The 57,671-nt window shown below is 61.5% G+C and carries 51 protein-coding genes (1 of these 51 running past the window's edge); 25 read left to right on the top strand and 26 right to left on the bottom strand.

The genetic code is table 11. The annotated features are described in order from the left end of the window. Positions 1-26 carry the final stretch of a DNA polymerase III subunit epsilon gene (gene dnaQ, locus NBH21_RS10985; protein WP_250913655.1) on the top strand. It extends 676 nt beyond the left edge of the window, so only the last 26 of its 702 coding nucleotides appear in the window; the start codon falls outside the window, past its left edge; the stop codon is at positions 24-26. 62 nt (positions 27-88) lie between these two features. Here the strand turns inward: dnaQ and secB are convergent, their stop codons facing one another. Next, on the bottom strand, positions 89-565 hold the full coding sequence (gene secB, locus NBH21_RS10980; RefSeq protein ID WP_099055904.1) for a protein-export chaperone SecB: 477 nt from the start codon (positions 563-565) through the stop codon (positions 89-91). A gap of 102 nt (positions 566-667) precedes the next feature. Continuing rightward, positions 668-1,162 carry an FxsA family protein gene (locus NBH21_RS10975; RefSeq protein ID WP_250913656.1) on the bottom strand — a complete coding sequence of 165 codons (495 nt, stop codon included), beginning with the start codon at positions 1,160-1,162 and terminating at the stop codon, positions 668-670. 152 nt (positions 1,163-1,314) lie between these two features. Between NBH21_RS10975 and NBH21_RS10970 the strand changes: the two genes are divergently transcribed. From NBH21_RS10970 to gyrB, 5 genes are all read left to right on the top strand, one after another. Continuing rightward, a complete protein-coding gene (locus NBH21_RS10970; RefSeq protein WP_250913657.1) occupies positions 1,315-2,013 on the top strand; it encodes a Tim44/TimA family putative adaptor protein in 699 nt (232 codons plus the stop codon). A gap of 8 nt (positions 2,014-2,021) precedes the next feature. Continuing rightward, positions 2,022-3,134, top strand: coding sequence for a murein transglycosylase A (mltA, locus tag NBH21_RS10965; protein WP_425340402.1), 1,113 nt, complete (start codon positions 2,022-2,024; stop codon positions 3,132-3,134). A 68-nt stretch (positions 3,135-3,202) separates the two neighbouring features. Then, a complete protein-coding gene (locus NBH21_RS10960) occupies positions 3,203-3,691 on the top strand; it encodes a Smr/MutS family protein (protein WP_250913659.1) in 489 nt (162 codons plus the stop codon). Next, positions 3,688-4,053 (top strand): helix-turn-helix domain-containing protein, encoded by a 366-nt coding sequence (locus tag NBH21_RS10955; RefSeq protein WP_250913660.1) that lies wholly within the window; start codon positions 3,688-3,690, stop codon positions 4,051-4,053. The genes NBH21_RS10960 and NBH21_RS10955 overlap by 4 nt, the downstream gene beginning before the upstream one ends. A 138-nt stretch (positions 4,054-4,191) precedes the next feature. Beyond that, on the top strand, positions 4,192-6,627 hold the full coding sequence (gene gyrB / locus NBH21_RS10950) for a DNA topoisomerase (ATP-hydrolyzing) subunit B (protein WP_250913661.1): 2,436 nt from the start codon (positions 4,192-4,194) through the stop codon (positions 6,625-6,627). A 172-nt stretch (positions 6,628-6,799) separates the two neighbouring features. Here gyrB and NBH21_RS10945 read toward each other — a convergent pair whose 3' ends face one another. Further along, complete coding sequence (locus tag NBH21_RS10945; protein ID WP_250913662.1) at positions 6,800-7,396, bottom strand: nitroreductase family protein; 597 nt, start codon at positions 7,394-7,396, stop codon at positions 6,800-6,802. A 329-nt stretch (positions 7,397-7,725) separates the two neighbouring features. Here NBH21_RS10945 and NBH21_RS10940 point away from each other — a divergent pair, with 329 nt between their 5' ends. The 8 genes from NBH21_RS10940 to NBH21_RS10905 all read left to right on the top strand — a co-directional run bounded on the left by NBH21_RS10940 (position 7,726) and on the right by NBH21_RS10905 (position 15,671). Next, positions 7,726-9,006 (top strand): polyhydroxyalkanoate depolymerase, encoded by a 1,281-nt coding sequence (locus NBH21_RS10940; protein WP_250913663.1) that lies wholly within the window; start codon positions 7,726-7,728, stop codon positions 9,004-9,006. Between the two features lie 141 nt (positions 9,007-9,147). After that, on the top strand, positions 9,148-9,576 hold the full coding sequence (locus NBH21_RS10935) for a DUF2852 domain-containing protein (RefSeq protein WP_250913664.1): 429 nt from the start codon (positions 9,148-9,150) through the stop codon (positions 9,574-9,576). 98 nt (positions 9,577-9,674) lie between these two features. Further along, positions 9,675-10,433, top strand: a complete 759-nt coding sequence (locus NBH21_RS10930) for a M48 family metallopeptidase (protein ID WP_250913665.1) — start codon at positions 9,675-9,677, stop codon at positions 10,431-10,433. 74 nt (positions 10,434-10,507) lie between these two features. Beyond that, positions 10,508-11,182, top strand: a complete 675-nt coding sequence (locus NBH21_RS10925) for a phosphoribosylanthranilate isomerase (protein WP_250913666.1) — start codon at positions 10,508-10,510, stop codon at positions 11,180-11,182. Further along, a complete protein-coding gene (gene trpB / locus NBH21_RS10920) occupies positions 11,179-12,399 on the top strand; it encodes a tryptophan synthase subunit beta (protein WP_250913667.1) in 1,221 nt (406 codons plus the stop codon). The genes NBH21_RS10925 and trpB overlap by 4 nt, the downstream gene beginning before the upstream one ends. A 1-nt stretch (position 12,400) precedes the next feature. After that, positions 12,401-13,240, top strand: coding sequence for a tryptophan synthase subunit alpha (gene trpA, locus NBH21_RS10915; RefSeq protein ID WP_250913668.1), 840 nt, complete (start codon positions 12,401-12,403; stop codon positions 13,238-13,240). A gap of 38 nt (positions 13,241-13,278) precedes the next feature. Next, complete coding sequence (gene accD, locus NBH21_RS10910; protein ID WP_250913669.1) at positions 13,279-14,187, top strand: acetyl-CoA carboxylase, carboxyltransferase subunit beta; 909 nt, start codon at positions 13,279-13,281, stop codon at positions 14,185-14,187. Between the two features lie 140 nt (positions 14,188-14,327). Next, entirely contained in the window at positions 14,328-15,671 is a 1,344-nt protein-coding gene (locus NBH21_RS10905) for a bifunctional folylpolyglutamate synthase/dihydrofolate synthase (protein ID WP_250913670.1), read from the top strand. Positions 15,672-15,737: 66 nt separating this feature from the next. On the opposite strand, the gene trxA is transcribed toward NBH21_RS10905, so the two are convergent. The 12 genes from trxA to NBH21_RS10845 form a co-directional block, all read right to left on the bottom strand. Beyond that, positions 15,738-16,058 (bottom strand): thioredoxin, encoded by a 321-nt coding sequence (trxA, locus tag NBH21_RS10900; RefSeq protein WP_099055916.1) that lies wholly within the window; start codon positions 16,056-16,058, stop codon positions 15,738-15,740. Between the two features lie 75 nt (positions 16,059-16,133). After that, on the bottom strand, positions 16,134-19,688 hold the full coding sequence (gene addA / locus NBH21_RS10895; protein WP_250913671.1) for a double-strand break repair helicase AddA: 3,555 nt from the start codon (positions 19,686-19,688) through the stop codon (positions 16,134-16,136). Continuing rightward, positions 19,678-22,860 carry a double-strand break repair protein AddB gene (gene addB, locus NBH21_RS10890; RefSeq protein ID WP_250913672.1) on the bottom strand — a complete coding sequence of 1,061 codons (3,183 nt, stop codon included), beginning with the start codon at positions 22,858-22,860 and terminating at the stop codon, positions 19,678-19,680. The genes addA and addB overlap by 11 nt, the downstream gene beginning before the upstream one ends. A 4-nt stretch (positions 22,861-22,864) precedes the next feature. Then, the gene (locus NBH21_RS10885) at positions 22,865-23,596 is read right to left on the bottom strand and encodes a nucleotidyltransferase family protein (protein WP_250913673.1); all 732 of its coding nucleotides are present in this window, start codon (positions 23,594-23,596) and stop codon (positions 22,865-22,867) included. A gap of 9 nt (positions 23,597-23,605) precedes the next feature. Further along, a complete protein-coding gene (gene tsaE / locus NBH21_RS10880) occupies positions 23,606-25,129 on the bottom strand; it encodes a tRNA (adenosine(37)-N6)-threonylcarbamoyltransferase complex ATPase subunit type 1 TsaE (RefSeq protein WP_250913674.1) in 1,524 nt (507 codons plus the stop codon). Next, positions 25,126-27,558 (bottom strand): PAS domain-containing sensor histidine kinase, encoded by a 2,433-nt coding sequence (locus NBH21_RS10875; protein ID WP_250913712.1) that lies wholly within the window; start codon positions 27,556-27,558, stop codon positions 25,126-25,128. The genes tsaE and NBH21_RS10875 overlap by 4 nt, the downstream gene beginning before the upstream one ends. 367 nt (positions 27,559-27,925) lie before the next feature. Continuing rightward, the gene (gene ahcY, locus NBH21_RS10870; RefSeq protein WP_250913675.1) at positions 27,926-29,326 is read right to left on the bottom strand and encodes an adenosylhomocysteinase; all 1,401 of its coding nucleotides are present in this window, start codon (positions 29,324-29,326) and stop codon (positions 27,926-27,928) included. A gap of 172 nt (positions 29,327-29,498) precedes the next feature. After that, positions 29,499-29,771 carry an HPr family phosphocarrier protein gene (locus NBH21_RS10865; protein ID WP_250913676.1) on the bottom strand — a complete coding sequence of 91 codons (273 nt, stop codon included), beginning with the start codon at positions 29,769-29,771 and terminating at the stop codon, positions 29,499-29,501. 21 nt (positions 29,772-29,792) lie between these two features. Next, positions 29,793-30,194, bottom strand: coding sequence for a PTS sugar transporter subunit IIA (locus NBH21_RS10860; protein ID WP_099055923.1), 402 nt, complete (start codon positions 30,192-30,194; stop codon positions 29,793-29,795). 123 nt (positions 30,195-30,317) lie between these two features. Then, positions 30,318-30,785 (bottom strand): HPr kinase/phosphorylase, encoded by a 468-nt coding sequence (locus NBH21_RS10855; RefSeq protein ID WP_250913677.1) that lies wholly within the window; start codon positions 30,783-30,785, stop codon positions 30,318-30,320. Continuing rightward, on the bottom strand, positions 30,782-32,563 hold the full coding sequence (locus NBH21_RS10850) for a sensor histidine kinase (protein ID WP_280924910.1): 1,782 nt from the start codon (positions 32,561-32,563) through the stop codon (positions 30,782-30,784). The genes NBH21_RS10855 and NBH21_RS10850 overlap by 4 nt, the downstream gene beginning before the upstream one ends. A 74-nt stretch (positions 32,564-32,637) precedes the next feature. Then, complete coding sequence (locus NBH21_RS10845; RefSeq protein ID WP_250913678.1) at positions 32,638-33,360, bottom strand: response regulator transcription factor; 723 nt, start codon at positions 33,358-33,360, stop codon at positions 32,638-32,640. A gap of 342 nt (positions 33,361-33,702) precedes the next feature. Here NBH21_RS10845 and NBH21_RS10840 point away from each other — a divergent pair, with 342 nt between their 5' ends. The 4 genes from NBH21_RS10840 (at position 33,703) to NBH21_RS10825 (ending at position 37,074) form a co-directional block, all read left to right on the top strand. Continuing rightward, entirely contained in the window at positions 33,703-35,313 is a 1,611-nt protein-coding gene (locus NBH21_RS10840) for a phosphoenolpyruvate carboxykinase (RefSeq protein ID WP_250913679.1), read from the top strand. 98 nt (positions 35,314-35,411) lie between these two features. Next, the gene (arfB, locus tag NBH21_RS10835; RefSeq protein ID WP_163902463.1) at positions 35,412-35,846 is read left to right on the top strand and encodes an alternative ribosome rescue aminoacyl-tRNA hydrolase ArfB; all 435 of its coding nucleotides are present in this window, start codon (positions 35,412-35,414) and stop codon (positions 35,844-35,846) included. 88 nt (positions 35,847-35,934) lie between these two features. Beyond that, positions 35,935-36,408: a peptidoglycan-binding protein LysM gene (gene lysM, locus NBH21_RS10830; RefSeq protein WP_250913680.1), complete on the top strand. Its 474-nt coding sequence runs from the start codon at positions 35,935-35,937 to the stop codon at positions 36,406-36,408. Between the two features lie 39 nt (positions 36,409-36,447). Next, positions 36,448-37,074, top strand: coding sequence for an alpha-ketoglutarate-dependent dioxygenase AlkB family protein (locus tag NBH21_RS10825; protein WP_250913681.1), 627 nt, complete (start codon positions 36,448-36,450; stop codon positions 37,072-37,074). Positions 37,075-37,213: 139 nt separating this feature from the next. On the opposite strand, the gene coaA is transcribed toward NBH21_RS10825, so the two are convergent. From coaA to hisB, 6 genes are all read right to left on the bottom strand, one after another. Continuing rightward, positions 37,214-38,209 carry a type I pantothenate kinase gene (gene coaA / locus NBH21_RS10820; protein WP_250913682.1) on the bottom strand — a complete coding sequence of 332 codons (996 nt, stop codon included), beginning with the start codon at positions 38,207-38,209 and terminating at the stop codon, positions 37,214-37,216. Continuing rightward, positions 38,206-38,529: a phosphoribosyl-ATP diphosphatase gene (locus NBH21_RS10815; protein WP_250913683.1), complete on the bottom strand. Its 324-nt coding sequence runs from the start codon at positions 38,527-38,529 to the stop codon at positions 38,206-38,208. Before NBH21_RS10815 ends, coaA begins: the two co-directional genes overlap by 4 nt. Before the next feature lie 17 nt (positions 38,530-38,546). Continuing rightward, positions 38,547-39,335, bottom strand: coding sequence for an imidazole glycerol phosphate synthase subunit HisF (gene hisF, locus NBH21_RS10810; protein ID WP_250913684.1), 789 nt, complete (start codon positions 39,333-39,335; stop codon positions 38,547-38,549). A gap of 14 nt (positions 39,336-39,349) precedes the next feature. Next, positions 39,350-40,084, bottom strand: coding sequence for a 1-(5-phosphoribosyl)-5-[(5-phosphoribosylamino)methylideneamino]imidazole-4-carboxamide isomerase (hisA, locus tag NBH21_RS10805; RefSeq protein ID WP_250913685.1), 735 nt, complete (start codon positions 40,082-40,084; stop codon positions 39,350-39,352). 31 nt (positions 40,085-40,115) lie between these two features. Continuing rightward, on the bottom strand, positions 40,116-40,766 hold the full coding sequence (gene hisH / locus NBH21_RS10800) for an imidazole glycerol phosphate synthase subunit HisH (protein WP_250913686.1): 651 nt from the start codon (positions 40,764-40,766) through the stop codon (positions 40,116-40,118). Positions 40,767-40,862: 96 nt separating this feature from the next. Next, the gene (hisB, locus tag NBH21_RS10795; protein WP_250913687.1) at positions 40,863-41,471 is read right to left on the bottom strand and encodes an imidazoleglycerol-phosphate dehydratase HisB; all 609 of its coding nucleotides are present in this window, start codon (positions 41,469-41,471) and stop codon (positions 40,863-40,865) included. Between the two features lie 208 nt (positions 41,472-41,679). On the opposite strand from hisB, the gene hslV reads away from it, so the two are divergent. The 6 genes from hslV (at position 41,680) to NBH21_RS10765 (ending at position 50,514) form a co-directional block, all read left to right on the top strand. Next, positions 41,680-42,207: an ATP-dependent protease subunit HslV gene (hslV, locus tag NBH21_RS10790; protein ID WP_163902475.1), complete on the top strand. Its 528-nt coding sequence runs from the start codon at positions 41,680-41,682 to the stop codon at positions 42,205-42,207. Positions 42,208-42,256: 49 nt separating this feature from the next. Further along, positions 42,257-43,564: an ATP-dependent protease ATPase subunit HslU gene (hslU, locus tag NBH21_RS10785; protein ID WP_163902477.1), complete on the top strand. Its 1,308-nt coding sequence runs from the start codon at positions 42,257-42,259 to the stop codon at positions 43,562-43,564. Between the two features lie 202 nt (positions 43,565-43,766). Continuing rightward, positions 43,767-44,672, top strand: a complete 906-nt coding sequence (locus NBH21_RS10780) for a DUF1402 family protein (protein WP_280924162.1) — start codon at positions 43,767-43,769, stop codon at positions 44,670-44,672. A 40-nt stretch (positions 44,673-44,712) separates the two neighbouring features. After that, positions 44,713-46,122, top strand: a complete 1,410-nt coding sequence (locus NBH21_RS10775) for a cytochrome P450 (protein WP_250913714.1) — start codon at positions 44,713-44,715, stop codon at positions 46,120-46,122. A gap of 105 nt (positions 46,123-46,227) precedes the next feature. Continuing rightward, a complete protein-coding gene (locus NBH21_RS10770) occupies positions 46,228-48,219 on the top strand; it encodes a hydantoinase/oxoprolinase N-terminal domain-containing protein (RefSeq protein ID WP_280924921.1) in 1,992 nt (663 codons plus the stop codon). Between the two features lie 123 nt (positions 48,220-48,342). Further along, positions 48,343-50,514, top strand: a complete 2,172-nt coding sequence (locus NBH21_RS10765) for a malate synthase G (RefSeq protein ID WP_250913690.1) — start codon at positions 48,343-48,345, stop codon at positions 50,512-50,514. 75 nt (positions 50,515-50,589) lie between these two features. On the opposite strand, the gene NBH21_RS10760 is transcribed toward NBH21_RS10765, so the two are convergent. Next, positions 50,590-51,273: a L,D-transpeptidase gene (locus NBH21_RS10760; RefSeq protein WP_250913691.1), complete on the bottom strand. Its 684-nt coding sequence runs from the start codon at positions 51,271-51,273 to the stop codon at positions 50,590-50,592. A 179-nt stretch (positions 51,274-51,452) separates the two neighbouring features. On the opposite strand from NBH21_RS10760, the gene NBH21_RS10755 reads away from it, so the two are divergent. Continuing rightward, complete coding sequence (locus NBH21_RS10755; protein ID WP_163902486.1) at positions 51,453-51,938, top strand: MmcB family DNA repair protein; 486 nt, start codon at positions 51,453-51,455, stop codon at positions 51,936-51,938. 12 nt (positions 51,939-51,950) lie between these two features. On the opposite strand, the gene NBH21_RS10750 is transcribed toward NBH21_RS10755, so the two are convergent. The 4 genes from NBH21_RS10750 to lhpI all read right to left on the bottom strand — a co-directional run bounded on the left by NBH21_RS10750 (position 51,951) and on the right by lhpI (position 57,376). After that, positions 51,951-52,541 (bottom strand): ActR/PrrA/RegA family redox response regulator transcription factor, encoded by a 591-nt coding sequence (locus tag NBH21_RS10750; RefSeq protein WP_099055943.1) that lies wholly within the window; start codon positions 52,539-52,541, stop codon positions 51,951-51,953. 78 nt (positions 52,542-52,619) lie between these two features. Continuing rightward, positions 52,620-53,924, bottom strand: coding sequence for an ActS/PrrB/RegB family redox-sensitive histidine kinase (locus NBH21_RS10745; protein ID WP_250913692.1), 1,305 nt, complete (start codon positions 53,922-53,924; stop codon positions 52,620-52,622). A gap of 30 nt (positions 53,925-53,954) precedes the next feature. Continuing rightward, positions 53,955-56,417 carry an ATP-dependent helicase HrpB gene (hrpB, locus tag NBH21_RS10740; protein WP_250913693.1) on the bottom strand — a complete coding sequence of 821 codons (2,463 nt, stop codon included), beginning with the start codon at positions 56,415-56,417 and terminating at the stop codon, positions 53,955-53,957. After that, on the bottom strand, positions 56,417-57,376 hold the full coding sequence (lhpI, locus tag NBH21_RS10735) for a bifunctional Delta(1)-pyrroline-2-carboxylate/Delta(1)-piperideine-2-carboxylate reductase (protein ID WP_250913694.1): 960 nt from the start codon (positions 57,374-57,376) through the stop codon (positions 56,417-56,419). Before lhpI ends, hrpB begins: the two co-directional genes overlap by 1 nt. Between the last annotated feature and the right edge of the window lie 295 nt (positions 57,377-57,671).

Raw genomic sequence — 57,671 nt, 5'->3', positions numbered from 1 at the left:
AGGCGATCTGGTCGAAATACAACTGAATGAAAAAAGGCCCGGTAAAAAACCGGGCCTTTTGATTTCTATGATCGATCGTATCCGAAGATCAGTTCGGAACAGCCTGAACCTTAGCGCGGGCCTGCTCTTCGGCGACGCGCTGGGTGAACATCTGGGCGAAGTCGATCGGATCGATCATCAGCGGCGGGAAGCCGCCGTTGCGGGTCGCGTCCGCAATGATCTGGCGTGCGAACGGAAACAGCAGACGCGGGCACTCGATGAAGAGGACTGGAAGCATGTGCTCCTGCGGGAAGCCGGTGATGCGGAAGACGCCGCCGTAGACCAGCTCGGCTGCGAACACGACCTTGTCGCCGTCCTTGGCTTCCGCGCTGAGCGACAGAACGACGTCGAAGTCGGACTCGGTCAGCGGGTTCGCGTTGACATTGACATTGATATTGATGGCGGGAGCCTTGTCACGCGCCTGCAGCGACCGCGGTGCGCCGGGGTTCTCGAAGGACAGGTCCTTGATGTACTGGGCAAGTATGTTGAGGGAAGGACTTGCGGTTCCCTGATTTTCGTTGGCCATTGGGGCTTCCTCACGCATTGAATTGCTATGGCCGTCTATCATTTCGACCCGATGCTTACAACCCTTACCCAATGGGCCGTATGCGGCCTTTTCGGGCCGGGTTCACTGATCCTTTTCGAGCGACCAGGGAGACTGCCGGTTACCGTCGCGCCTGAAGTCGTCCTCATCGAGATCGATGATCGGGCCGTCCTTCGGGCGAGACGTTTCTGTGCTCGCACCCTGATAACTGAAGCTGCTACTGCGCTGGACGGTGACGCGAGGACCGATGAAGGACCAGATGAAATCACGCACAAAGGGTACAAAGAGCAGGATACCGAGGATATCTGTCAGGAAACCGGGAATGATGAGCAACATCGCCGCCACGACGATCATCGCTCCATGAACGATTTCCCTTCCGGGGTTTGCGTTCGTCCGGCTTTCCTTCTGCAGGCGCTGGAGAACGCCCGCGCCCTGGATGCGCAGAAGCGCAAGTCCAACAAAGACAGCAAGAAGCGTCAGCCCGAGTGTCGGGAGGACGCCGATGGCCTTTCCGACGAGCACGAATGTTGCAATCTCGGCAAGAGGCATCAGCAGTAGAATGGCGAGCGGCACGCGCATCGGTGGTCCTCTATCCTTCCTCAGGAGTTCCGGTATCGATCGTCCGGAATGGTCTCAAGCGCAAGTGAACGCACTTCGCTATTTGAATCATCGGCATATGCAGACTATATGGGTCTCACAAGCAGGAATTTAAACAGGGCCGACGGATTGCCATGGGATCGAACGACTTTGTGACTATCTTTTTTCTCGTGGCGGCAGTCCTGATTTTCCTGCAGCTGCGCAGTGTGCTTGGTCGCCGCACCGGCAATGAGAAGCCGCCTTTTGATCCGTACTCACCCCGTGATCTTGCCAAAGGCCCCGGCGCCGACGATGGAAAGGTTGTTACCCTGCCGCGTCGCGATGAGCAGGGAGCCGATGAGCGCTTTGCGGCTGTGGACGCCTTTGCCGCTCCCGGCAGTGAACTGAACGAATCGCTGCGCGAAATTGTCAAGCAGGACCCGAGCTTCAATCCGAAGGAATTCCTGAACGGTGCCCGTATGGCCTACGAGATGATCGTCATGGCCTATGCCGACGGGGACCGGAAAACCCTGAAGAACCTGCTTTCCCGTGAGGTGCTGGAAGGTTTCGAGGCCGCCATCTCCGAGCGCGAAGCGCGCGGCGAGGTGGTAAAGTCCACCTTCGTCGGCATCGAGAAAGCCGATATCCTTCAGGCGGCCATGAAGGACAGCGAGGAGCAGGTAACCGTTCGCATCGTCTGCCAGCTGATCACCGCAACCTACGACAAGGACGGCAAGCTGATCGATGGCGATGCCGAAGCTGTTTCCGAGGTTAACGATCTCTGGACCTTTGCCCGTGACACCCGTTCGCGCGATCCCAACTGGAAGCTGGTCGCGACCGAATCCGAGCTATGACCGGCGCGGTGGCATCATCGTTCAGGCTGAAGCCAGTCGCTTTCGCCGATCTCGAGGGTTGGGCGTCCGACGACCCGTCTCCATTGTTCGATGCGCTGGCGGCCTGTCGCCAGCATATAAGGAATGTGAAGCCCTATCGTACGGGCATGACCGGCCTGTCTTCCAGCGATCTTTTACCGCTTCTCGATAGCGCCGCCGAATTCTCTCCATCGAGCGCTGCCCAAGCACGAAGCTTCTTCGAAGCGGAATGTCGGCCCTTCCTGATCGAACAGGAGAATGGCGGGCGGGGTTTCGTGACCGCTTTCTATGAGCCCGAGGTTGAAGTGCGGGCTGAGCCAAACGATGAGTTCCGCTTTCCCTTCTACAGGCGTCCCGACGATCTCATCGACCTGGATGATGCGAACCGCCCCGCGGATATGGATGCGAGCTATGTGTTCGCGCGGTTGAAGGACGGTATCGTTTCACCCTATCCCGATCGCCGGGCCATCGACGAAGGCTACCTTGAGGGCAGGGGTCTGGAGATAGCCTGGGCGCGATCGAAGGTGGATGTTTTCTATGTCCACGTTCAGGGCGCCGCCCGGCTTCGTTATGCCGATGGCCGCATCGGTCGCATCACTTACGCTGCCAAGGCCGGCCATCCGTTCTCCGGTATCGGCAAGCTGCTGGTCGACACCGGGGAACTTCCGCTTGCCGGAATTTCGATGCAGTCGATCCGCGCATGGCTTGCAGCCCATCCTGAACGGGTGGACGAGATCATCTGGCATAACCGGTCCTACATCTTCTTCCGCGAAGCCGAGGTGTTGGACACGAACCTTGGTCCGATAGCAGCGGCCAAGGTTCCGTTGGTGGCAGGTCGCTCACTGGCGGTCGACCGGCTGATTCATAGCTTCGGCTTTCCCTTCTTCATCCGCTCGGAAAGCCTGACGAGTATCGATGACGGGCAATCCTTTGCCCGGCTCATGCTGGCGCTGGATACGGGATCGGCCATCATAGGGCCGGCGCGGGGCGACATCTTTACCGGCTCCGGCGACGACGCCGGGGAACGTGCCGGCGCCGTGCGAAATGCAGCGGACTTCTATATACTCGTCCCGAAAGCGGCGGCATCGAGGTTCGGTTGGTGACGGGCAAGGGAAAACTCAGCGCAGAAGATCGTATACTCTGGGGCAAGGTTGCCCGGTCGACGAGGCCCATGCCGGGCCGCCTCGAGGAACTTGCTGAGTTCGAGGAAATGCTTGTCGAACCGACAGCCGAGGATAAAGCGGCGTCTTCGGCTTCGACAGTTCCCGCTGGTGACGCAGCCGCAGCTCAGGCCGCGCAGAAGAAACCCGGCGGCATCCATCACCCGCTGGAAAAGCCGGTCAAGCGTAAGCTCTCGCGCGGCCATCTCGCGCTCGAGGCCCGTATCGACCTTCACGGTCTGATCCAGAGCGAAGCGCACGGCATCCTTCTCGATTTTCTCCTGCGCGCCCATGACAGAGGCCTGCGGCATGTTCTGGTAATCACCGGCAAGGGGCGCTCCATGGGCAGTGACGGGGCGTTGAAGCGTTCGGTGCCACTCTGGTTTTCCAAGCCGGAATTCCGCTTTCTCATTTCGTCCTACGAGACGGCCGCCCGTCAGCATGGTGGCGACGGCGCCCTCTATGTCCGGCTGTCGCGGGGCAGGGGAGATCGTGGATGACGCCGTTCGGCGAGGCCCTGCGTCGGTTGCGGGAGAGGAAGGGCGTTTCCCAGAAGGAGATGGCGGCGGCGATCGGGGTCTCCCCCGCTTACCTTTCCGCCCTGGAGCACGGCCGCAAGGGCAGGCCGAATTTTGATTTTCTCCAGCGCGTCGCCGGCTATTTCAACATCATCTGGGACGAGGCGGAGGAGCTCTTTGCCATTGCCGGCGTCTCTCATCCAAGGGTGGTGGTGGATACCGTGGGACTTCCTGCCGAATATACGGCTTTCGCCAATGAACTGGCCCGCAGGATTCGCACCCTCCCGCCGGATGTGCTAAAGCAACTTCACGAAGTCCTCGAAGCCGCAAAAAAGCCGGCTTGAAACGCTCTAAGGCCGCCATATCCACGAGTTTCGCACGGCCCGCCTTTGGAACTTGCGTCAAACCTCCTATAGTCGAGGCGCTCGATGGCGCTGATTCGATATCGACGCTTTGAACATCATGACTGGAAAGATTGCTGAATGACCGACATGCCGATCAAGGAAAATGATGGTCCGGCCGAATACGGCGCGGATTCGATCAAGGTGCTGAAGGGACTGGATGCAGTCCGCAAGCGCCCCGGCATGTATATCGGCGATACCGACGATGGCTCGGGTCTTCATCACATGGTTTACGAAGTCGTCGACAATGCGATCGACGAAGCGCTGGCCGGTCATGCCGACATCGTCACCGTGACCCTGAATGCCGACGGCTCCGTCACCGTGACGGACAACGGCCGCGGCATCCCGACAGACATTCACAAGGAAGAAGGTGTCTCGGCAGCCGAGGTCATCATGACCCAGCTCCATGCCGGCGGTAAGTTCGACCAGAATTCCTATAAGGTCTCGGGTGGTCTTCACGGCGTCGGCGTCTCGGTCGTCAACGCACTCTCTGTCAAGCTGAGCCTCCGAATCCGCCGCAGCGGCAAGGTCCACGAGATGAGTTTCACCCATGGCGTGGCTGATGCCCCGCTCAGGGTCACGGGTGACTACGAGGGTCGCTCTGGCACGGAGGTCACTTTCCTGCCGAGCGCGGAAACCTTCACCAAGACCGAATTCGACTACGCGACGCTGGAACATCGCTTGCGCGAACTCGCCTTCCTGAACTCGGGTGTCCACATTCTGCTGACCGACAAGCGCAAGTCCGACATCCGCCAGGAAGAGATGGTCTATGACGGCGGTCTCGAGGCTTTCGTTCGTTATCTAGACCGCTCCAAGAAACCGCTGGTCGAAAAGCCGGTCGCGATCCGTGGCGAGAAGGACGGGATTACCGTCGAAGTCGCCATGTGGTGGAATGACAGCTACCACGAAAACGTGCTCTGCTTCACCAACAACATTCCGCAGCGTGACGGCGGCACTCACATGGCCGGCTTCCGGGGCGCGCTGACCCGCCAGATCACCTCCTATGCCGACACTTCCGGCATCATCAAGAAGGAGAAAGTGACACTGACCGGCGACGACTGCCGCGAAGGCCTGACGGCGGTCCTGTCCGTCAAGGTTCCCGATCCGAAATTCTCGTCCCAGACCAAGGACAAGCTGGTTTCGTCGGAAGTCCGTCCTGTCGTCGAAAGCCTGGTCAACGAAGCTCTTTCCACCTGGCTCGAGGAGCATCCTGCGGATGCCAAGATCCTCGTCGGCAAGGTGGTCGAAGCTGCTGTCGCCCGCGAAGCCGCCCGCAAGGCGCGCGAACTGACGCGGCGCAAGGGCGCGCTCGATATCGCATCTCTGCCCGGCAAGCTCGCAGACTGCTCCGAACGCGATCCGGCCAAGTCCGAAGTCTTCCTCGTCGAGGGTGACTCCGCAGGCGGTTCGGCAAAGCAGGGCCGTTCGCGCGAAACGCAGGCCATCCTGCCGCTGCGCGGCAAGATCCTCAACGTGGAACGGGCCCGTTTCGACAAGATGCTGTCGAGCCAGGAAATCGGCACGCTGATTACCGCGCTCGGCACCTCGATCGGCAAGGACGAGTTCAACGCCGACAAGCTGCGCTACCACAAGATCATCATCATGACCGATGCTGACGTCGACGGCGCCCACATCCGTACCCTGCTTCTGACCTTCTTCTTCCGGCAAATGCCGGAACTGATCGAACGCGGCCATCTCTATATCGCCCAGCCGCCGCTTTATAAGGTGGCGCGTGGCAAGTCCGTTCAGTATCTGAAGGACGAGAAGGCGCTCGAAGATTACCTGATCACCATGGGCATCGAGGAAGCCACGCTGACGCTTGGCAATGGCGAGGTCCGGGCTGCACAGGATCTGCGCGATGTCATTCAGGATGCTCTGAGGCTTCGCTCGCTGATCGACGGTCTGCACTCGCGCTACAATCGCAGTGTCATCGAGCAGGCGGCAATTGCCGGCGCGCTCAATCCGGAACTGACCGACAACCGCGCCCGCGCGGAAGAGACCGCGGCCGAAGTGGCCCGGCGTCTCGATCTCATCGCCGAGGAAACCGAACGCGGCTGGACCGGTCACGTCACGGATGAAGGCGGTTTGCGCTTCGAGCGCATGGTTCGCGGCGTCAAGGAAGTGGCGTCCCTCGATGTCGCATTGATCGGTTCCGCCGATGCCCGTCACATCGACCAACTCTATTCGCGGCTTCATGAGATCTATGCCCATCCGCCAAAGCTTGCCCGCAAGGAAGAACGCAAGGAAATTTCTGGCCCGCGCATGCTGTTGGACACGATCTTTGCTGCGGGTCGCAAGGGCCTGACGATGCAGCGCTATAAAGGTCTTGGCGAAATGAACGCCGAGCAGCTTTGGGAAACGACGCTCGACCCGAACGTCCGCACGTTGCTGCAGGTGAGGGTGAGCGACGCGACCGATGCAGATGGCCTGTTTTCGCGCCTGATGGGTGACGAGGTCGAGCCTCGTCGCGAATTCATTCAGGACAACGCGCTGAGCGTTGCGAATCTGGATATCTGATAACGATAAAGTTTCGCGTGAATCCGGCTAAGGAGTGATTCACGTGAAACACTTGGTTAATCTTTGTTGGGGCGCCGCGCATCCGAATGGACGCGCGGCGTTTTCATTTCAAACTTTGCGGATCGCGTTTTCGGGAGATCGGCCCCGTTTCCGGTAGCCGATGCGACCGCCTTCAGGCCTTGAAGCCGCCGCTGAAGGTAACCGCGGAAAGCGGCTTGCGCTGATTCGGAACCTCCCGTTCCTGAAGCGTCGGTGGTAACAACGACTTGTCGCCACGGCGACCGATGGCAACCGCCGCTTCGGCGCGATAGCCCGCCGGTGCACCGAGAACCTCGATGGCTCGCTCGAAATCGACGCCGCCCATCGCGTGCGCGGCATATCCCGAATGCATCGCCTGTAGCGCCAGCATGGCCCACGCCGCCCCGGTATCGAAACTGTGGCTGCGGAAGGGGCGGTGCTCGGAGCCGTCATCACGCCGGCTCAGGGTATCGGAAAACAGGAAGACCAGCGCCGAAGCGGACTTGGCCCAGACCTGGTTCGACTCGACGAGCAGTCCCAGAAATGTCTCCCATTCCGGAGCGGTGTTCAGCGCATAGACGAAACGCCAGGGCTGGTAGTTGCTTCCCGACGGCGCCCAGTGCGCCGCCTCCAGAATGGTCAGAAGATCCGTCTCGGGCATTGCCTCGCCGGTAAAGGCGCGGGGCGACCAGCGGTCCAGGAACATCGGGTGGATGGAATATTCGGAATGGCGGTCGTTGCTGCTCGTCATTGGGAAACCTGTCTTAGGGGAGGAGGCCGGGGAAGAGGAATGTGCCTTCCGGCGCGGTCAGAAGATATTGCGATGATCAGTACTTACAAGTGCGGTCGGGCGTATTTCGCGCCGGCCTTTCGTCTCGGGCATCGGCCGGAGATAGGATCGATAAGCATCCTGCCCCGTGAAACATTAATCCCTTCTTGCCATTCTGACCTTGTGGAAGGGATTTCCCGCCACCAAAGGACAAGTTCACAAAGCAGTTTCCATTGAGGCAAACTCTGCTAGTTTTTAACGAATGAAGCGCAACATCGCAGGATGACAGCAGCGGAAAGGCGATCGCCCCTATGTTCTATCAACTCTATGAACTGAACCATGCGGCCATGGCCCCGTTCCGGGCGAGCGCCGACATGATGCGCCTTGCCTATAGCAGTCCGCTGAATCCCTTCTCCCACACTGTCCTCGGCCGGACGATGGCTGCGGGTTTCGAGGTCTTCGAGCGTGTTACACGGCGCTACGGCAAACCGGAATTCGGTCTGCCGACCACCACGGTCGATGGTCACACGGTGAACGTGACCGAGGAAATCGTCTGGAAGAAGCCGTTCTGCAATCTTATCCACTTCAAGCGGGACCTGCCGCCAACGGTGGAGCAGGGGCCGCGCATCCTGATCGTCGCGCCGATGTCCGGCCACTATGCCACGCTGCTGCGCGGAACAGTCGAGGCGCTGATCCAGAATGCGGATGTCTATATCACCGACTGGATCGACGCCCGGACGGTACCGGTGACGGATGGCAATTTCGATCTGGACGATTACATCGACTACGTCATCGAGATCCTGCACCACCTGGGCAAGGGTACCAATGTGGTGGCCGTCTGCCAGCCGTCGGTTCCGGTTCTTGCAGCCGTCTCCGTCATGGAAGCAAATGACGATCCACTGGCACCGGCGTCCATGACCCTGATGGGCGGACCGATCGACACCCGCATCAATCCCACCGCCGTCAACGAACTGGCGCAGAAGAAGCCGATCGACTGGTTCCGCGACAATGTCATCATGAACGTACCCTGGCCGCTGCCAGGTTGCATGCGGGCGGTCTATCCGGGCTTCCTGCAGCTTTCGGGCTTCATGTCCATGAACCTTGACCGGCATATGATCGCGCACAAGGACTTCTACATGCACCTCGTCAAGAACGATGGTGACTCGGCCGAGAAGCACCGTGATTTCTACGACGAATATCTGGCCGTGATGGATCTGACCGCGGAGTTCTACCTGCAGACAGTCGATACGGTCTTCATCAGGCATGCCCTGCCCAAGGGGGAGATGACCCATCGTGGCAACCCCGTCAATCCAACCGCAATCCGCAAGGTGGCTCTCTTGACGGTGGAAGGTGAAAACGACGACATCTCCGGTGTCGGGCAGACCAAAGCGGCCCAGACCCTCTGCGTCAACATCCCGGAAAACATGCGCATGCATTACATGCAGCCGGATGTCGGCCATTACGGCGTGTTCAACGGCTCGCGTTTCCGCCGGGAAATCGCCCCGCGGATCATCGCATTTGCGAAGCAGCATACGCCGGCCGCAAAGGCAGGCCCGGTAAAGAGGGTCATCAAGGGCGGCAAGTCGGCCTGACGGGACTGTCGATTTTCCTCGGGTGATTCAGGCTCTTGCCCGAATTGCCGGGACTTCGTCTTGAAGGCGGGGAGGGCGTTTACCACATCGATTTCATCGGGCGGCATGTTGCCCCCGTGCAAAAGCGAAGGGTAAATGATGATGAACCAGTCAGCATTGCTTCGTCCGGACTGGACGCCGGCAACCGTCGCCCTGATGGTGATCGGCTTCGTGGTCTTCTGGCCGCTGGGTCTGGCCATGCTCGGCTATATCCTGTTCGGTGATCGCTTCCGCGATTTCAAGCGGGATGCGAACCGCTCCGTCGATGGTATCTTTTCGAAATGCCGCAGTGGCCGTCACGGCCGCAGCCACTTCTCGACCGGCAACGGCGCATTCGACGATTGGCGCAAGGCCGAGCTTGACCGTATCGAGGAAGAACGCCGCAAGCTCGACGAGATGCGAGCGGAATTCGATAGCTATCTGCGCGAGCTTCGTCGTGCCAAGGACCAGGAAGAGTTCGACCGCTTCATGCGCGAACGGGCCAATGCCCGCAAGGATGACGGTGCGGCCTCCGGTTATTCCGGCGTCTGACGAGATATCGGTATTGACGCGGACAACAACCGGCACCCCCAGGGGTGCCGGTCTTTTTTTGTAGAGCGGATCAAGTTCGAATCGGCTAGAAAGAGGCCATGTTTCCCTTCCTGAAAAAACCGGCAGGCAAGACGAAGCCTATAGCGACCTCGACCCGTAATCTCGCGGTCGATGGGCGGGAAATGCCGCTCACCATTCGCCGCAATGCCCGCGCGACGCGCATCACCTTGCGGATCGAACCCGGTGGCCGCGCTTTGAAGATGACGGTACCGCCGGGCCTCAAGGAACGGGAGATTGTCGACTTCCTCGATCGGCACCAGGGATGGCTGAAGGCGAAGCTCGCGCGCTACGCCGACTTTCCGCCGATCGTCGACGGCAGCGAAATCTCGCTGCGCGGCGTGCCGCACAGGATCATTCATTCCGGCCATCTGCGCGGGCTGACGGAGGCGCTGGATTCCGAGATCGGCCCGGTGCTCAGCGTCAGTGGCATGGAGGAACATCTCGGCCGGCGCATCGCGACCTTCCTGAAGAAGGAAGCCCGGCGCGATCTGGAGACACTGGTTGCCAACCATGCGAAGAGGGTCGGGCGGCCGGTGAAGTCGCTCACCATGAAGGATACCCGCAGCCGCTGGGGCTCCTGTTCATGGGACGGCAATCTGAGTTTTTCCTGGCGCATCGTCATGGCGCCGTCGCCGGTGATCGATTATCTCGCCGCCCACGAGGTCGCGCACCTCAGGGAAATGAACCACGGCCCGGCTTTCTGGGCGCTCTGCCGCGAGCTTTGTCCGCACATGGACGAGGCCAAGGCCTGGTTGAAACGGCATGGCGCCCGACTCCACGCGATCGATTTCGATTGAGGACGGAGAGAGCGGGACCTGCTTTGTCGCAATTTGGCTCGACTCTTTTGCATTTTCGTGTCACTTCCGCTGCCATGAAACCGGATATCAAGATCTGTGGGCTGACGACGGCTGAAGCTGTGGATCGCGCCGTCGAGCGCGGCGCGTCCCATGTCGGCTTCATCTTCTTCGGCAAGAGCCCTCGCAATATCGAGCCCGACATTGCCGGCAAGCTGGCGGACCGGGTGAGGGGCAGGGCGAAGATCGTTGCCGTCACAGTCGATGCCGACAATGACGATCTCGATGAGATCATCGCGCTCCTGAAGCCCGATATCCTTCAGTTTCATGGCAAGGAAAGCCCGGAGCGGATGCTCACCGTCAAGGCGGTCACGGGACTGCCGATCATGAAGGCATTTTCCATCCGCGAGCCCGATGATTTGAAGCGCGTCGAGCCCTATATCGGTATTGCGGATCGGTTTCTTTTCGACGCCAAGCCGCCGGTCGGATCGGATCTGCCGGGCGGCAACGGTGTGACCTTCGACTGGAGTCTTCTGCGTACGCTTGACGCGAGCGTGGATTACATGCTTTCCGGAGGCCTGAACAAGGACAACATCGCCGACGCCCTGCGGGAAACGGGCGCGCGCGGTATCGATGTGTCGTCCGGCGTGGAGAGTGCTCCGGGCGTCAAGGATCTGCACAAGATGGACGAGTTTTTTGCCGCGGTCGAAGGCGCTTCGATCCGCGAGCCTGCATCAGGGAGCGCAGCGTGAACGAGTCACTCAAGCCCAATTCCTTCCGGGAAGGTCCCGACGAGGACGGTCGTTTCGGTATTTTCGGCGGACGGTTCGTCGCCGAGACCTTGATGCCCCTGATCCTGGACCTGCAGGCAGAATGGGAAAAGGCAAAGACCGATCCTGAGTTCCAGGCGGAACTGAAATCTCTCGGTGCCCATTACATCGGCCGGCCGAGCCCGCTCTATTTCGCCGAGCGCCTGACCGAGCATCTCGGTGGCGCGAAGATCTATTTCAAGCGGGAAGAACTGAACCACACGGGCTCCCACAAGATCAACAACTGCATCGGCCAGATCCTGCTCGCCAAGCGCATGGGCAAGACGCGCATCATCGCCGAGACCGGTGCCGGCCAGCATGGTGTTGCCTCGGCGACCGTCGCGGCCCGTTTCGGTTTCCCCTGTGTCGTCTACATGGGCGCGACCGACGTCAAGCGTCAGGCTCCGAACGTCTTCCGCATGAAGCTGCTCGGTGCCGAGGTAAAGCCGGTGACCGCGGGCCACGGCACGCTGAAGGATGCGATGAACGAGGCACTGCGTGACTGGGTCACCAATGTCGAGGATACCTATTACCTGATCGGCACGGCCGCCGGTCCGCATCCCTATCCTGAAATGGTGCGCGATTTCCAGGCGGTGATCGGTCGCGAGGCCCGCGAGCAGATGCTCGAAGCCGAAGGCAGGCTGCCTGACCTTGTCATCGCGGCTGTCGGCGGCGGTTCCAACGCCATCGGCATCTTCCACCCGTTCCTCGACGACAAGGACGTGAAGATCGTAGGCGTCGAAGCGGGCGGCAAGGGCCTCTCCGGCGACGAGCACTGTGCTTCTATCACCGCCGGTTCTCCGGGCGTCCTGCATGGTAACCGCACCTACCTGCTTCAGGATGCGGACGGCCAGATCAAGGAAGGCCATTCGATTTCCGCCGGCCTCGACTATCCGGGCATCGGTCCCGAACACGCATGGCTGAGCGACATCGGCCGGGTCGAATATGTACCGATCATGGATGACGAGGCGCTGGAAGCCTTCCAGCTCCTGACGAAGCTCGAAGGCATCATTCCGGCGCTCGAGCCGTCCCATGCCGTGGCCGAGGTCATCAAGCGCGCCCCGAAGATGGGCAAGGACGAGATCATCCTGCTGAACCTCTCCGGTCGCGGCGACAAGGATATCTTCACCGTCGGCAACATTCTCGGCATGGAGCTCTGAAATGACCGCACGCATGGACAAACGCTTCGCCGAGCTCAAGGCGGAAGGACGCCCCGCGCTGATCACCTATTTCATGGGCGGCGATCCCGATTACGATACGTCGCTGGCGATCATGAAGGCGCTGCCGGAAGCCGGTGCCGACGTGATCGAGCTCGGCATGCCCTTTTCCGACCCGATGGCCGACGGTCCGGCGATCCAGATGGCAGGCCAGCGCGCGCTGAAGTCCGGCCAGACGTTGAAGAAGACGCTGGAACTCGCCCGCGAATTCCGAAAGGACGATCAGGCCACCCCGATCGTCATGATGGGCTATTACAATCCGATCTATGTCTTCGGCGTCGAGCGCTTCCTGGACGAAGCCCTGGAAGCCGGCATCGACGGGCTGATCGTGGTCGATCTTCCACGCGAAATGGACGACGAACTCTGCCTTCCGGCCCGCAAGCGAGATATCAACTTCATTCGCCTAGCCACGCCGACGACGGATGAAAAGCGCCTGCCGACCGTTCTGCAGAACACCTCCGGTTTCGTCTATTACGTCTCGATGACCGGTATCACCGGCTCGGCGCTTCCCGATCCGTCGAAGGTTTCCAGCGCCGTCCATCGTATCAAGGAACATACGGATCTGCCCGTTTGCGTCGGCTTCGGCGTCAAGACGGCGGAACATGCGCGCCTGATCGGTGCGAATGCCGACGGCGTGGTCGTCGGAACGGCAATCGTCAACCAGGTTGCCAACAATCTGACCCCTGCCGGGGAGGCAACAGCCGATACCGTGCAGGCCGTCGTGACCTTCGTGAGCGGCCTTGCCGGCGGCGTGCGTTCCGCGCGCCTTGCTGCTGCCGAATAATCTTCCGATATTGGCTTTTTCAGTCAGGAGTTAGTCAGTTGAACTGGATCACCAACTATGTGCGGCCGCGGATCAATTCCATGCTTGGCCGCAGGGAAGTTCCAGAGAATCTCTGGATCAAGTGCCCCGAAACCGGCGAGATGGTCTTTCACAAGGACCTTGAGGAAAACAAGTGGGTCATTCCCGCTTCCGGCTATCACATGAAGATGCCGGCCAAGGCGCGCCTGCTCGATCTCTTCGACGGCGGCAAATACGAGGCGTTGCCTCAGCCGAAGGTCGTGCAGGATCCGCTCAAGTTTCGTGATTCCAAGAAATATACCGATCGCCTGAAGGACAGCCGCATCAAGACCGACCAGGAAGACACGATCCTTGCCGGTGTCGGTATGGTCGAAGGCCTGAAGCTGGTCGCCGTCGTGCATGAGTTCAACTTCATGGGCGGTTCGCTCGGCATTGCCGCCGGCGAGGCGATCGTCAAGGCGTTCGAACGTGCGCTGGCGGAGAAGTGCCCGCTGGTGATGTTCCCGGCATCGGGCGGCGCCCGTATGCAGGAAGGCATCCTGTCGCTCATGCAGATGCCGCGCACGACCGTGATGCTCGACATGCTGAAGGAAGCCGGCCTGCCTTACATCGTCGTGCTGACGAACCCGACCACGGGTGGCGTCACGGCCTCCTACGCCATGCTGGGCGATCTCCATATCGCTGAACCCGGCGCGGAAATCTGCTTTGCGGGCAAGCGTGTGATCGAGCAGACCATCCGCGAAAAGCTGCCTGAAGGTTTCCAGACCTCGGAATACCTGCTGGATCACGGCATGGTCGACATGGTCGTCAAGCGCCACGACATTCCGGCGCTTCTGGCGCGTGTCCTGAAGATCATGCTGAAGCGCCCGGCCAATACCGACATTGCCCCGGAAAAGACCCCGGCTCTTGCGGAAAAGCCGGCGGCCTGAACGATAGAGCAATTCCAGCAAAAGTGCGAAGCGGTTTTGCGTCCGGAAATGCGTCAAACAAAGAGATAGAGCATTGAAGGCGGCTCCGTTTTCGCCGGAAATGGTCTTGCACCGAGCCGAAGCTGCGGAATCGAAATATCATGACTGAGCCCGCCTTCAGTGAGGCAGAACAGGTAATAGATGAGCTCATGGGATTGCATCCCAAGGGCTTCGATCTTTCATTGAACCGCATTCGCCGGTTGCTCGAGGTTCTCGGCAATCCGCACCTGCGGCTTCCTCCGGTCATCCACGTTGCTGGAACCAACGGCAAGGGTTCGGTCACGGCCTTCTGCCGCGCGCTTCTCGAAGCACAGGGCCTGAGCGTGCACGTCCATACCTCGCCGCATCTGGTGCGCTGGCATGAGCGTTACCGGATAGGGTCCAAGGGTGGGCAGGGCCAGCTCGTGGACGATGCCGCTTTCGCCGATGCCCTGCGCCGCGTGGCCGATGCCAATGGCGGCCAGCAGATCACCGTCTTCGAAATCCTGACGGCGGTTACTTTCCTACTGTTTTCTGAAAAGCCCGCGGATGTGGCGATCATCGAAGTCGGTCTTGGCGGCCGTTTCGATGCGACAAACGTCATCGAAAAGCCGGCTGTCTCGGTCATCATGCCCATCTCGCTCGATCATCAGCCCTATCTCGGTGACCGCGTCGAACTGATCGCCGCCGAGAAGGCCGGCATCATGAAGCGGGGGCTGCCGGTGGTGATCGGCCACCAGGAATACGAATCCGCCCGCGATGTTCTGGTGACCACGGCTGAACGGCTGGGCTGTCCGCACGTCGTCTACGGGCAGGATTTTTCCGCTCACGAGGAATTCGGCCGTCTCGTCTATCAGGACGAATTCGGCCTGCTCGACCTTTCGCTTCCGCGATTGCCCGGGCGTCATCAGTACGCCAATGCGGCGGCCGCGATCCGCGCCGTGAAGGCCGCGGGTTTTCCAATGACCGAGGTCATCGCGGAAAAGGCGATGACCAGCGTCGAATGGCCCGGTCGGCTGCAGCGCATGACGGAAGGCAAGCTCATGGCCCATGCGCCCGAAGGGGCGGAGATCTGGGTGGATGGCGGGCACAATCCGGGTGCGGGTGAGGTCATCGCAGAAGCCATGGCCGGCTTCGAGGAGCGCCAATCTCGGCCGCTCTATCTCGTGACCGGCATGATCAACACCAAGGATCCAGTCGGCTATTTCAGGGCCTTCGCCGATATCGCCCAGCACGTTTTCACCGTGCCGATTCGCGGTACGGATGTGGCGATCGACCCGGTCGTGCTCGCCCATGCGGCCTTCGATGCCGGCCTCGTCGCTTCTCCGGTCTCCACGGTTGCCGAAGCGCTCGACGGAATCCGCGACCGGATCGATCCGGATCTGCCGGCGCCGCGAATCCTGATCGGCGGATCACTTTATCTGGTCGGCAATGTCCTGGCGGATAACGGCACACCACCCAAATGAACAGTTTGACCAAATGAAAAAAGCCCGGCATTGCCGGGCTTTTCTCTTTTTTCTTTCGACAGCCGATCAGGCTGCGTTCGAAATCCAGCTTGCCAGCGCCGTCTTGGGAGCGGCGCCGACCTTAATGTCGGCCACTTCGCCGCCCTTGAACATGGCGAGCGTCGGGATCGAGCGAACGCCGAACTGGGCGGCCAGTTCCGGGTTTTCATCAATGTTGAGCTTTGCGACCTTCACCTTGCCGGCCATTTCGGTGGCGATTTCTTCGAGGCTCGGAGCGATCATCTTGCACGGGCCGCACCATTCGGCCCAGAAATCGACGACGACAGGTTCTACGGAATTGAGAACCTCGGCCTGGAAATTGGAGTTATCGACTTTTACGGTAGCCATGGGGCTGCTCCTTCAGGGGTGCTTAAGTTGCAACATATCTGATGTCGGTGCCCGACATTTTCAATATCTTGTATCTCACGATGTCTTGAGCTCGGCAAGCGATTGCGACAGCAGTGTGTCGGGAAGTGTGACGACCGAGCCGTTTTCGGTGTAGACGAGCAGGCATTCGAAGTTCTTGCCCGGATAGAGCGGCCGCAGGATTTCCCGGTAGATCGCAAGCTGCGCGCGATGCGACAGCGGCACCTGCGACAGCGAGGCGGGCGGGGTTCGGTTGGTCTTGTAGTCCACCAGAATGACGCTGTCGTCGGTGACCGCCATGCGGTCGATCCGGCCGGAAACGGCGCGTTCCTCGCTGTTCAGCATGAAGGTTCCCATGACCGAGACTTCGGCTTCGCCGCGGGAGGAGTAGACCGGCTTGAGATCCGGGTTGTCGAGAACCGAAAGGATCGTGTCGAGTAGGCGTTCGCGCTCTTTCTGCGGCCAGAAACGCGCAGCCCTTTCCACATAGCGCTTGGCAGCCGCAGGGCGCTCGGCCTCGGTAATCGCCGGAAGCGCTTGCAGCATGCGGTGAACGAGGCGGCCCTTCTGGAGCGCGATGCCGGCCGATTCCTTCTCGCCGAACAGCGGCGAAGTCACCAGCGCGTCGTCCGTATCGTCGATGACGATCGTGCCGGCTCCCGAGGGGCTGAGCGGTCGTGGCAGGCTTGCCTGCGGTGGCAACGGCCGAAGCAGGGCATCAGGGAGGCTTTCGCTCGGTCTCTCGACAGAACCTTCCGCCTCTTGGGGAAATGCAGTCTCGCTGCCCGGCAGACGCCAGGAGAGGCCCTCCCATTCGCCATCCGGGCCGTTGAACGCGACCTCGCGGCAATGGGCTTCTTCACCGCGCAGCGCACTTTCGATCATCCGGTGCCAGATGTCGCCGGGATCCTGCACGCCGCGATAACCGCAGACGATCAGACGGTCCGCGGCCCGCGTCATCGCCACGTAGAGGAGACGCCGGTATTCCTCTTCCGCGAGCTGCTTGCGACGCTCGGTATCGGCGGCGACAAGCGAGTTGCCCAGCGCCTTGACCGGCACCCAGACGGGCAGGGCCGGCAGGCTCTCGTCGGTCTCGATCAGCCGGAATTTGGCGAGGTGGCTGTGGTTGAAGGATTTCGATCCGCCGTCAACAAGAAAGACCACCGGCGCTTCCAGCCCCTTGGAGGCATGAACGGTCATGATGCGGACTTCGTCGCGATCCTTGTCCTGCTCGCGCTTGACCTCGGGTCCTTCCATTTCAAGCGTCGAGACGAAGGCTTGAAGTCCCGGCAGTCCGGCAGTCTCGAAGGACAGCGCAAAGGTCAGGAACTCGTCGAGAATGTCGCTGACCTCGCTTCCGAGACGTCCGAGGTAGGCACGGCGTCCGCCATGGGGACCGAGCACGCGGGCATAGAAATCATGCACCGGCATGTTCTGCGACAGCCGGCGGAACTCGCCGAGGCGCTTCGCGGACATCTCCCATATGGAAGCCGGCTCCGCGCACTCCGCCAGCATGTGTTCCCAGAGGCCCTGTCCTTCCGGGCGACGCGCCGCAAGCTCGAACAATTCGTCTTCGCTGTGGTTGAACAGGGGGCATTTGAGAAGGGCCGCCAGCGAAAGATCATCTGCCGGCAGGAGGGCGAAGCGCCCGAGCGCCAGCAGGTCCTGCACGGCGATATGGGAAGTGAGCTTCAGCCGATCCGCGCCGGCGACGGGGATATTGTCGAGCCGTTTCAGCGCCCGCGTCAGCGCATTGACGAAGCTGTCGCGCTTGCGCACCAGAACGAGGATATCGCCAGCGCGGATCGGCCGTTCCTTGCCCTTTTCGATGATGGTCTGCCGGCCGATCATCTGACCGATGACGGAGGCGATCCGCCGGGCCAGTATGGCGGAGGGCGCGCTTTCCGGTGTCGCGTCGAAAGGCGCGGTCCAGTCCTCGCTCTTCTCATTGGCCTCGGCGGCGATCATCGACCAGAGATCGACGGCGCCCGGATGGCCGCCGCGGCTCGACATGTGCACGACGGGATCGCCGGCGGCGCTGAGGCCACGGATATTGTCCTCGACCGAGAACACCCGATCGACCGCGGCGAGAACCGTCGAGGTAGAACGGAAGGAAAGCGGCAGCCTGACGGAGCTGAACAATTGCCCACCCAGGTCGACTTCGCGCGCGGTCTGGTTTGCCTCCTGCGAGAAGCGCTCCGGCCGGGCGCCCTGGAAGGAGTAGATCGACTGCTTCTCGTCGCCCACCGCAAAAAAGGTGCGCAGGACGTCGCGTGCGCCACTGCCGGTGAAGAAGTCCCCGCGTAGCGAGCGGATGACCGACCATTGCAGCGGACTGGTGTCCTGCGCCTCGTCCACGAGAATATGGTCGATGCCCTGATCCAGCTTGTAATGCACCCAAGGGCCGGCATCGCTGCGGATCAGCAGTTCGGCCGTCCGCGCGATCAGATCCTCGAAATCGAGCTGGCTACGCTTCTTCTTAAGATCCTCGTAATCGGCGTCGAACCGCAACGCCAGCGTCAGCGCCGCCTTCGTCGCTGCATACATGCGGAAGATCCGTAGTCGATCGCGGCAGGCGAGCACATGCTCGCGCGCCGCGATGACCGCATCCTTCAGTTCCGGTGCTGCCTTGCTCATGGCAGCCGCGATCAGCGAACTGTCGGCCTTTGGCGTCTCGGATGCGGTCAGGAAAGCCGAATCGAGGATACGTGCGCGTTCGAGCGGATCGTCGGTCTGGCGGACTACCGAAAGCGCATCGGCAACGGCCTTGACCTTCTCCCCGCCCTTTTCTTCGGCAAGGCGGATGTAAAGCGCCAGCATTCCGCCGTTGAGCCCCGCGAGTGGCCAGTATTCGCCTGCGAGCGATGCTTCTGAGGCATCGTCGGGGAGTCCGAAGCCGCGCCTCAGCGTCGCGTCGATGCCGCCAAAACGCTCCGACGCGCGCGAGAACTGCCGGATGGCATGGCGATTGGCGACGACCTCGCCGAGCAAACTTTCCAGACCGCTTTCGTCTGAAATGGAAAGCACATCGGCAAACGCTGCGGCAAGATCGGCGTCTTCCTCCGAAGAGGTTGCGGTCAGAAGCAGGCGCTTTGCTTCGGCCAGAACCGCGACGGATGCCCGATCGTCGAGAACGTTGAAATGCCCGGCGACATTGGCCTCCAGCGGAAACTGGTGCAGGAGCGCTTCGCAAAAGGCGTGGATCGTCTGGATTTTCAATCCACCCGGCGTCTCCAGCGCCTTGGCGAACAGCCGGCGTGCATCCGCAAGCTTCTGCCTGTCAGGCCGTTGCCGTTCGATGTCGTAGATGCGGTCGGAGAGCGCTTCATCCGATAGCGTCGCCCAGTCGGACAGTCGCGCGAACACGCGGTTCGACATTTCCGAGGCCGCGGCCTTGGTATAGGTCAGGCAGAGAATGGAGGAGGGACGCGCGCCGCCGAGCAGCAGTCGGATGACGCGCTGCGTCAGCACATGGGTCTTGCCGGAGCCGGCATTGGCCGACACCCAGGCGGAGCGCTGCGGATCCGAGGCGAGCGACTGCTGCATCGTCGTCCAGTCGAGCCATGTGCGGGGATCGTGTCCCGTCGGCAGTGCAAGCGGATCACTCGTCATTGCCGGTCTCCTCGCGGTCTGCGGTCGACCATTCGGCAACCCGGGCCAGATGATCGTATTCGCCGCCGAAATCGTTTTGCTGCGCCGGTATGAGCCGCGAAACGAAGCCACGCTCACCCGCTTGCAGGGCCGCGACGAAACGGCCGAGTTCGGCGATCGATTGCGCCGCAAGATCGAGCGCGGATTTCTTGTTGTCGCCGCGTCCGGTCAGTTCGTTGTTCACCTGATCGGTCTGGAAGCGGTCGCCCGGTCGCAGCCGGACATAGAGGAGGTTTTCGGGATGAAGCCGGCCGGCATCGCGGAATGCTCCTTCCATCAGGGCCGCTGCCTCCAGCGCGAGCTGCGGGTCGAGCAGGCTGCGGGCCTGTGCAGGACTCGGGTTGAGACCCGTCTTGTAGTCGATGATATCGGCATGACCGCCGCCCTTGATGTCGATCCGGTCGGCTACGCCGGTGAGGCGAATACCGACGGGTGCCAGATCAACGCCGCCACGAGCCTCGGTCAGGGTCTGGCGTATTTCCGGCCTGCGCCTGCCTTCCCAGCGAAGGAAGGCATCACCGACCGCCCTGAACCGCTGTCGCCAGACGATGTCGATGTGGGTGGGAAGGCCCTGCTCGTCGAACAGCCGGTCGGTGATCACGCGCATCGCGGCAGCACCGGCCGGTGTCAAGGGATCGTGACCCTCGCTGACGAAGCGTTCGATGATCTTGTGATAGAGCGTGCCGCGCTCGGCAGCACCCGGATCCTGATTGAACGGATCGACGGGATCGAGCCGAAGAATGCGGCGGGCATAGATGGAATAGGGATCGCGCCGGAAGCGGCCGACCTCACTGAACGAATAGCTGCGCGGTTGAAGTTCGGCCGGCGGTTTCGGTGCCGGCCGCTGCGCCAGCGGCTGGCTTTCGCCTTTGTCGAGCAGTTCGACATAATGGCGGTAGATATCACCACGCTCCTTTAGCCGGCTTTCGAAATCGCCGCCGCCAAGTGCAAGGAGGCGCTGCAGCCAGCGGGAGGCAACCGTTGGAGCCGAGCCCTGACGCAACGCGCGCGAGAAAATCAGTTGGCGCGTGCCGCAAGCCATCTCGAAATCGTGGGCAAGCTGGCCGATGCGTTTCTCCGGCGGCTCCAGCCCGATCTCCGTCTTCATCATGCGCGACAGGAACGGATTGTTGGTGGTCTGGCCCGGCCACGAACCTTCGTTCAGTCCGCCGATGATAACGGTATCGACATTCTGCAGACGGGCTTCCAGCGTACCGAAGATGAAGACGCGTGGGTGACGCATCGCCTTCGGCTTGACCGCGACTCCGGTCATCAGCGCCGCCATTATATCGATCCACTGGGGACCATCGGCCTCGATCTGGCCGTCGGCGCTCATGATTTCCGCCAGCAGGTCGGCGAGCCTGTCGCCGGCCTCATCGGACCAGAGAAGCGAGAGGTCGCCCTTGTCGTCGCCGCAAACCGCTTCCAGCGTCCGTCCCGTTCGCTCGGCCCATTGGCCGACCGGAAGCCTGTCCGAAAGGCGCCGCTCGCCGATCTTCACTACAAGGGCCGAGACGAGCGGCTCGGCAGCTGCGGATATGCGCGATGCAAGCTCTCCCGAGGTCTCAAGTGTTTCACGGGAAACGCCAATCCGCCATTGCGGTGGATGGCGGTCGGTCGCCTGTTCCTCAAGCCGTTGCCGGAAGAGAACCGGTAGCGTCGCGAGATCGACGGGCTGAACGCCGCCACGCAACGCAATCGTCTCCAGCGCATCGGCGGCAGTCCGGTAAGTCTCTGCATCGAATCCGAAGCGGGCGAGCGGATGCTTGAGCAGCGAGACGATCGCCACGGGATCGCCCGGTCGCAGCGCTGCCTCGAGCAGGAGCTGGACCAGGATGCCCTGCGGCGTGGCGGTGAAGGGTGTGCCGGCCGAATCGTCGGCGATGATGCCGAAGCGCGCCAGCTCCGCCGTCACACGCCGCGCCAGCGTGCGATCCGGCGTGATCAGCGCCACCCGGCTTTCGCTGCCCTCACGCTGCTTTTCGAGGCCGAGCCGGAGCGCGATGGCGATGGCGGTTGCCTCCTCACGCTCGTTCGCAGCCTCGATCAGGCCGACATCGGCAAAGGCGGCTTCCATCCGCGCAGTGCCGAAATCGTCGCGCCAGATTTTCCAGCCGTCCGTTGCACCCGCAGGCGCCATCGCCCGCGACAGCACCTCGGCACGATCCGCAAGATCGGAAGGTGCCTCCGCGAGTGTTTCGACATCCCGGCGCTCGACGCGCATACGCCGAAGCAAATGAAAGAGACCGTATTGCGGATGGCCGCGCGATGCGGGATCGGAGATGCGTTCCGCGGCAAGCCCGATCCGCGTCCAGTCATCGTCCGGCATGCTCGTGTCGAGGCCGGGCAGGACAACCGTTCCTTCCGGACGGGCGGCGATGGCCGTGATAAGGTCGGCCGCCGCAGGAATGGAGCCGGTGGAGCCCGCAACGATGATGGGATCGCTGTACGTCGAGCGGGAAAGCCTCTCGGCCTCGCCGCGCAATACGGCGTCGCGGTGCCGCGCCGGCGAGGAGCGGGTCAATTCCTCCAGGCGCGCAGGCCAGAACTGGGTGGCGATACCCAGGAATTCGGCCGTAAGCTGCCACCATGTGGCGAAGTTCGACGTATCGAGCGTCTTGAGCGACGTCCAGTCGCAGCCTTCGGTTTCCGCCGCATCGATCAGTTCCGTCAGCGCCCGGGCGAGCCAGATGGCGTCCGCCGGACTTGCCGGCGCCACCAGTGGCGTGTCGGAATGGATGCTGCGAACCACATTCGGCAACTGGTTACGCCATGCAAGGATGAGGCGGGCCAGTTCGAGCAGCATGACGATGCCGCTGACCGGTGGGGCGAGGTCGAGCAGGAAAGGTGCTTCTTCCTCGAAGAAACCGCTGTCGTCATCGGTTTCGCCAAGCGGCCGGATCACCGGCAGGATGGCGGAGCGTCCCCCAAGCAATTCCACGAATTCCGAGCGCAGCACACGGGCGGCACGCCGGGTCGGTACGAGGATGGTCACTCTCGCCAGCGAAAGCGGGTCCTGCGGATCATATCGATATCCGGGTGCGAGCCTCCCATCGAGGAGCGATGCCGCAAGCACCCTCAGGAAGGACAGACCGGACGGGATGGTCAGGACACGCGGTTGATGAGGCCGCATGGCGTCATGCCCCGCCGAAGAGGCGCCGGATGACATCCTCGGCCTCGTCGAGCGCCTCAGGCGTTCCGACCGTCATCCAGTGCCCCACCATCTCGAAACCCGCCAGACGGCCCTTTGCGATGGCTCGGTCGAAGTAGATGTTGAGGTTGAAGGCATCCTCAGGCGCATCGTCGAGAAGTGAGGGGTGCATGGCGATTGCGCCCGCATAAACCACCGGTCGCGGCAGCCCCTCGGAATACCGCACAAGGCGGCCGTCCTCGCCGAGCGAGAAGTCCTTCTTGCCGTTATGTCCCGTGGTGTTTTCCATGGGCACGCAGAGAAGCGCCATGTCCATGCTATCAGGTTCGAAGAACCGCGCGAGACGGCGCAGATTGGAAGCTTCGCCTGTTTCGTCTTGCAGCCAGAAAAGATCGGCATTCATCACATAGACGGGAGAGCGATCGAGAAGCTTCAACCCCTTGGCCAGCCCACCGCCCGAATTCATCAGCCGGTCGCGCTCGTCGGAAATGACGATCTCGAGCTTTTCATAGCGGGACAGATGCTCGACCATCTGGTCGGCAAGATAATGCACGTTGACGACGGCCCGCTCCACGCCGGCATCGGCCAGCGAGTCGAGCACATAGTCGATCATCGGCTTGCCGCCGACCGGCACCAGAGGCTTCGGGATCGTATTCGTGATCGGCCGCAGCCGGGCTCCGAGCCCCGCTGCCAGCACCATCGCCTGGGTGATCTTCATGGCAAGCCGCTACGCTGATTCGACCGAGCCGATTCCAACCCGGGCACACCAGTCGCGCAAGGGGGCGAGCGCCTCATGTTCGAACGCGACGGACAGATGCCACAGGGTTCTCGGCATATGCTTCATATAGCCCGGCTTGCCGTCCCGCTGAAGCAGGCGGATCCACAGCCCGTTCAGCTTGCAGGCCCGCTGTGCCGACATGATCGCCCAGCTCTTGAGGAAATTCGCCTCATCGAAGGCCGGGTTCTTCCGGCGCAGCGAGAGATAGTCTTCCATCAGCCGGTCGACCAGAGGCCGCTCGACGGTAACGCGGGCATCCTGCACGATGGAGACGAGGTCGTAGGCCGTCGGCCCGATCATGGCATCCTGAAAGTCGAGAAGGCCGATCCGGTCGCTTCCCTTCCTTTCACCGCGCCAGATGATGTTGGGCGAATGGAAATCCCTGAGCACAAGGGACTTCTCCGCATCCGCAAGCGCATCGATCAGCCCGTCCCAGATCGCCAGATATTCCGCCCGTTCTTCCGTCGTCGCGGGCTTGCCGGCGCGTTTCCACGGAAGGTGCCAGTCGAGCAGAAGCTCTGCTTCCATCTTCATGGCGGTGCGGTCGTAGTCGGGAATGCGATGCACCAGCCCGCCATTGAAGTCGATTTCGCGCGGGAAGGATATCGCGTGCAGGGCCGCGAGGCATTCGACGCTCGCCTGATAACGTTCCGGAATCGGAACCCCGTTGCCGTCGAGAACGGTTTCCGGGCCGAAGTCCTCGATCAGCAGAATGCCGTTCTCGCAATCGCTTTCGTAGATTTCCGGCGCGGCGAAACCCTTGTCCCGCAGAGCGCCGGCGATTGCGACGAAAGGATAGACGTCCTCCGCCAGATGCACGATCTGCGAATAGGGCTTGCCGTCGCGGATCGGTGGACCATCCGGCTGGCGCGGCGAATCCATTAAGATCTTTCGCGGCCCTTGTGCCGGGTAGATATATTCATAGGCGCGCGTGGAGGCGTCACCGGTCAGGTGTCTCCGCCGGGCGCCGGCCAGACCGTGGCTGTCGAGGAAGCCTCTGATGGAAAGCACGCGCGAGATTCTTGCGAGTTTGGCGCCATCGGCTTCAATGACGACCTGTCGACCGCCGCTGGTCTCGAAGGCAAACCGGATATCGATCCGGCGGGCGGGCAGGGCGGTACCCGCCTTTTCCGGCCATTCCACCAGACACGCGCCACCCTTCAGCGCGTCCTCGAAGCCGAGTTCGTCCAGTTCGCCTGGATCGCTGAGCCGGTATAGATCGAAATGCGCGACCGGAAGGCGCAGATCGTAGTTCTGCACCAGCGTGAAGGTCGGGCTCGGAACCTCGAGTTCGCTGTCATCGGCCATGGCGCGGAGCAGGGCGCGGCAAAGCGTCGACTTTCCGGCGCCAAGATCGCCCCATAGCGCAACGCAGTCGCCGGGCTTGAGGGCAAGCGCGAGATCCTCGCCAAGTTGCTGGGTGGCTGCTTCGGAGGGTAGGAAGAGAGAAATACTGTTCTGGCTGTCGGTCATTCTGCGGCAACGGATTGGGGCATGACGGCTGTCGGTATACGGCACGCAACAGTCGTACCGCGCCCGGGCGTGCTGTCAATGGAGACCTGGCCGTTGTGGAGATTGACGAAGCTTTCCACGATGGAAAGACCGAGGCCCGCGCCGCTGCGCCGGCCACCCTTGCCGTTGGTGGAGAAGCGGTCGAACACGGTTGCCAGCATGTCGGGTGTCATGCCACAGCCATTGTCATGAACGGTGAAGACGAAATCGCCGTCTTCCCGCCAGCACTTCATTTCCACGGCCGATCCTTCCGGTGCGAAATTGACCGCGTTGGTCAGGATCTTGATCAGGATCTGCTTGAGCCGCTGCTGATCGGCGACGATATGGCCGAGCTTCGCCGATGCCGCGATCTCCAGTGTCACATTGCCTTCCTGCAGGCGGTCGGTCATCTGCATCGACACGTCGTCGAGCAGATCGTTGAGATCGATATCGGAATAGTCGAGCCGCATGATGCCCGCATCCACCGTCGCCAGATCGAGAATGTCGTTGACGATGGTCAGCAGCACTGAAGACGAGGTGGAGATGTGGTCGATATATTCGGCCTGCCGCTCGTTGAGCGAGCCGATCGCCGGCGTCTTCAGAAGGTCGGTGAAACCGATGATGTTGGTCAGCGGCGAACGCAGTTCGTAGGAAACGTGTTGCACGAAATCGTTCTTCAGCTCGTCCGCCTTGCGCAGCGCTTCGTTCTTTTCCTTCAGCGCCCGTTCGGCCCTGACACTGTCGGTGATGTTGACGAAGGTCAGCATGGTCTGGGCGTTCGGCAGCGGCGTGACCGCATAGTCGAGCACGAGACCGGAATAGAGTTCCAACGTGCCCTGGCTGGAGGGACGCTCGTCCTCGAAGCTGGTGATGATCTTGCTGAAACCCTTCCAGCCGTCCGGCTTGTCGTAGGAAGGCGCGCAGGCCGTTTCGATGGCGCGGATGTGCGTTCCATGCCGCGCCTCGGCTTCGGTGATGCCCCAGAGCGCCCGGAACGCCGGGTTGGAAAGCTGGATGCGGCCATCCGGGCCGAACACCGCAACGCCTTCGGAAAGATGGTCGATGGTCTCGCCCTGCACGCGCAGCAGCGTGTTGTAGCGCGTTTCGAGATCGACCTGTTCGGTCAGGTTTTCGAAGACCCACGTGGCGCCGCCCTGCGGATGCGCCGACGCGATGACACGAAGCGTCTGGCCGTTCGGCAGGTGCCAGAGTTCCGTCTGGGTATCGAGCGAACGGTAGACCGCAAGCGTACTTTCCTTCCAGGCCTTCCAGCTCAGCTGTTCCGGCAGCTTGTGCGCTGAACGCAGCCTGTCGAGAAGTTCCGCGTGGTCGGGCCGGGCTTCGAGGAACGCGTGGTCGAGTTCCCAGAGCTGCACGAAAGCCTGGTTGAAGAATTGCAGGCGTCGGTCACCATCGAAGATCGCAACGGGCGTCGCCAGATGATCGAGCGTTTCGGCATGGCTCTTAAGCGTGCGCTTCAGCTCCTCGCGAAGCGCCTCCTTCTGGGAGACGTCAATCGCCATGCCGCAGGAACCCGCGGGACCGCGCACATCGACCACGTCGTAGAACGTCCGATTGCCTCTGACGGCGGTGGAAACGGTATCGTGGAACGGGGATTCCGGGGTGACACTTGCCTTGATCTTCTCACGGGTCAGGCTGGTCAGAACCTCGCGGCTTTCACGCACGGCCTGATCGGGGGATCCGGCCTCGACCGCTTCGCTATAGGCATGGTTGACCCAGACCAGCCGGCCATCGGCGTCTCTCTGCCATACGGGCTGTTCGATGGCGTCCAGCAGAGCCTCGAAGGTGGCGATGGAGGTCTTCAGGCGATTGCGTTCGATCTTGAGTTCGGCAAGCTCGGCCCGCAGGTTGTTGAGCGCGACGAAATGGGCGAAAGCGCGTCCGCCGGAAAGCCGGCCCTGAACTTCCAGAACCTCTCCGCGCTGGGTCTCGACGATGAGATCGAAGCTGTGGGCGTCGAAGCGAAGTTTCTCGATCGCCTTTTCAAGCTCTCCTGCCGACGACGGTTTCAGCCATCGGCCAAAGGCGAGGAAATCTGCGTCTGCCGGCGGAGCACCTGTTTCAACCGGCAGCTGTCCGAGGAATTCCGGCCGGTTCTGCCCGTCCCAGATGACGATCCGGCGGTTCTTGTCGGCAATCAGCGCCTGATAGCGCGAAATCTGCTGGTTGGCCTCGGACAATGCGGAACGCATTTCCGCTCCCTCGTTCTCGAGGCGCGCACGCTGGCGGATCAGCCAGACGGCTGAAACGAGCGCAGCGGAGAGAATGCCGATGACGAGGGAATAGCCGACGGCTTCCACGGAGGTGAAAAGGCGCTCGGCCGGTGCCGTCGTCACCTGGGCACGGGCAAACTCCGGGACGATCAGTCCCGTGAGTGCAGTGGCGCCCATGCAGACCGACCAGATCTGCGGAAGCTGGTATCGCTTGCGTCCGCGCGATGCCTTTGCAGGGCGCAGCTCCACTTCCCCGTGAGCCTGCTTCCCCGCCTGCCTGAAGCCGCTCAGGCCAAGGCGCGCCATCGTTTCCCGCGCGAGCGGGCCGCTATGATTTACCGACATATTCGGTCTGTCTCCGTCCTATGTGCCGCATTGTCGACAAGACATCCCATTTCGCATCGCGCCGTCCGGCCGCGCCACGAATCAAGTTCTAAAACAATACTGCCTTAGGGAATCTGCGGGAAGGCCGGGGGGCAAAAAAGAGGCCGCGCCCTTTGTCAAGGACGCGGCCACTATATCTTGTGGATAGATTGTCGGCTAATTAATAGCGATAGTGTTCGGCCTTGAACGGACCTGCCTTTTCGACGCCGATATAGCTTGCCTGTTCTTCAGACAGTTCGGTGAGCTTCACGCCGAGCTTTTCGAGATGCAGGCGCGCGACCTTCTCATCGAGGTGCTTCGGCAGGATATAGACGTCGTTCTTGTATTCGCCGGGCTTGGTGTAGAGCTCGATCTGGGCGAGCACCTGGTTGGTGAACGAAGCCGACATCACGAAGGACGGATGGCCGGTTGCGTTGCCGAGGTTGAGCAGGCGACCTTCCGACAGGAGGATCATACGGTTGCCCTTGGGGAACTCGATGATATCGACCTGCGGCTTCACGTTGGTCCACTTCAGGTTACGCAGCGCGGCAACCTGGATCTCATTGTCGAAGTGGCCGATGTTGCCGACGATCGCCATGTCCTTCATCTCGCGCATGTGCTCGATGCGGATGACGTCGCGGTTGCCGGTGGTGGTGATGAAGATGTCGGCCGAGGATACGACGTCTTCCAGCGTCACGACTTCGAAGCCGTCCATGGCAGCCTGAAGGGCGCAGATCGGATCGATTTCGGTGACCTTCACACGGGCGCCGGCGCCACGCAGGGAAGCAGCCGAACCCTTGCCCACGTCGCCGTAACCGCAGACCACGGCGACCTTGCCGGCCATCATGACGTCGGTGCCGCGGCGAATGCCGTCAACCAGCGATTCCTTGCAGCCATACTTGTTGTCGAACTTCGACTTGGTGACCGAATCGTTGACGTTGATGGCCGGGAAGGGCAGGAGGCCTTTCTTGCTGAGCTCATAGAGGCGGTGAACGCCCGTGGTGGTTTCTTCCGTCACGCCACGGATTGCGTCGCGCTGCTTGGTGAACCAGCCCGGGGAAGCCTTGAGGCGCTTCTTGATCTGGGCGATGAGGATTTCTTCCTCTTCCGAACCCGGATTTGACAGAACGTCCTCACCGGCTTCTGCGCGCGCGCCGAGCAGGATGTACATGGTGGCATCGCCGCCATCGTCGAGGATCATGTTGGAAACGCCGCCATCGGTCCATTGGAAGATCTGGTCGGTATACTGCCAGTAGTCCTCGAGCGACTCGCCCTTGATCGCGAAGACCGGAATGCCGGCAGCGGCAATGGCCGATGCTGCATGGTCCTGGGTCGAGAAGATGTTGCAGGAAGCCCAGCGGACTTCGGCACCGAGCGCCACCAGGGTTTCGATCAGCACGGCGGTCTGGATCGTCATGTGCAGCGAACCGCTGATGCGGGCGCCCTTGAGCGGCTTGCTTTCACCGAACTCAGAACGGCATGCCATGAGGCCCGGCATCTCGGTCTCGGCGATGTTGATTTCCTTGCGTCCGAAATCGGCGAGGCCGATGTCGGCGACGACGTAGTCCTTCTGTGTGCTCATGAATCTCTCCGGCTGAAACGAGGCCTGTGTTCAGTCTTTCAACGGACGCGCACGTCCATGCGTGCCCGATCATGCAAATGACCGGGTCTCCGGGAGAGCATCTATCAGGGAATGAAGCCTGAGGCAACAAGATATAAAGAAGTCTTTATGTCTTTATATGTCTACTGAGATACTAGGCTTCCTCGCCGAACTTGTCGCCGACGAGGTGGGAGAGGGCATCCAGCACGACTTCGGCTTCCGCGCCGGACGCCGTAACGAGAATGCTGCAGCCCGGACTCGCCGCCAGCATCATCAGGCCCATGATCGAGGTTCCGCCGACCGTCGTTCCGTCCTTGGTGACGTGAACGATGGCGTCGAAACCGCTGACTGTCTGGACGAATTTTGCCGAAGCGCGGGCATGCAGTCCGCGCTTGTTGGTGATCAGCATTTCTCGGGAGAGTGACATCTCGGGCTGCTCTCCGGCCGGTTACTTGCCGCTTAGCACGCGGCTGGCGACATTGATGTACTTGCGGCCGGCTTCCGATGCATCGACGAGCGCCTTTTCCATGTCATTGTCGCCCCGCACTCCGGCGAGCTTGATCAGCATCGGCAGGTTGACGCCTGCGATGACTTCGATGCGGCCGCTGTTCATGACGGAGATCGCGAGGTTGGACGGGGTACCGCCGAACATGTCGGTCAGGATGATGACGCCGTGTCCGTCATCGGCGCGCATGACAGCGTCGAGGATATCCTGCCGACGCTGGTCCATGTCGTCCTCTGGACCGATTGACACCGTTTCGATGAATTTCTGGGGGCCAACCACATGTTCCACTGCGTGATGAAACTCTTCAGCCAGCTTGCCATGAGTGACAAGCACTAGTCCGATCATACTTCTACTGCCCCCTTGCCTGCGCAAACAGCCGGCCAGATAACCTAACGTTCAAGCCGCGTCCATCAGTGGGACGCCATCTTGGCGATGAAAAACGGAAGTTCAAGCGCAAACTGCGATGCCTCATGTTGGGCGGGTGGCGACTTCAGTCGCAATCAGGGCCTTTATAAAGGCAAATGGCATGCGAGCGCCAGTGGGCACGCGCAGAGCCGGAAGCGTTATTTCTGCCGCAAGTGTCGCGGTTTCGCGCTCCGGCGGCAGCCTCTCGCCATCCTGGACGGGCAATATCGCATAATGCAGCAAGGCTTGCGGCAGGCTCTCGACCCTGACGATGCCTGCATGCCGAAGCTCGATGAGATCCCGAATCGGTTCGGGCCGGCGGGCAAGCACGTGAGATCCGTGCCGGGACACGAAAACCTGGTCGTCGGAAATCAGCGCTGCGAAATCGCCAGCGAGACGGGCCTCCGTCATGCAATCGAAGGCAAGTGCCGATTTGCCGGCACCGGAAGGACCGATGAAGATGAAGCCGGTCGTCCCGACGACGATGGCCGTGCCGTGAACATTGCTCTCAGCCGGCCTATCCGCAGTCATGGGGTGTTTTCTGCCGGCAGGGAGAGGATGAAGCGTGCGCCGCGCAGGCCGCCGCTTTCAGGATCGACGATGTTCTCGGCTCTGAGCGTGCCGCCGTGAGCCTCGGCGATCTGCCGGCTGATCGACAGGCCAAGACCGGAATTCTGTCCGAAGTCCTCGCGCTCGGGACGGTCGGTATAGAAGCGCTCGAAGATACGATCGATGTTTTCCGCCTGGATGCCGGGACCGTTATCCTCCACCTGGATCAGACAGCGGCCGCGGGTGCGGGAAAGCCGCACGGTGATCTTGCCGCTGACGTCGGGAACGAAGGAACGGGCATTCTCGATCAGGTTGGTCACGATCTGGCCAAGCCGCAGGTCGTGGCCGTTGACCATGAAGCGCTGCCGGGCGCCCGGCTTCTGGTCGATGACATAGTCGATCTCGACCGGCCTCTTGCTGCTGCGGATCTGCCGGGAGACGTCGACGAGGCTCGAGAGCAGGATTTCGAGATCGAGCGGCTTGGCATCGTTGCGGGCAAGCTCCGCGTCGAGGCGCGAGGCGTCCGAAATGTCGCTGATCAGGCGGTCGAGACGGCGAACGTCATGCTGGATGACGTCCATCAGCCGTTGCCGGGAATTGTCGTTCTTGGCGAGCGGCAGCGTTTCGACGGCACTTCTGAGCGACGTGAGCGGGTTCTTCAGTTCGTGGCTGACATCGGCAGCGAAGCTCTCGATCGCGTCAATCCGGTCGTAGAGCGCGGTGGTCATTTCGCGCAGCGCGATGGAAAGGTTGCCGATTTCGTCCTGACGGGCGGAAAAATCGGGGATTTCCTCGCGCTCCTTGGCCCCGCGCCTCACGCGGATCGCTGCCGCCGCAAGGCGTCGCAGCGGATTGGCGATGGTGGATGACAGGAGCAGCGACAGCACGATGTTGACGAGTGTCGCGACGCCGAAGACCCTGAGAATGGCGAGGCGCTCGGCATGGACGATCTTGTCGATATCGCCGGCCTGGGTGGAAAGCAGCAGGACGCCGAGCACGGCGCGTGAGCGCTGTACCGGAACGGCGACGGAAACGATGAGTTCACCGCCCTCGGTGACGCGCACGACTGCGCCGCGCACGCCGGTCAGCGCATTCATCACTTCCGGATAGATCGAGCCGTCGCCACCCGGCGCTTCCTTATAGACCGGCAGATTGCTCGGCTGCAGCATGGAGTTGAAGGTGCGCGCGGCCCAGTCGGTGAGACCTGAGCTTTCCCCGTCAACCGGCGGCAGATCGAACCGCAGCACCTGCCCGCGGGAATAGAGGTGGCGGGAATCCAGGAGCAGGTTGGCGTCGGCATCGAACAGTCGCGCCCGCGTGCGGGTGGGTGAGATCAGCCGCCGCAGGACGGGCGCCACGCGCTCGGGATTGATCGGGAAATCCAGATCCTCGTCGCTCGGCACCGGCGTGATGCTCTGGCCGGCCTGCAACTCAAGCAGTTTCTGCGGATCGATGGTGATCGAATTGGTATCGACCGACGCCGAGGCGGAGATCGCGCCGGCGATGATTTCGCCCTGGGTGAGCAGGCTTTCGACACGGGCATCGATCAGTCCCTCGCGGAACTGGTTGAGATACATGATGCCGCCGACCAGAACGATGATGGCCGCGAGGTTGAAGAAGACGATCCGCCGCGTCAGGCTGGAAAAGAGTGCGTGACCGAAGATGCGGCGGATAATCGTGAAGGGATGGACCAGGAAGCGACGTGGTTCGGTCAGGCTTTCCAGTTCATCGAGATTTCCGTCGGCAACTTGCTTGGCCAAGTCTCACCCTTTCGCGCATACACGTCCGTCTTTCCGCATCGCCGGGGATGGGAGGGAAAACGGACCGGCGCGCCTCACGCTGCTTCGCGGAAGCGGTATCCTACACCGTAGAGCGTTTCAATCATGTCGAACTCGACATCGACCATCTTGAACTTCTTGCGAAGCCGCTTGATGTGGCTGTCGATGGTGCGATCGTCCACATAGACTTGTTCGTCATAGGCCGCATCCATCAGCGCGTCGCGGCTCTTGACCACGCCGGGGCGCTGCGCGAGCGATTGCAGGATCAGGAATTCGGTGACGGTGAGGGTGACGGGGTCGCCCTTCCAAGTGCAGGTGTGGCGCTCCTGGTCCATCACGAGTTGGCCGCGTTCTAGCGTCCGGGCCGCCACTTCGGCGGCGGTCTTGACCGCACCACCGGCGGCGAGGCTTTCGCGGCTTGCGGCGCGGCGAAGGATCGCCTTGACGCGCTCGACCAGCAGGCGCTGCGAGAAAGGCTTGGTGATGAAATCGTCGGCGCCCATCTTCAGGCCGAACAGTTCATCGATTTCCTCGTCCTTGGAGGTGAGGAAGATCACCGGCAGGTCGGACTTCTGCCGGAGACGCCGCAAGAGTTCCATGCCGTCCATGCGCGGCATCTTGATATCGAAAATCGCCAGATGCGGAGGCCGCGCCAGGAGACCGTCGAGCGCCGAGGCGCCATCGGTATAGGTCTCGACCTTATATCCTTCCGCCTCGAGTGCGATGGACACCGAAGTGAGGATGTTGCGGTCGTCGTCTACGAGGGCGATCGTCTGCATACTGTTTGTCTCCGTCATCATGAAGCGCGGCTCCTGGTATCATTCCCAGCCCAGGTGGTGGCGGTATTCAGGATGCGCTTAATGAGGATAAAGGTGGAACAAATTGTGGCAAAGATAAAGGGTGTCGGTGTCGCAGATCGCCAGCACCGGCGCAAATGGTCCGCCATTTGCCGTTTCCAGCTCGTCATGCAAACCGATTTAAAAATGAAGATTTCCATTTAAATCGATTAATTATTTGAAATTATTGAATGTTTTCGAATTGCTATCTTGCGTTTTGAAATTTCGAACACTAGGTTCCCCGCCATTCGAACCTAACGGCCCCATAGTAGAGGAAGCGTGCTCATGGAGGAAATCGGTGTAAACAATCCCCTGGTAGGGGTAGCGGCAATCGGATTGGGTGATGCTTCGCGCGTCTATTACAATCTGCTTGAGCGCGATCTCTATCAGGAAGCGATTCGCCGTGGCGAAGCCGAGCTTACCGCTGACGGAGCGCTTTGCGCCGTTACCGGTCAGCACACCGGCCGTTCCGCAAAGGACAAGTTCATCGTTCGCGACGGCAACACCGACGGCGTGATCTGGTGGGACAACAACAAGCCGATGTCGCCCGAACATTTCGGCATCCTGCACAAGGACATGCTGGCCCACGCCGCCGGCAGGGATTTCTTCGTGCAGGACCTGATCGGCGGCGCCGATGCCGAAAACGCCCTGCCGACCCGCGTCATCAGCGAATTCGCGTGGCATTCGCTGTTCATCCGCAACCTGCTGATCCGTCCGGAGCGCTCTGCTCTCGCAAGCTTCCAGCCGAAGCTGACGATCATCAACCTGCCGAGCTTCCGCGCCGATCCGGCCCGTCACGGCTGCCGTACCGAGACCGTCATCGCCTGCGACTTCACCAACGGCATCGTGCTGATCGGTGGCACCTCCTACGCCGGCGAAATGAAGAAGTCTGTTTTCACCGCCCTCAACTACCTGCTGCCGCCGAAGGGCGTCATGCCGATGCACTGCTCGGCAAACGTCGGCCCGGCCGGCGACGCTGCAGTTTTCTTCGGCTTGTCCGGCACCGGCAAGACCACGCTTTCGGCCGATCCGAGCCGCACGCTGATCGGTGACGACGAACATGGCTGGGGCGAAGACGGCATCTTCAATTTCGAAGGCGGCTGCTACGCCAAGACCATCCGTCTGTCGGCCGAGGCCGAGCCGGAAATCTACGCGACCACCAAGCGTTTCGGCACCGTTCTCGAAAACGTTGTTCTCGATGAAAAGGGCGTTCCGGACTTCAACGATGCGTCGCGTACGGAAAACACCCGTTGCGCCTATCCGCTGCACTTCATCCCGAATGCATCGGAAACCGGTATTACAGGCCATCCGAAGACAATCATCATGCTGACGGCAGACGCCTTCGGCGTTCTTCCGCCGATCGCCCGTCTGACGCCGGAACAGGCCATGTACCACTTCCTTTCCGGCTACACCGCCAAGGTTGCCGGCACGGAAAAGGGCGTGACCGAACCGGAAGCGACCTTCTCGACCTGCTTCGGCGCTCCGTTCATGCCGCGTCACCCGGCTGAGTACGGCAACCTGCTGCGCGACCTGATCGCCAAGCACAACGTCGATTGCTGGCTGGTCAACACCGGCTGGACCGGCGGGGCCTACGGCATCGGCAACCGCATGCCGATCAAGGCCACCCGCGCCCTGCTCACCAGCGCGCTGAATGGTGAACTGAAGAAAATCGAGACCCGCGTCGATCCGAACTTCGGCTTCGCGGTACCGGTTGCCGTCGAAGGCGTCGACACCAAGATCCTCGACCCGCGCTCGACCTGGGCTGATGGCGCAGAATACGATGCGCAGGCCAAGAAGCTGGTGGCGATGTTCATCACCAACTTTGCCAAGTTTGAGGACCATGTAGATCACAAGGTTCGCGCGGCCGCTCCGAGCGCCAATATCGCTGCGGAATAATCGCGGAGCGAATGAATGACGAAGACCCGGCGGTTCCACCGCCGGGTTTTTGTTTTTCGGCGTCATCGATTATGAGGAGGGTCGAACGGAGACCGACCATGGCCAGCGACGCGCTCTACATCAGCAACCGGATCACCATCGCCGGATGGGAACTGACCGAACAGTTCGTGCTGGCGGGCGGGCCAGGCGGGCAGAACGTCAACAAAGTCTCGACCGCGGTCCAGCTGTTCTTCAACATCTCGGGTTCACCGTCGCTCAACGATCGCGTCAAGGAAAATGCGCTGAAACTCGCCGGTCGACGCGCCTCCAAGGAGGGCGTTCTGATGATCGAGGCAAGCCGGTTCCGCAGCCAGGAGCGCAACCGGGAAGACGCGCGTGAGCGGCTGAAGGAGCTTATTCTCGCCGCCGCCGCCCCGCCGCCGCCGCCTCGCAAGAAGACCAAACCGACCAAGGGATCGGTGGAGCGCCGTCTCAAGGAAAAGTCCGGGCGATCCGAGGTCAAGAAGATGCGCGGCCGCCCCGGTGGGGAATAATAAAGCGTGACATGTTTTAGATAATTGCTTGTGTTTTGATGCTCCGTGGTTTCATCTTGCAATTGCAAAAGGATAACAGGAGGTACCCATGGGTCTTTTCAGCTTTATCAAGAGCGCAGGCAAGAAGCTCGGCATCGGCGGTGACGACGAGGCGCCGGATGTCGAAGCGATCAAGAAGGAGCTTGCCTCCCATGATCTCGGAACCGACAAGGTCGAGGTGGAAGTCGTGGATGATAAGATCGTCCTGAAGGGCGTGGTCAAGGACCAGTCCATCTTCGAAAAGGCCGTGGTCGCTGTCGGCAACACGCTCGGTGTTTCCAAGGTCGAGGCCGGTGAACTGAAGATTGCCGAAAATCCTGCAGCTACACCCGCACCTGCCAAGGAGCCGGTTTTCTATACGGTGAAGAAGGGCGACAACCTCTGGAAGATCGCTGAGGCGCAGTATGGCAAGGGCAAGGGCGTCAAGAACACGCTGATCTTCGAAGCCAACAAGCCGATGCTCACCCATCCCGACAAGATCTACCCCGGCCAGGTCCTGCGCATTCCAGAACTCGCCGACTGATATGCCAAGGCAGCAGCCTCCGGGCTGCCGATGACGAAAATGGCAGAAAAGAACAAGCGCAGCCTGCCGGACGGGCTGCGCTATCATCCCGATTTCATCGAGCGGGCCGATCAGGAGAAGCTGGTCGAGATCATTCGCGACGTCGTCGCGGAAGCACCGCTCTTCGTGCCAGTCATGCCCGGTACGGGAAAACCGATGTCGGTCAGAATGACCAATTGCGGCCCGCTCGGCTGGGTCACGGACAAGGAACGCGGCTATCGCTACCAGTCGACCCATCCCGTGACCGGACGGCCATGGCCTCCCATGCCCGACATGCTGCTCGATATCTGGAGGCGTGTATCCGGCTATGAAGGCGAACCAGAGGCCTGCTTGGTCAACTATTACGACGATTCGGCTCGCATGAGCCTCCATCAGGACCGCGACGAGAAGGAATTCGGTGCACCTGTGGTGTCGATCTCGCTCGGCAACAACTGCCTCTTCCGGGTGGGCGGTATGAACCGCACCGATCCCACCATGTCGTTGAAGCTCAAAAGCGGCGACGTCTTTGTCATCGGAGGCGAGGGACGCCTCTGCTTCCACGGGGTGGACCGCATCTATCCCTCGACCTCGACGCTCCTGAAGAACGGCGGCCGGATCAATCTGACGCTACGGCGGGTCAATCCCTGAAGAGATAACGACGCTTCTTTTGCCGGCAAACTGTGCCTAGCGCATCGGCCCGAAAATCGGAATCGATTTTCGGAAAGCTCGATGCGTAGATTCAAGATGTTAGAGCGTCCTTTGTGCGTCCAAATGGACGCACGGCGCTCTAGAGCTTCCGGAGAGCGACCTTTTCGACGAGGTGATTATCACCCTTTCGCAAGATCAGATCGGCGCGCGGACGGGTCGGCAGAATGTTTTCCCTGAGGTTCTTCAGGTTGGTGTTCTGCCACAGGCCCTCGGCGATTTTCAACGCCTCTTCCTCGCTGATGGCGGCATAACGATTGAAATAGGAGTTCGGGTCGCGGAATGCCGTCTGCCTGAGCCGCATGAAGCGGTCGACATACCAGCGATGGATCAGGTTCTCGTCGGCATCAATATAGATCGAGAAGTCGAAGAAGTCCGAGACGATCGGCACGATCTTGCCATCGGCCGGCAGATCGCGCGACTGCAGCACGTTGATGCCCTCGAAGATGAGGATATCCGGTCGGTCGATGATCTTGAACTCGTCGGGCAGCACGTCATAGGTCAGGTGCGAATAGCCCGGCGCCTTGACGTTCGGCAGGCCGGCCTTGATGGCGGAGAGGAACCGCAGCAGCGCGCCGATATCGTAGCTCTCCGGAAAACCCTTGCGGTTCAGCATGTTGTGCCGGACGAGATGGGCGTTCGAATAGAGAAAACCGTCGGTCGTGACGAGATCCACCTTCGGGCTGGAGGGCCAGCGAGCCAGAAGCTCCTTCAGCACGCGGGCGGTGGTCGACTTCCCCACCGCGACCGAACCCGCGATCCCGATCACGAACGGGGTCTTGGCGATGCCGGAGGTGCTGAGGAAGCGGTTGCGCTGCTCGAAAAGAAGCTGCGAGGATTCGACATGCGCCGAAAGAAGGCGCGACAGCGACAGGTAGATGCGGCGCACTTCGTGCAGATCGATCGGGTCGTCGATAGAACGCAGCCGGTGAACCTCGTCCGCCGTCAGCGTCAGCGGTGTGTCGGCGCGGAACCGGGCCCACTCCTCTGAATCGAAGAAGAGATAGGGCGAATAGCCATTCGCCTCAAAATGGTCGAGCGTTTCTGGCGTTTCGGATTCCCGGGGCGCTGTTGTCATGGATCCTGCCGGCTGGCCTTCTCGCTGAGGCCTGTCTGGGCTGTACGCCGCTGAAGCTCCTGCATCACCGCTTCTAGCGGGATATCGGCAATTTTCAATACGACCATAAGATGATAGAGTAGGTCCGCACTCTCGTAGACGAGGTTTTCCCTGTCGTCCTTGATGGCGGCAATCACCGTTTCAACGGCTTCCTCGCCCAGTTTCTTGGCGGCTTTCGACTGTCCGCCGGCCACCAGCTTTGCCGTCCAGGACTCTTCGGGTCGAGCCGTTGCGCGCTTTGCGACGATGCTCTCGAGATCGGTCAGGGTAAACTTAGTCATGATCCTTGCCTGTCCTGTCAGTCGAGCCGCATGGCGATGCCATGCTGCGCCATATATTGCTTGGCCTCGGTTATCGAATAGGTACCGAAGTGGAAGATAGAGGCGGCGAGCACTGCGGTCGCATGTCCTTCGCTGATACCCGCTACGAGGTCGTCGAGCGTGCCGACACCGCCCGATGCGATGACCGGAACGCGCACGGCGTCCGCAATGGTCCGTGTCAGCTCGAGGTCGTAGCCGGATTTGGTGCCGTCGCGGTCCATCGAGGTGACGAGCAGTTCGCCGGCGCCGCGCTCGACCACCTGCTTCGCGAATTCCACGGCATCGATGCCGGTCGGGTTGCGGCCGCCATGGGTGTAGATCTCCCAGGCGCTCATGTTGTCACCGCCGGCAGCCTGCGTGCGCCGCCGCTTGGCGTCGATCGAGATGACGATGCACTGGTCGCCGAACTTGTCGGCGGCTTCGGCAACGAAATCCGGGTTCTTCACGGCAGCGGAATTGATCGCCACCTTGTCGGCGCCGCACAGCAGGAGCTTGCGGATATCGGCGATGCTGCGTACGCCGCCGCCGACGGTCAGCGGCATAAAGCAATGTTCGGCTGTGCGGGTAACGACGTCGAAGATGGTGTCGCGCTCGTCGGAGGAGGCAGTGATATCGAGGAAACAGAGTTCGTCGGCACCGGCGGCGTCATAGGCCTTGGCCGCCTCGACGGGGTCGCCGGCGTCGATCAGGTCGACGAAGTTTACGCCCTTGACAACGCGGCCGTCCTTGACGTCCAGACAGGGAATAACGCGGGCTTTCAGCGTCATCGGTGGTTCCTCGTTCAGGATCTTGCGGCGCGGATCAGCGCCAGCGCTTCCGCGGGATCGATCCGGCCATCATAAAGCGCGCGGCCGGAAATCGCACCTTCGAGTTTTCGGGCATCCGGTTCCAGCATGCGGCGGATATCGTCGAGCGATGCAAGCCCGCCGGACGCGATCACCGGGATGGAAACGGCATCGGCAAGCGCCAGCGTCGAAGGCCAGTTGATGCCGGCGAGAATGCCGTCGCGGTCGATGTCGGTATAGATGATTGCCGCGACGCCCGCGCCTTCGAATTTCCGGGCAAGCTCGATCACGCCGAGCTCGGACGCTTCCGCCCAGCCTTCGACCGCGACCTTGCCGCCCTTGGCGTCGATGCCGACGGCGATCTTGCCGGGGAAGAGCTTGCAGGCCTCGATGACCAGTGCGGGATCGCGCACCGCCACCGTGCCGAGGATGACGCGGGAAAGCCCGCGCGAAAGCCAGCTCTCGATATGCTCGAGCGTGCGGATGCCGCCTCCGAGCTGGACCGGGTTCTTCGTCGCATTGAGGATCGCATCGACGGCGCCGCCGTTGACGCTTTCACCGGCGAAGGCGCCGTTCAGGTCGACCACATGCAGCCATTCGAAGCCCTGGTCCTCGAAGGCTTTCGCCTGAGCGGCGGGATCGGCGTTGTAGACGGTTGCCTGCTCCATGTCGCCGAGCTTGAGGCGCACGCACTGGCCGTCTTTCAGATCGATTGCGGGAAAGAGGATCATGCGGATTGTCCGATACTGGATAAAATGAGAATTACGGAGCCCAGGCGAGGAAGTTCGCAATGAGCTTCAGGCCGAGCTTCTGGCTCTTTTCCGGATGGAACTGAGCGCCCGCCATGTTGTCGCGACCGACGAAGGCCGTCATCGGACCGCCGTAATCGGTGGTGGCGATGACGTCGTCGGGGTTTTCTGCGGCCAAGTGATAGGAATGCACGAAATAGGCGTGCAGGCCATCGGGGCCGGTCTCTATACCGTCGAACAGCGGATGCGGGCGCGTGAGCGTCAGCGTGTTCCAGCCGATCTGCGGGATCTTCAACGAAGGATCGTTCGGCGTCATCTCGACGACATCGCCCTTGATCCAGCCGAAGCCCTGCGTGACGGTCTTTTCCAGCCCGCGCGACGACATGAGCTGCATGCCGACGCAGATGCCAAGGAACGGCCGCGCCTTCTTCTCGACCGCATCGACAAGCGCCTCATGCATGCCGGAGACGGCGTCGAGACCGTTGCGGCAATCGGCATAGGCGCCAACACCGGGAAGCACGATGCGGTCGGCCGATGCCACCCGCTCCGCCTTGTCCGTCAGGTCTATTTCAGCGTCGATGCCGCTTTCCCGGGCTGCGCGCTCGAAGGCCTTCGTCGCGGAACGCAGATTTCCCGAACCATAATCGATGATCGCAACGCGCATCGTCGAATGTCCTTTCTATCGGAGCTGGAGGCCCGGAATCACCGAAAACGCCGCTTTGCGGTCCGGTGACCTGCCATCCGCCCCTGTCGTTTGCTGTCAGACCAGCGTGCCCTTGGTGGAGGGAACGCGGCTCGCCTGCCGGGGATCGATTTCGACTGCGGTTCGCATTGCCCGCGCCACGGCCTTGAAGCAGGTCTCCGCTATATGGTGATTGTTGGCGCCATAATGGTTGAGCACATGCAGCGTGATGCCGGCATTCTGCGCCAGCGCCTGGAAGAATTCGCGAACCAGTTCGGTGTCGAAGGTGCCGATCTTCGGCGCGCTGAACGATACGTTCCAGACGAGGAACGGCCGTCCCGAAACGTCGATAGCCGCCTTCGTCATGGTTTCGTCCATGGCCAGATCGATCGACGCGTAGCGGGTGATGCCGCGCCGCTCGCCGAGCGCCTTTGAAATTGCCTGTCCGATCGCGATGCCGGTATCTTCCACCGTATGATGGTCGTCGATATGCAGATCGCCCTTCACCTCGATGTCCATGTCGATGAGCGAATGTCGGGAAAGCTGGTCGAGCATATGATCGAAAAAGCCGACGCCCGTGGAAATCTTCGTCTTCCCGGTGCCGTCCAGATTGACGGAAACGGAAACGGAGGTTTCGTTGGTCTTGCGGGAAATGCTTCCCGAGCGCGGGGTGGCTGCTTCGCCCATTAAGGTCTGCTCCATGATGAGGACCGGGAACCCGGGCCCTGATGAGCGCTCCTTATCAGGCACGGCGGCAAATATCCAGCAAAAGCAGGCATACTCCGTCGGGGTCGGCGGCGAGTTGTATTCGACGGCGCTTCACCTACATAGGGCCTAACGGGGCCGTGTCGTGCCCCCAGGAAAACAGTCCCCTACGGGACCAGACAGGTGCCCAATGACAACGATTATTACTGTACGAAAGGGCGGCAAGGTCATCATGGCCGGTGACGGGCAGGTGAGCCTCGGCCAGACCGTCATGAAGGGCAATGCCCGCAAGGTGCGGCGCATCGGCAAGGGCGAGGTGATCGCCGGTTTCGCCGGTGCCACGGCCGATGCCTTCACGCTGCTCGAGCGGCTTGAAAAGAAGCTTGAACAATATCCGGGCCAGCTCATGCGCGCGGCTGTCGAGCTCGCCAAGGACTGGCGCACCGACAAGTATCTCCGCAATCTCGAAGCTATGATGCTCGTCGCTGACAAGACCATCACGCTTGCGATCACCGGCAATGGCGACGTGCTGGAGCCCGAGCATGGAGCGATCGCGATCGGTTCCGGCGGCAATTACGCCTTCGCCGCAGCGCGCGCCATGATGGATTCGGACAAGTCCGCGGAAGAAGTTGCCCGCCGCGCCATGGCGATCGCCGCCGACATCTGCGTCTACACCAATGACAATGTCGTGGTGGAAACCCTCGACAGCGACAATTGACCGGCCCGATCCGTCATCATCAACCCATTCGACCCTTTGGAAAATCGATATGACAACCTTTTCTCCCCGTGAGATCGTCTCGGAACTGGACCGCTTCATCATCGGCCAGCACGAGGCCAAGCGCGCAGTGGCGATTGCGCTGCGCAATCGCTGGCGCCGCCAGCAGCTCGATGAGACGCTACGCGACGAAGTGATGCCGAAGAACATCCTGATGATCGGCCCGACCGGCGTCGGCAAGACGGAGATTTCCCGCCGCCTCGCCAAGCTTGCGGGCGCTCCGTTCATCAAGGTGGAAGCCACAAAGTTCACCGAGGTCGGTTATGTCGGCCGTGACGTCGAACAAATCATCCGCGATCTCGTTGAGATTGGCATCGGCCTGGTGCGCGAAAAGAAGCGCGCCGAGGTCCAGGCCAAAGCCCATGCCGGCGCCGAGGAGCGGGTGCTCGACGCGCTCGTTGGCTCCACCTCTTCGCCGGCAACCCGAGACAGCTTCCGCAAGAAGCTGCGCAGCGGCGAACTGGACGACAAGGAAATCGACATCGAGGTCGCAGACAGCGGCAGCGGCATGCCGGGCTTTGAAATCCCGGGCATGCCCGGCGCCAATGTCGGCATCCTCAACATCTCCGAAATGTTCGGCAAGGCCATGGGCGGCCGCACCAAGAAGGTGCGCACCACCGTCAAGGCATCCTATGCCGACCTGATCCGGGATGAATCCGACAAGCTGATTGACAACGAGGTTATCCAGCGCGAGGCGGTTCGCTCTGTCGAGAACGATGGCATCGTCTTCCTCGACGAGATCGACAAGATCGCGGCCCGTGACGGCGGCGTCGGCGCCGGCGTTTCTCGCGAAGGGGTGCAGCGCGACCTGCTGCCGCTGGTCGAGGGCACGACGGTTTCCACCAAATATGGCCCGGTGAAGACGGATCATATTCTCTTCATCGCGTCCGGCGCCTTCCATGTGGCCAAGCCTTCGGACCTTCTGCCGGAGCTTCAGGGTCGCCTGCCGATCCGCGTCGAGCTGAAGCCGCTGAGCAAGGAAGACTTCCGTCGCATCCTGACCGAGACCGAGGCCAGCCTGATCCGCCAGTACAGGGCGCTGATGGCGACGGAAGATCTCGATCTCGAATTCACCGAGGATGCGATCGACGCGCTTGCTGATGTTGCCGTGAAGCTCAACACGTCCGTCGAGAACATCGGCGCACGCCGCCTGCAGACCGTGATGGAACGGGTGCTCGACGACGTTTCGTTCAATGCGCCTGACCGCGCGGGGTCTTCGATCATGATCGATTCCGATTATGTTCAAAAACATGTCGGCGGGATCGCGCAGGATCTGGATCTGTCGCGCTACATTCTGTGACGCGAGAGCATCTATTTTCGTGCTTTTGCCCTGAAATCGCACGAAAGTGACGTATCTCCCGGTCGACAACGGCGGCTTCGCTTATGTAAGTGAAGTCGCCGCCCGGGCTTATCCCCCGCGGTAGCCGATCGGAAAGTGAAGTCTGGAGGGCAAACGGATCGTGGCACGTATCATTTCGGCAATAGTTCTGGCGCTTCTTGTGATGGCGCCTGCTGGTCTGCAGGCAGCGCCTGTGACAGTGCCCGCGGGGAACCGCAATGCCGAACAACCTGCCATTCCCGGAGCTTCCGTTCGCCGCACCAAGGCGGGCAAAACCACGTTCGACGTCAAGTATGAAAAGGTGCGCGACCTTCTGGCCTCGGATAAGCGGCTGATGTCGAAGATCCGCAGTACGGCGTCTGCCTATGGCATCGACCCGATCCACATGATCGGGGCAATCGTCGGCGAGCATACCTATAATGTCGACGCCTACGACAATCTGCAGAGCTATTATGTGAAGGCGGCCTCCTATGCAGGCAACAGCTTCCGCTTCGCCTACAAGGGCGAGGATGTCGATGATTTCGTTGCCCGCCCGGAATTTGCCGAATGCGAGGGCAAGGATGATTCCTACGCACTCTGGACCTGCCGTGAGGACGTCTGGAATGCCACGTTCAAGGGCCGCTCGGTTGGCGGCAAGTCCTATCCCGACAATCGGTTCAGCGCTGTTTTCTTCCAGCCTTTCTATGCCGGCCAGACCTTTGGCCTTGGCCAGATCAATCCGCTGACGGCGCTGATGATGTCGGACCTCGTGGCCCAGAAGTCGGGTTATGCCAAGCTGGACGAGACCGATGCGGCCGGCGTCTACAAGGCGATCATGGACCCGGATATCTCGCTCGCCTTCATGGCGGCGGTTATCCGCAAGTCGATCGACGATTACAAGTCGATTGCCGGCATGGATATCTCGACCAATCCCGGCGTGACCGCGACGCTTTTCAATGTCGGCAACTCCCGGCAGCGCGCGCAGGCGCTGGCGCGCAAGAATGCCGGCGGATCCACGGTCTGGCCGGAGGAAAACTATTACGGCTGGTTGGTCAACGACCGGCTCGAGGAGCTGGAAAAGCTGCTCTGAAACGGGCCGGAACGGCCTCTAAGGGTTAGAGATGACGGAGATGGCCGAGGACAAGAGAAATGACGGCTACGAGCCTCCGGCTCCCCTGCCGCGCAAAGGCCCGCCCTCGCGTCTCGAAATCATCCGTATTGTATTGCGCAATCCGCTGGAGCTCTGGGGCGAGCCGTCCTACACGCTGCCCTGGATCGAGACCCGCTTCTTCGGTCGCACCACCATCATCGTCAACGATCCGGATCTCATCCGCCATGTGCTGGTCGACAATGCCGGCAACTATCCCATGGATGTGGTGCGCCAACTCGTGCTGCGACCGATCCTGCGCGACGGTCTGCTGACAGCCGAGGGCGATGTCTGGAAGCGTTCGCGCAAGGCCATGGCCCCCGTCTTCACACCTCGCCATGCCAAGGGCTTCGCGCGGCAGATGCTGGAGAAAAGCGAAGAATTTGCCGATCGCTATGTCAGCCCGGATGTGGATGGCAGCATTCACGACATCTCCACCGACATGACGGAACTGACCTACCAGATCCTGTCGGAGACATTGTTTTCCGGCGAACTGGCATCGGAGAGCGGCGATGTTGCCGCCGACGTGGATGCCTTGCTGCACCGGATGGGGCGTATCGATCCGCTCGACATGCTGGCAGCCCCCACCTGGCTTCCGAGGCTGACGCGGATCGGTGGACAGCGCGTGTTGGAAAAATTCCGCAAGTTGGTGCGCGACACGATGGAACGCCGTCGCGTCGCGATTGCTCGCAATCCTGCCGAAGCACCCCGGGATTTCCTGACCCTGCTTCTGGAAATCGAAGGACCTGACGGGCTGACGACCGAGGAAATCGAGGACAACATCCTCACTTTCATCGGCGCAGGCCATGAAACGACCGCCCGCGCACTCGGCTGGACACTCTATTGCATTGCCCATCTGCCGGAATTCCGGGAAAAGATGGAAGCGGAGATCGACGAGGTCATCGCGAGCGGTGCCGATCCCGTGACCTGGGCCGATCGCATGCCCCATGTCAAAGCCGCCTTCGAAGAAGCGTTGCGGCTCTATCCGCCGGCACCGTCGATCAACCGGCGGGCTCTTGAAGAGGACAGGTTCGTCGCGGCGGATGGCAAGGTTCTGGACATCCGCAAGGGCGCGACGATCCTCATCATGCCCTGGACGCTGCATCGGCATAAGCTGCATTGGGATCGCCCCCGCGTCTTCGATCCCGCCCGTTTCCTGCCGGAAAACCGTGAGCGCATCGGCCGTTTCCAGTATCTGCCTTTCGGCGTTGGCCCGCGCGTCTGCATCGGGGCAACCTTTGCATTGCAGGAGGCCGTCATTGCGCTCGCCGTCCTGATGCATCGCTTTCGTTTTACGCCAAAGGCCGGCACGCGGCCGTGGCCGGTGCAGAAGCTCACCGTTCAACCGGCGGGCGGACTACCCATGCTCGTCACTCCGCGCGACAGGTCATAATTTGGCGTTTGTCAGCTAGCGCGGCGATTTCCGTGAGTGCATAAAGCGTAGGACCGTTTCTTGCGGTCTTTCTGGAATGCGGGGCGTGGCGTGAAACTTCATTATATGTTGGGCATTGATACCGGCGGCACCTATACCGACGCCGCGCTTTTCAGCGAGAAGGACGGCCTGATCGCCAAGGCCAAGGCGCTCACCACACGGCATGATCTGTCGATCGGGATTTCCGGGGCTCTGGAAAACGTGCTCTCCGCTTCCGGTCTGCCGGCCGATGCCATCGGTCTCGTATCGCTCTCGACCACGCTTGCCACCAACGCGCTCGTCGAAGGGCAGGGCGGACGCGCTGCCCTGGTGATGATTGGCTTCGGCCCGGAGGATTTGCGGCGAGACGGCCTCGCGGATGCGTTGGGCTCCGATCCGGTGATCTTCCTGCCGGGGGGCCATGATGTCCATGGCAACGAAACGCCGCTCGACATGACGGCGCTCGAAGCGATCCTGCCGGAACTGGCGGCGAACGTGTCCTCCTTCGCCGTTGCCGGTTATTTTGCGGTCCGCAATCCCTCCCATGAGATACGGGTGAGGGACTTTATCCGCGAGAAATCCCATCTGCCGGTTACCTGTAGCCACGAGCTTTCCTCGAAGCTCGGCGGTCCCAAGCGCGCCTTGACGACGCTGCTCAATGCCCGGCTGGTGTCGATGATCGACCGCCTTGTCGGCGCTTGCGAGGATCACCTGAAACATCGCGGTATCCGCGCCCCGCTGATGGTGGTGCGAGGTGACGGTGCGCTGATTTCGGCGGCCGAGGCACGGCTTCGGCCGATCGAGACCATTCTTTCCGGACCGGCGGCAAGTCTTGTCGGCGCGAGATACCTGACCGGGCTCGAAGATGCCGTGGTCTCCGACATCGGCGGCACCACGACGGATGTCGCGGTGATGGAAAACGGCCGCCCGCGTCTCGATGCCGATGGCGCGGTGGTCGGCGGTTATCGCACCATGGTGGAAGCGGTCGCCATGCGGACCTATGGTCTCGGCGGTGATTCCGAAGTCCGCTTCGACGACCGCGGGCTTGCGGCGCGGATCGATCTCGGTCCCCGTCGTTTCGTGCCCCTCAGCCTTGCCGCGATGCTGCACGGGGAGGCGGTCATCGGCACACTGGAACGGCAATTGCGCTCTGCTCATGTCGGTCGCCACGACGGACGGTTCGCTGTCCGTACCGGAGTGCCGGATCATCTCTCCGCCGGACTGCAGCCACAGGAAGCGACCCTTTTTGCCCGTATCACCGATATTCCCGTGGCTCTCGACCAGCTGCTCACGGTGACGCAGCAGAAGGCCACGCTCGATCGCCTCGTCGCACGCGGTCTCGTGCATATTTGCGGGCTCACCCCTTCCGACGCCATGCATGTGCTGGGCAGGCAGGGTCAATGGAACAGGCAGGCTGCCGATCTCGGCATGCAGGTCGCCATGCGACAGAGGGACGGTACGGGAAAACCTCTCGCCGGGTTGCCGGAAGAACTCGCCCTGCGTATCGTCGAAAGGCTGACGCGGCAGTCGGCCGAAGCCATTCTGTCGGCCTGTCTGGCCGAAGACGGTCTTGGCGACATCGATCCGGCCCGTTCGGTGCTGATCGATCGTGCCCTGAACCGCCAGACAGGTATTGCGCGCTTCGCCCTTTCCCTCGACCGTCCGCTGATCGGTCTTGGTGCATCTGCTCCGGTCTATTACCCGGCGATTGCCGAGATGCTGTCCGCGGCCTGTGCCGTGCCGGACGCCGCCGATGTCGCCAATGCGGTTGGCGCCGTCGTCGGCCAGGTCCGCTCCACCGTAACGGTCTTCGTCACCTCGCCGGAAGAAGGGGTCTTTATCGTTTCAGGCGGGGGAGACAACCGGCGGTTCGCGGAAGAGGAAGCGGCGATGGCCGAGGCGGAAGAGCGAGCTTCACGAACAGCCCACGAGCATGCGCGTGCGAGCGGCGCTGCCGATGTCGTGGTGGTGCTGGCGCGCGAAATCGATGCGCCCGAGGTCGAGGGGCGGCGCAAACTGATGGAAGCGCGGATCATCGCGACGGCAAGCGGTCGTCCCCGCGTATCGGCCAGTGCGTGAAATCGATGCAGACTTTTTCCTTTTTGGAATAAATATTTGTTATTCGTGCTCGATTGACACTCAATAAGATCAGGGCATGCTCCCAGCACGAATTTGATAATCGGATTGCGAGGAGAAATGGCGATGAGCCGCATTGAGAGCCACGGACTGTCCATCGACACGGGCCTGTATGATTTCCTGATCGAAAAGGCGCTGCCCGGGACCGGCGTGGACCCCGAGCGCTATCTCGCCGGTCTCGCGGCGATCGTTCACGATCTCGCGCCGAAGAACCGCGCGCTTCTTGCAAAGCGGGACGAACTGCAGGCGAAGATCGATGCCTGGTACAAGGCAAATGGCGCACCCGTCGACATGGGGGTCTATGAGGCTTTCCTGCGCGAAATCGGCTATCTTCTGCCGGAAGGCGAAAGCTTTGCGGTGACGACGGCAAATGTCGACGCGGAAATCGCCGAGATTGCCGGACCGCAGCTCGTCGTACCGGTCATGAACGCCCGCTATGCGCTCAACGCCGCGAACGCCCGCTGGGGCTCGCTTTACGATGCCCTCTACGGCACCGATGCCATCCCGGAAACCGATGGCGCCGAGAAGGGCAAGGGCTATAACCCCGTCCGCGGCGCGAAGGTCATCGCATGGGGTCGCCAGCTGCTCGACGATTCGGCACCGCTCGCTGCCGGCAAATGGGCCGACGTCGCGGACCTTTCCGTCGACAAGGGTGCGCTGTTCGTCACGCTCTCCGCTGGCGGTGTCACGGGGCTTGCCGATCCGGCGCAATTCGTCGGTTATGGTGGTGCGCCTGCTGCGCCGGAGGCGATCCTTCTGCGCCGCAACCGCCTGCATCTCGAGATCCTCATCAATGCAGAAGGCATGATCGGAAAGACCGATGCTGCCCATATCGACGACATTCACCTCGAATCGGCCATTACCACTATCATGGACTGCGAGGATTCGGTTGCCGCCGTCGATGCCGAGGACAAGGTGGTCGTTTACGGCAACTGGCTCGGCCTGATGAAAGGCGACCTGACGGAGGAAGTCAGCAAGGGCGGCAAGACCTTCGTCCGTGTGCTCAACCCCGACAAGACGTTTACCGCGCCGGACGGTTCGGAACTCGTCCTGCACGGCCGTTCGCTGATGCTGGTGCGCAATGTCGGCCACCTAATGACCAACCCGGCGATCCTCGACCGCGACGGTAACGAGGCTCCCGAAGGCATCATGGATGCGGCTGTCACCGCGCTCGTTGCCCTGCATGACATTGGCCGCAATGGCCGGCGGGCCAATTCCCGTGAGGGTTCGCTCTATGTCGTCAAGCCGAAGATGCACGGACCCGAAGAAGTCGCCTTTGCCTGCGAGATCTTTTCGCGCGTCGAAGAACTGATCGGCATGGCGCCGAACACCATCAAGATGGGCATCATGGACGAGGAGCGCCGCACGACGGTCAACCTCAAGGAATGCATTCGCGCTGCCCGCGAACGCGTCGTCTTCATCAACACCGGCTTCCTCGACCGGACCGGCGACGAGATCCATACCTCGATGGAAGCCGGCCCGATGATCCGCAAGGGCGATATGAAGCAGGCAGCCTGGATCTCGGCCTATGAGAACTGGAACGTCGACATCGGCCTCGAATGCGGGCTTTCCGGCCATGCGCAGATCGGCAAGGGCATGTGGGCCATGCCGGACCTGATGGCCGCCATGCTGGAGCAGAAGATCGCTCATCCCAAGGCTGGCGCCAATACCGCCTGGGTTCCGTCGCCAACGGCGGCCACGCTTCACGCAACCCATTATCACCGCGTCAACGTCGCCGACATCCAGGCCACGCTGAAATCCCGTCCGCGCGCCAAGCTTGGCGATATCCTATCGGTGCCGGTCGCACCCCGTCCCAACTGGACGGCGGAAGAAATCCAGCGCGAGATCGATAACAATGCGCAGGGCATCCTTGGCTACGTCGTTCGCTGGATCGATCAGGGCGTCGGTTGCTCCAAGGTTCCGGATATCAACAATGTCGGCCTGATGGAGGACCGTGCAACGCTGCGCATTTCCGCCCAGCACATGGCCAACTGGCTGCATCACGGCATCATCACCGAAACGCAGGTGGTCGAGACGATGAAGCGGATGGCTGCCGTGGTCGATGGCCAGAACGCAGGCGATCCCGCCTATACCCCCATGGCTGGCAATTTCGACGGCTCTGTCGCCTTCCAGGCAGCGCTTGAACTGGTGCTCAAGGGTCGTGAACAACCGAACGGCTATACCGAGCCGGTCCTGCATCGCCGCCGCCGTGAACTGAAGGCAAAGCTGGCCGGATAAGATTGGTTGAAGCCCAACAAAAAAGCCGCCGGTGATCCCGGCGGCTTTTTTCATATCTGATGCGGTCGATGAAGCTTACTGCTGTACGACCACGCGAGCGCCCTTGCCGGGACGAACGCGGTTGTAGAGATCAATGACGTCCTGGTTCATCAGGCGAATGCAGCCCGAGGAAGCGGCGGTGCCGATCGAGGCCCATTCCGGCGTGCCATGCAGGCGGAACAGCGTATCGTGGCCCTTGTCGTCGAAGAGGTACATGGCCCGTGCGCCGAGCGGGTTGCTGAGGCCCGGGCCCATGCCTGCCTCGACATACTTGGCGATTTCCGGCTTGCGCTCCGCCATTTCCTTCGGCGGGTGCCAGGTCGGCCATTCCTGCTTCCAGGCGATATAGGCTTCACCCTGCCATGCAAAACCCTGCTTGCCGACACCGATACCGTAGCGAACGGCCTTGCCGTTCGGCAGCACGTAGTAAAGGAAGCGTTCGCGAGTATTTACGACGATCGTACCGGGCTTTTCCGTGGTAGAGTAATCGACGATCTGGCGGTGGAACTTCTTGTCCACGCGGCTGATCGGGATAGCCGGGAGAGCGAAGCCGGCGTCGGTTACGCTGCCATAGGAATCGCTGAAGATCTTGGTGGTGGTGGCTTCGGCGGCTTCCTTCGGTTCTTCGGAAGGGGTGGTCGTCGTGGAGGTGGTTGTGCAGCCGGCGAGGCCGAGTGTTGCGACAAGGCCGAACACGGTCAATGCATTGCGAAGGCGCATGGGGATGTCTCGTAGGGTTCAAGCTGAGAGATGGTGGGCTCAACCATCTTTGTTTATGGTTTATTTTTGATTAAGTTCGCCTTGGCAAGTAGCGCGGAAGAACCACAGGACTTCGGCAGTGCAAAATGACTCCGCATTGCTTTTTTGCAACATGCCACAAGGGCAGGCCGGGCTTTTACATGACCATTGTTTCTGTTGCCGTTAACAACCCGTTAATCGACGGACGCCAGTCTGATCGCGCCATGCTGGTGCGTCGCGGCGTGCAGGTGCTGCTGAACGAGATGCGGCTGGCCTTGCTGCCGGAAATGTCGCTGGCCAATGGCCGCAGGGCCGATCTGGTCGGCCTGACCGACAAGGGCGAGATCTGGATCATCGAGATCAAATCCTCGATCGAGGATTTTCGCGTCGACCGCAAATGGCCGGAATATAGAAGTTACTGTGACCGACTGTTCTTCGCGACCCACGGCGAGGTACCGCTCGACATATTCCCGGAGGATTGCGGGCTTCTGGTCTCGGATGGTTACGGAGCGCATCTGTTGCGCGAGGCGCCCGAACACAGGCTGCCTCCGGCGACACGCAAGGCGGTCACCCTGAATTTTTCGCGCACTGCAGCCCAGCGGCTGATGATGGCGGAATGGGCCGCGAGAACCCCCGCGACCGAATAATACGGGATTGTCTTATTTTGGAGCACGCTTGGCGAGAATGCGCTGCAGCGTGCGACGGTGCATGTTGAGACGCCGGGCCGTTTCCGAGACATTGCGGTCGCAGCTTTCATAGACGCGCTGGATATGCTCCCAGCGCACCCGGTCCGCCGACATCGGGTTTTCCGGCACTTCCGCCTTTTCGCCCGGACGCTGGGTCAGCGCCAGGAAGATATCGTCAGCATCGGCAGGCTTTGAAAGATAGTCCAGCGCGCCGAGCTTTACCGCCGTCACCGCGGTCGCGATGTTACCGTAGCCGGTGAGGACCACGATCCGCGTGTCGCTCCGCTTCTCGCGGATGGCCTCGATCACATCGAGACCATTGCCATCGCCGAGCCTCAGGTCGATCACCGCATATTTCGGCGGCGTGGCCTTCGACTTCGCGATGCCTTCCGCGACGGAGGCGGCCATATCGACGGCGAAGCCGCGGGTTTCCATGGCGCGCGCCAGACGGCGGAGAAAGGGAGCATCGTCATCAACGATCAACAGGCTCGGATCGGGTCCGATGCTTTCGTCGATATTGGTTGCGATGTCGCTCTTCGAGCCGGATGAAGCGAATTCTGTCATGGTCTGCCATCCCTGCGGGGCATTCTGTTCGTATTCTTGTCCGGTTATGGCCACTTATGGCCGGCGGGTAAAGTCATTTCAGCGCCCTGCGTCCATCAGGCCGCGTGGCCATGTGATCTTGACGCGCGCGCCCGGACGGTCCGGACCGCCGTTTTCAAACCGGAGCGTTGCACCGGAGCGTTCCAGCAGCGTCTTGGCAATGAACAGGCCGAGGCCCAGCCCACCCGCCTTGTCGTCGCGTTGCCGGCTCGTCACATAGGGCTCGCCGATCCGTTGCAGCACGTCCGTGGAATAGCCTTCACCGTCGTCCTCGATCGTGATGACCACCTTCGAAGCGTCGTGTTCCACCGTGACGGTTACTTTGTCGCGGGCGAAGTCTATGGCGTTTTCGACGAGGTTGCCGAGACCGTAGAGAATGCCGGCATTGCGCACCCCGATCGGCTCCTTTGACCGGTCCGATTTCTCTACCAGCTCAAGCTTGACGCCGAACTCCCTGTTCGGCGCCAGCACCTCCTCGATCATCGAGGAAAGCGGCAGGCGCCGCATATGTTCCTCGTTTTCCGAAGGCAGGCTCGTCAGTCGGCGCAGGATGTCGCGGCAGCGCTCGCTCTGGCTGCGCAGCAGCTGAACGTCCTCGCCGAAGCGTTCGTCATTCCCCAGTTCGCGCTCCATCTCCTTGGCGACGACGCTGATCGTGGCAAGCGGAGTGCCGAGTTCATGGGCAGCCGCGGCGGCAAGGCCATCGAGCTGCGAGAGATGCTTTTCCCGCTGCAGGATCAGTTCGGTCGCCGAAAGCGCGTCGGCAAGCAGGGCCGCCTCTTGCGAGACACGATAGGCGTAAAAGGCGGCAAACGTCATCATCGAGGTGATGGAAAACCAGATGCCGAGCTGCATGACGGGATGGGTCGGCAGGGTCTCGCCGCTATGCCAGGGCAGGGGATAGGGCGTGAACGCCAGCGCGGTAATGAAAAACAGCGCGAACACCAAGAGCGCGATTGAAAGCCCCCGCGGCTGGGAGGCGAACGAGATGATCACCGGAACGCAGATCAGCGGCGCAAACGGATTGGCCAGCCCGCCGGTGATGAAGAGCAGGGCCGCGAGCTGGAACAGATCGAGGCCGAGCACGGCGAATGCGGCAAGCGGCTCCAGCCGATAGGTCGGCGGGAAGGTCACGGACAACAGGAAGTTTGCCGCCGCAAGCGCCCCGATCAACGCCACGCTCGTGGTGAATGGCAGCGGATATTCCAGAAGGAAGGCGACGATGAAGACCGTGATGCTCTGTCCCGCCACCGCCAGCCAGCGCAGGCGCACCAGCGTCTGCAGTCTCAATCTCCGGCTTGACGGTCCGAAATGTCTCGCCACGTCCTGCGTCGGCTTTATCATGCAGGGCCTCTCCTTTGCTGTGTCACGGCGTCACGTACCGCGCGGCTTTGCGCGTGTCGTCGGCGCTGCATCGGCCGGGTTTTCCGGCCAGGGGTGTTTGGGATAACGCCCGCGCATATCGCTGCGCACATCCTTCCAGGATCCGGCCCAGAAACCCGGCAGGTCCCGCGTCGTCTGGATCGGCCGGTGCGCCGGCGAAGTCAGCTCCAGCAACAGCGGCAGCCTGCCGCCTCCGATCGTCGGGTGGGACTTCAGGCCGTACAGCTCCTGCACCCGGATCGCAAGCGTCGGCTCGTTTCCGTCGTAGCGGATCGGATGGCTCTGCCCGGTCGGGGCGGTGAAGTGTGTCGGCGCCAGTCTTTCGAGATCGCGTTGCACCTCGTGCGGGACGAGTGACATCAGCCCGTCGAAAAGCGAACCCGATGTTATGTCGTCGATACCACGGACATTGGTCTGAAACGGGATGAACCAGTCGGAAAGCCGGTCAAGAAGGGCTGCGTCACCGATATCGGGCCAGGGCTCACCGATGCTGCGGTGAAGGAAGCCGATGCGCTGCCGCAATTGCTCGCCGGCCTTGGAAAAGGGCAGGACGGACAGTCCAAGCTGTCTGACCCCATCGGCAAGAGCCCGGGCGGCTTCCACGCCGGCAGGCTTGGGAAGGGGTGTCTCGTTGAACACGATGGCGCCGAGCCGTGTGGACCGCCGGGCCCGCACCTGCCGGCTTGGCGGATCGAAGAAGCACTCATCCGCGGTACGGATGGCCTCGGGCATAAGTTCGTCGATATCATCGCGACGGATTTCGGCGGCTGCCAGCACCCGGCCTCGCGCCGCCTGACCGGTCAGGTCTGCGATCACCAGCATCCGGGAGCCGGCAAGCCGGTCGGTTTCCTCAATCTCGGCGCCACGGCCGTTCGCCATGACGAAACGTCCCCGCGCACCTCGGGAAAGGGCGATCCGATCGGGATAGGCATGGACCAGCAGGCGACCGGCTGTCGTACGTGCACCCTGAGGCACCGTGCTACGCAGGCTGCCGACGATTCTTTCGGCAAGTTTGCGGGCTGCCGAAGCACGTTCGCCATTCTCTTGCTCGAAGCGGCGCAGGCGCTCTTCTATATCGAGGCTGGAACCGCCGAGCCCTTGTTCGGTCAGAAGCACGGCAATACGAGCGGCTTCTGCGGCCTGCCCAGCGTTAGCAGCCGCAAGCACCATGGCGGAAAGTCGCGCGGGCAGGGCGAGATCACGCATGGTGCGCCCCTTGGCGGTGAGCGCTCCGGTCTTGTCCAGCGCACCCAGCATTTGCAGGAGGCTCTTCGCCTCGTTCCAGGCCGCGGCCGGTGGTGGATCGATGAAGCGCAGGCCTTCGGGTTCGAGAACGCCCCAATGCGCCATGTCGAGCACGAGGTTGGAGAGATCGCTCGCAAGGATCTCCGGTGGCGTAAATGCCGGGAGAGCAGCCGTTTGTCCCTGGTGCCACAGCCGGATGGCGATACCGGGTTCCGTTCGTCCGGCACGACCGGCGCGCTGGTCGGCGGATGCGCGCGAAACCCTGACCGTTTCAAGCCGGGTAATGCCGGTGGAAGGCTCGAAGACCGGCAGACGCTGAAGCCCGCTGTCGATGACGATCCTGACACCGTCGATGGTAATGGAGGTCTCGGCAATGGAAGTTGCCAGCACCACCTTGCGCGTGCCGGTGACAGCCGGCCGGATCGCCTCGTCCTGTTCCTTCTGCGAGAGGTTTCCGTAAAGCGGTACGACATGGGTCGAGGACGTGACCTTGCCGTCGAGCCGTTCGGCCACGCGGCGGATCTCTGCCTGTCCCGGAAGAAAAGCGAGGATCGATCCTGATTCCTGATCGAGCGCGGTGGTAATGGCCGAGGTCACTGCATCCTCGATGCGCGTGCCGCCCGGCCTGTCCTGATGGCGGATATCGATGGGGAAGCTTCGCCCTTCGCTGACGATGACGGGCGGTTTGTCGAGAAGGGTTGCGACGCGCTCGATGTCGAGGGTCGCAGACATCACGAGGATCCTGAGGTCGGGCCTCAACGCAGTCTGGGCGTCGAGCGCCAGCGCCAGACCGAAATCCGCATCGAGCGATCTTTCATGGAATTCGTCGAACAGAACCGCCGTGATGCCATTGAGTTCGGGATCCTCGAGAATCATGCGGGCGAACACGCCTTCCGTCACCACCTCGATCCGTGTTCGCGCCGAAACGCGATTGTCGAGCCGCATGCGATAGCCGACGGTCTCGCCGACGGCTTCCCCGATGAGGCTCGCCATCCGGCTCGCCGCCGCCCGCGCCGCGAGCCGACGCGGTTCGAGCAGGATAATACGGCCGTCCCCCCGCCAGGGCTGGTCCAGAAGATGGATCGGCACGATCGTCGTCTTGCCCGCTCCCGGAGGAGCGGAAAGGACGGCGCGGTTCTCCCGGAGGAGCGCTTCAGCCAGATCGGCAAGCTTTTCCGAGACCGGGAGGCTGGGCAGATTGAATGGCATCAGGTTTCCGTCTTGAAGCGGGTGGTTACCGCCTCATAGGCAAGGATGGCTCCGGCGAGGTCCTCTAGCGCCGCGCCCACCGACTTGAACAGGGTGATTTCGTGATTGGCGGTGCGGCCCCGGTGCCGGCCGGCCGCGAGGTCGAACAGATCGGCCTTGATATCGGTTTCGCGAATGATCCCGGCCTTCAGGGGCTGCAGGATATCGCCGGCCTCGCTCATGGCGCCTTCGCGCGTGTCGACGAAGATGGTTGCGCGCCGCACCGCCTCGTCATCGCTCTCCCGCATGGTCGGCTTGAACGCACCGATGAGATCGAGATGGGCGCCCGGTTTCAACCATTTGCCGTGAACCAGCGGTTCGTTGGAAAGCGTCGCGCAGGAAATGATGTCGGCTTCTCGCGTTGCCGCTTCCAGATCCGTACAGGCGGTGGCGTCAAAACCCATCTCCCTGGCATCAGCCGCAGTCTTTTCCGCATTGGCCGGATTTCGGCCCCAGATCCTGACACTCTTTATTGGGCGCATTGTCGAATGCGCTTGAATGAGATTGAGGGAAAGGCGTCCGGTACCGACAACGAGGAGCTGGCTCGCGTCTTCACGCGCGAGATAACCGGCTGCCAAGGCCGACGTCGCGGCTGTGCGCCGAGCGGTCAGCTCACCGCCATCGACCACGGCGAGCATCTTGCCGGTCTTGCCGGAAGAAAGAAGATAACTGCCATAGATGGCAGGCAGGCCGCGCAGATGGTTGTCGGGAAAGACCGAAAGCAGTTTGATACCTATATAGTCGCCGGGTACCCAGGCCGGCATCAGAAGAAGAGTGGCCGCCGCCTCGCCGGGCACCTCTACTTCATGATGGTGACGGACCGGCGTCACGCAATGGCTACGGAACATCCGCTCGATCGCGTTGGTCAGCTCGTCCCATTTCAGCGCTTCCGCGGTCTCGGTTTCGTGCAGTACCAGCATGATCCTCTCCTCTATAAGGGTGCCGACACTAGCAAGTGGGGCGGTCCATTCAAGCGTGAAATCCTTTCCGGGGTTCTCCCTTCTCAAATGTGGGCTGGGGGTGTGCTCTGGAACCCTGTGTTTTGGGCGTCTGGTTTTGCGTTATTCATTCACATTTCCAGATTTATGTTTATAATCAATGTGTTGTGTGATTTTTGTAATTTTTGTGATAGATGGTGTTGACTTGATTGAGGGGGTGGGATTATACATCCGCTCACTGACGAGGGCGGCGGCGCTGCTGGCGACGAAGTCTCTC

Origin of the sequence: Ciceribacter sichuanensis (assembly GCF_024055605.1) — a bacterium.
GTDB lineage: Bacteria > Pseudomonadota > Alphaproteobacteria > Rhizobiales > Rhizobiaceae > Allorhizobium > Allorhizobium sichuanense.
Note: the sequence above shows the minus strand (reverse complement) of the source record. Positions and strands in the feature narration are given on the sequence as shown.

Coding starts and splice junctions, on each gene's coding strand:
- NBH21_RS10960 (WP_250913659.1), top strand. CDS start 3,203: ATGCCGGGCCGCCTCGAGGAACTTGCTGAGTTCGAGGAAATGCTTGTC.
- coaA (WP_250913682.1), bottom strand. CDS start 38,209: ATGACAACAGCGCCCCGGGAATCCGAAACGCCAGAAACGCTCGACCAT.
- NBH21_RS10945 (WP_250913662.1), bottom strand. CDS start 7,396: ATGACGAGCAGCAACGACCGCCATTCCGAATATTCCATCCACCCGATG.
- NBH21_RS10815 (WP_250913683.1), bottom strand. CDS start 38,529: ATGACTAAGTTTACCCTGACCGATCTCGAGAGCATCGTCGCAAAGCGC.
- lysM (WP_250913680.1), top strand. CDS start 35,935: ATGGGTCTTTTCAGCTTTATCAAGAGCGCAGGCAAGAAGCTCGGCATC.
- arfB (WP_163902463.1), top strand. CDS start 35,412: ATGGCCAGCGACGCGCTCTACATCAGCAACCGGATCACCATCGCCGGA.
- NBH21_RS10845 (WP_250913678.1), bottom strand. CDS start 33,360: ATGCAGACGATCGCCCTCGTAGACGACGACCGCAACATCCTCACTTCG.
- NBH21_RS10935 (WP_250913664.1), top strand. CDS start 9,148: ATGAACCAGTCAGCATTGCTTCGTCCGGACTGGACGCCGGCAACCGTC.
- NBH21_RS10970 (WP_250913657.1), top strand. CDS start 1,315: ATGGGATCGAACGACTTTGTGACTATCTTTTTTCTCGTGGCGGCAGTC.
- ahcY (WP_250913675.1), bottom strand. CDS start 29,326: ATGAGCACACAGAAGGACTACGTCGTCGCCGACATCGGCCTCGCCGAT.
- NBH21_RS10750 (WP_099055943.1), bottom strand. CDS start 52,541: ATGACAGAATTCGCTTCATCCGGCTCGAAGAGCGACATCGCAACCAAT.
- NBH21_RS10940 (WP_250913663.1), top strand. CDS start 7,726: ATGTTCTATCAACTCTATGAACTGAACCATGCGGCCATGGCCCCGTTC.
- hslU (WP_163902477.1), top strand. CDS start 42,257: ATGACAACCTTTTCTCCCCGTGAGATCGTCTCGGAACTGGACCGCTTC.
- hisB (WP_250913687.1), bottom strand. CDS start 41,471: ATGGGCGAAGCAGCCACCCCGCGCTCGGGAAGCATTTCCCGCAAGACC.
- hisF (WP_250913684.1), bottom strand. CDS start 39,335: ATGACGCTGAAAGCCCGCGTTATTCCCTGTCTGGACGTCAAGGACGGC.
- NBH21_RS10840 (WP_250913679.1), top strand. CDS start 33,703: ATGGAGGAAATCGGTGTAAACAATCCCCTGGTAGGGGTAGCGGCAATC.
- tsaE (WP_250913674.1), bottom strand. CDS start 25,129: ATGACCGACAGCCAGAACAGTATTTCTCTCTTCCTACCCTCCGAAGCA.
- NBH21_RS10825 (WP_250913681.1), top strand. CDS start 36,448: ATGGCAGAAAAGAACAAGCGCAGCCTGCCGGACGGGCTGCGCTATCAT.
- addB (WP_250913672.1), bottom strand. CDS start 22,860: ATGCGGCCTCATCAACCGCGTGTCCTGACCATCCCGTCCGGTCTGTCC.
- addA (WP_250913671.1), bottom strand. CDS start 19,688: ATGACGAGTGATCCGCTTGCACTGCCGACGGGACACGATCCCCGCACA.
- trpA (WP_250913668.1), top strand. CDS start 12,401: ATGACCGCACGCATGGACAAACGCTTCGCCGAGCTCAAGGCGGAAGGA.
- NBH21_RS10905 (WP_250913670.1), top strand. CDS start 14,328: ATGACTGAGCCCGCCTTCAGTGAGGCAGAACAGGTAATAGATGAGCTC.
- NBH21_RS10875 (WP_250913712.1), bottom strand. CDS start 27,558: ATGGGCGCCACTGCACTCACGGGACTGATCGTCCCGGAGTTTGCCCGT.
- NBH21_RS10925 (WP_250913666.1), top strand. CDS start 10,508: ATGAAACCGGATATCAAGATCTGTGGGCTGACGACGGCTGAAGCTGTG.
- trxA (WP_099055916.1), bottom strand. CDS start 16,058: ATGGCTACCGTAAAAGTCGATAACTCCAATTTCCAGGCCGAGGTTCTC.
- hslV (WP_163902475.1), top strand. CDS start 41,680: ATGACAACGATTATTACTGTACGAAAGGGCGGCAAGGTCATCATGGCC.
- NBH21_RS10765 (WP_250913690.1), top strand. CDS start 48,343: ATGAGCCGCATTGAGAGCCACGGACTGTCCATCGACACGGGCCTGTAT.
- NBH21_RS10860 (WP_099055923.1), bottom strand. CDS start 30,194: ATGATCGGACTAGTGCTTGTCACTCATGGCAAGCTGGCTGAAGAGTTT.
- NBH21_RS10755 (WP_163902486.1), top strand. CDS start 51,453: ATGACCATTGTTTCTGTTGCCGTTAACAACCCGTTAATCGACGGACGC.
- NBH21_RS10930 (WP_250913665.1), top strand. CDS start 9,675: ATGTTTCCCTTCCTGAAAAAACCGGCAGGCAAGACGAAGCCTATAGCG.
- hisH (WP_250913686.1), bottom strand. CDS start 40,766: ATGCGCGTTGCGATCATCGATTATGGTTCGGGAAATCTGCGTTCCGCG.
- NBH21_RS10775 (WP_250913714.1), top strand. CDS start 44,713: ATGGCCGAGGACAAGAGAAATGACGGCTACGAGCCTCCGGCTCCCCTG.
- hrpB (WP_250913693.1), bottom strand. CDS start 56,417: ATGCCATTCAATCTGCCCAGCCTCCCGGTCTCGGAAAAGCTTGCCGAT.
- NBH21_RS10760 (WP_250913691.1), bottom strand. CDS start 51,273: ATGCGCCTTCGCAATGCATTGACCGTGTTCGGCCTTGTCGCAACACTC.
- secB (WP_099055904.1), bottom strand. CDS start 565: ATGGCCAACGAAAATCAGGGAACCGCAAGTCCTTCCCTCAACATACTT.
- lhpI (WP_250913694.1), bottom strand. CDS start 57,376: ATGCTGGTACTGCACGAAACCGAGACCGCGGAAGCGCTGAAATGGGAC.
- hisA (WP_250913685.1), bottom strand. CDS start 40,084: ATGATCCTCTTTCCCGCAATCGATCTGAAAGACGGCCAGTGCGTGCGC.
- NBH21_RS10745 (WP_250913692.1), bottom strand. CDS start 53,924: ATGATAAAGCCGACGCAGGACGTGGCGAGACATTTCGGACCGTCAAGC.
- NBH21_RS10955 (WP_250913660.1), top strand. CDS start 3,688: ATGACGCCGTTCGGCGAGGCCCTGCGTCGGTTGCGGGAGAGGAAGGGC.
- gyrB (WP_250913661.1), top strand. CDS start 4,192: ATGACCGACATGCCGATCAAGGAAAATGATGGTCCGGCCGAATACGGC.
- NBH21_RS10780 (WP_280924162.1), top strand. CDS start 43,767: ATGGCGCCTGCTGGTCTGCAGGCAGCGCCTGTGACAGTGCCCGCGGGG.
- NBH21_RS10885 (WP_250913673.1), bottom strand. CDS start 23,596: ATGAAGATCACCCAGGCGATGGTGCTGGCAGCGGGGCTCGGAGCCCGG.
- NBH21_RS10855 (WP_250913677.1), bottom strand. CDS start 30,785: ATGACTGCGGATAGGCCGGCTGAGAGCAATGTTCACGGCACGGCCATC.
- NBH21_RS10865 (WP_250913676.1), bottom strand. CDS start 29,771: ATGTCACTCTCCCGAGAAATGCTGATCACCAACAAGCGCGGACTGCAT.
- NBH21_RS10975 (WP_250913656.1), bottom strand. CDS start 1,162: ATGCGCGTGCCGCTCGCCATTCTACTGCTGATGCCTCTTGCCGAGATT.
- NBH21_RS10770 (WP_280924921.1), top strand. CDS start 46,228: ATGTTGGGCATTGATACCGGCGGCACCTATACCGACGCCGCGCTTTTC.